Source organism: Sphingobacterium sp. NPDC055431 (assembly GCF_053644255.1).
The window spans coordinates 1-57,671 of record NZ_JBSHLH010000022.1 but is presented as its reverse complement, the minus strand read 5'-3'; the positions used below and the strand labels follow the sequence as shown (position 1 = coordinate 57,671).

The window sequence follows — 57,671 nt, the reverse complement described above, 5'->3', positions numbered from 1 at the left end:
AGTTTAAACTGCCTGTAGGTAGTTTCAAGAAAGGGAATTGGAAATTAGAAATTGACTGGCTGCATTCGGATAAATCTTACATTTCCGATCACGCCGTGTTTATTCAATAAAATGACTTATCATTATCTGGCGTTTTTTATGGGCCTTTTGGGCAGTATCCACTGTGCGGTCATGTGCGGTCCGCTGCTGCTTGCCGTTCAGGCAGGGCAGAAGATCTCCTGGAAAACGACTTTTAATAAATTACTCTATCAATCTGGCCGCATCCTGACCTATGGATTATTAGGCCTGCTGTTAGGTGTACTTGGAAATGCAGCCACTATCCAAGGTTGGCAGCAGGGTTTTAGCCTGGTTACCGGTATTATCCTTTTTGCCATTGGTCTTTTCTATATGTTTGGCAAGAGTTCATCGAAACTCGCATCCATTCAGACCAAAGCCATCCAACCTTTTGCAAAGTTTATGAGCAAATGGCTGTATAGGCCTGGAGGAAGTTTTATAGCCGGTATACTGAATGGTATCCTGCCTTGTGGAATGGTCTATATGGCCTTGGCATCTGCCGTAAATGCAGACTCCTTGACCAATAGCTTTCTTTTTATGTTACTGTTCGGCCTAGGTACCCTACCTTTATTGCTGGTGTTTTCTTTTGCCGGCAACTTCCCGAAACGTATCTTCAAGACCAGTTTTTCTACGGTATTGCCCATCTTGTTCCTGATTATGGGTGCTTGGTTCATCTTGAGGGGAGCTAACCTAGATATCCCATATTTGAGCCCCTTATTGCACATGGATGGTGCAATGAATTGTGCATAATTGATTTTCTTTCCTATCTTGTATGGAAGCCTTGTTTTTTGTCTCAAAACAAATACGGGCTAAGTTGGTTATTAGAGATAATTTCTATCTATGCAGGAGCACTTAAAGACCGTTTTACATTTTCTGGAAATATGGGGCTGGATCCCATTAACGATAATGTATGTTGGAGTAATCATAACCATCTTAATTGAAAACCGAAATCCTACCAAAACCATTTCTTGGGTACTAGTCATCGTTTTTATCCCTTTTGTGGGGCTAATCCTATATTATCTTTTTGGACAGAAGTTTTCTAAGGTCAAAAAAATGAAACGGATCAACCAGGAACAGACCCTGCGGTTGAAAAAGGAATTCCAGCGGTTGGAGCCATTGATGCAATGGTCCATTCGGAATATACAGAGCAAGATCGGCGACCTATCCCGAGTGTATTCTTATCTCAAGAATGAAAAACTCTCCACACCGACCTTAAATAATGAAGTAACGCTCCTGGTCAATGGTGAACAGATGTTTCCTGCACTTTTGGAATCCCTGGCAGCAGCCAAGCATTCCATCCATATGGAGTTCTATATCTTTGATTTGGACAATATTGGTACCCAAGTCCTGGACTTACTGGAAAAGAAAGCCAATGAAGGGATAATTGTCCGGCTGATCGTGGACAGCTTCGGCTCGCCAAAGGTCGTTCGGTACATGCGGAAAAAGAAAGATAGCAAAATAGAATTCCAGGCTTTCTTACCTGTGACCTTTACCTCGTTGGCAAACTCCAACTTCCGTAATCACCGGAAAATTGCGGTGATCGATGGCTTTGTATGCTATACTGGGGGTATCAATATTTCAGATCGCTATGCCAACCCGAATGAATTTGGTCTGTATTGGCGAGATACCTCGGTGAAGATCGTTGGGAATGTGGGGGCTATGTTCCAGATCAGCTTCTGGAACCAATGGAACCAGACCGACGGCAAACCCTTTAAGTTGGATGATGGATATCTTCGTGAAACTCCTGTTGTGACCGATCAGTTGAGTGCTGTGGCATTGTCTTCCAGTGACCCTGGTTCTATCGGTCCATTTAATATGGAAGCATTGCTCATCAGTATAGGAGAGGCAAGTGAAAGCATTAAATTATGTACCCCATACTTTATTCCTTCAGAAGAATTATCTACCGCACTTAAAACGGCAGCAGCAGCCGGCGTAGATGTCGAATTGATGATCCCTGCTGAAGGTGATTCCTGGTTTGTTCAACATGCAACCTTTTCCTACCTCAAACCACTTCTGGAAAGAGGAGTAAAGGTCTACCAATATGAAAAAGGTTTCTTACATGCGAAAACCTCGATTATTGATGGCAAAATTGCCTATGTAGGAACTGTAAACCTTGATTTCCGAAGTTTTTATATCAATTATGAAGTTGCTGCTGTTATCTCCAATCGAGATTTCTGTAGAGAAATGGAAAAGCAGTATGATATTGACCGTGAAAATTGTGTGCTGATTACCATTAAGGATTGGAAAAAAAGAAAAGCTTGGAAGAGAGGAGTGGATTCCCTTTGCCGATTGCTTGCGCCATTGCTGTAGGTATCTGTTAAATTTCCTTAAGGCTTCCCTCGTTCCCTAAAAATTCAATATATTTAGCTTTTTCAAAATTAAATATTGATGAAGTTAACTAATCGTTTACTTTTAGCCGTCGTAATTTTTACCTCATTATTTACCACAGCTAAGGGCCAAGAAAAACCTGCAATTCCAATCAATACTGCAGTAGAAAATGTTCAAAAATATTTCTCGGTTTACCCAGTGGAAAAAGTGCATTTACACTTTGATAAGCCATATTATGCCGTGGGAGATACATTGTGGTTCAAAACCTATCTAAATACAAATCTATTTAATTACGACCCGAGCAAGATCGTTTATGTCGATGTCATCAACAGCAGGGACTCTCTGATGCAGACCCTAAGGATTCCCATGCAGGAAGGTGCGGGAAAGGGACATTTGGTCCTTGATCCTCAGTTTTGGTCTCAGGACAACTATAGGTTCAGGGCTTATAGCAAGTGGATGATGAACTTTGATATGGGCTACTTTTTCAATAAGGTAGTTCCAATTGGTGATGCAATCAATAAAAAGATGGGTGCCAATATCACCTATCAACAGGAAGGAAACCGAACCAAAGCCACCATTCAATTCAGAGGTCCAGATGGACAGGCATTAGGTCGTAAAAAATTGAATTGGGAAGCCAATGATGGTTGGGATGCCTTTGATAAAGGAAAGGCTGAAACGGATGACCTCGGTCGGATCACGATCAACCTATCCCATAAGGAAAAAGATAAATTCAAGACTGGCCGATTGGTTGTTCAATTGGATGAAGGACAGACAGGTCAATATTCTTTGGCGAATGCCTATCAAGATGTAGATATTCAGTTTTTCCCAGAAGGAGGGGACCTTATCTCTGGAGTTTCCAAAAAGGTTGCCTTTAAGGCCATGGAATCGGGTGGCTCATCCGTTCCGGTTAAAGGGAAAATCATCGATAGCAAAAAGAAAGAGATTGCCAGCTTTGAAGATCTAGGCATGGGTATGGGGTCATTTACAATGATTCCTGTTTCCGGAGAAACCTACAAAGCTGTCGTGACCTTAGGTAATGGAATCGAGAAAACTGTGGACCTTCCGGCCGTTGTAGACGATAAGATCAACGTCGTGGCTGTTTCTCAGGATAATGAATTTATCAACCTAGGACTAGTTACCAATGATCAATATTTCAGCTCCATCCAAAACAAACCTTACTATGTTTTTGGTCAACTGAATGGACATTTGATCTATGCTGCCCAAGCTTCCATTAAAAGTCCGGCAGTATCGGTTAGAATTCCTTTAAAGGAATTACCGAACGGTGTCGTACAGATTACATTGATGACCCCTGATGGACAACCTGTATCCGAGCGTTTGGTGTTTATCCAACCGCAGGAACTGATCGGAATCCAAGTGTCTACTGATAAAACGGACTATGCAAGAAAGGATCTGGTGAAAATGAAACTGAACCTGGATACCAAAGTGGATAGCCTGCCTGGGAACTTCTCTGTTGCTGTCATCGATGAAAGCAAGGTACCTTACAATGATGATAATGATAAAGGTATTGTCAGCAATATGTTGGTTGCCTCGGATTTAAAGGGTTATATCGAAAAGCCAAACTATTACTTCAATCCTAAAAACGAAAACAGATTGGAAGCCTTGGATGCCTTAATGTTGACCCAAGGGTTTAGAAGGTTTGAATATAAGGATCTGGTGAGTGGAAGACTACCGCAAGTGAAGTTCATGCCTGAACAAGGAATTACGATCACTGGCGTCCTTCGCCAAAATACCGGACGTGTCCAGCCTAATGGTGGTTTATTGTTGAATATCCCAGGAGCTGCTATTAAAAAAGATGCTTATACTGATAATTCAGGTAGATATACATTCGAAAACCTAGTCTTTTCGGATTCCCTGAAAGCTACCTTGAATGCTCGAGGTAATGACAACTTCAGAAGTCTGGTAATTACCTTGGATCCAACGCTATTCCCAGAGATTGATCAAGCTAATCCAAATAAGGCCGCAAACATCCAGAATATCGATGAGAACCTAAAAGCATACCTAGACAATAGCAAAAAGGAATTCAGGACGCATAACCTGATCGAGGAAGTCGTGGTAACAGCAACCCAAGAGAAAAAGCAGACCAGTAAGGACTTCTCGGCATTGACGGGGCTTTCCATGCCTGAACACCGTATAGAAGGAAGCCGTTTCAATGGCTGTAATGTCTTGAGCATGTGTTTAAATACGATGTTGACAGGGATTACCTATGATGTCAATACCCAGAAATATTATATCACCAGAAATTTCAACCAAGGCAGCCGTGTACCCGTACAGTTCTTCCTGAATGGTATGCCAATAGACGAGCCTTCCATCAACTCGATTCAGGTAGCTGATATCGAGGCTATCGAGATCTTTATGCGTGATGACCTGGGTACCGTAAGAAACCTGTACAACAATGATGGTGTAGTTTCGATCATCACCAAGAAAGAGAAAAAACAACCTCGTATGACCATGGCACAGATTGAAGCCATGTTGCCTAAATCAAACGTAATCGACTTCTATCCGCTAGGATATGTGAAGGAACGTAAATTCTACGAGCCGAAGTATAAAACAGCAGAGTCAAAAAATACCAATGACTACAGAACAACAGTTTATTGGAACCCAGATGTACGTGTAGATTCGAAAGGTGAAGTTAACCTGGAATTCTTCAATGCTGATGGAACCGGTAAATACAAGGTAGTCGTGGAAGGTAATGACCTTCAGGGAAATGTCGGTAGACAGATCTACTATTACAATGTGAAATAACGAATTTCCTTATAAACAGAAAGGGCAGCAATTAAGATTGCTGCCCTTTCTGTTGTTATACAAAAATTATTTGCTAGTCTTTACCCGCATGTTGAATAGAATGGCCAGGATAATCAATCCAATTCCCAATAGGGAATATAAACTGTATGTTTCTTCGAAAAAGAAGAATCCAATGCCCAGTGCGTAAACCACACCTAGGTAAGTTAAACTCGATACCTTTGAAAGATTAGCGGTCTGATACGAAAGCGTCATATAATATTGGGCCAATTGGGTTAAGATACCCACCAATAACAGATAAAACCAATCAATGCCCTGTGGTGTTTTCCAATCGAAAATACTATAGATTCCGACAAATGGAATCGTGATCAATGGAAAGTAAAAAATGATAACCAAGGGATGCTCACTGGTTTTGATCTTCGCAATGATATTATAGGCAATGGCTGCAAACAATGCAGACATCAAGCCCACCGCCAAATCAAAATTGGATATCCTGGAATCAAAACCCTTCATCATCAAAACACCTGCGATCGCCATTCCAAAGAACAGAAACTGAATAGGCTTCACATACTGTTTGACCATGAAGATCCCCAGAATGGTCGTAAATAGAGGAGCTGTATAATTGATGGTCACTGCAGAGGCCAATGGGATATTCTGCAAGGTATAAAAAGAACCTACCAACCCTAAACAGCCGGCAATTCCCCTTGCAATCAGCAATTTCTTATTATTTCCAAAAACAGGGATGTTTTGTTTTCTCAGGATGGCATAGGAAGCCAGTAGACTGATGACTGAACGGAAAAGTACCACTTCCATGGTAGGAAGATGCGAAACCAACTTGACACTAATATTCATTAGGGCGAAGAAAAAGCCCGCCAATAACATGTATTGGATGCTTTTTTGATCTTCCACTACTGAACTGGGTCGCTATGTTTCTTTACTACTTCCCTAATTCCAGTTTCAGGGTCAATTTCCAATTCCGTCTGTTTTACTAACACAGCAAATGAAGCTGGTTGAATTCCTTTGCCATATTTGATGGCGTATTCTTTCGTAAACTCGGCTCCAAAGTACAGAATGGCAGCAGAGTAATAAACCCAGGCCAATAAGATAATAATGGATCCTGCGGCTCCATACGAGCTGGCAGTGATGTTCTGTGAAAGGTATAAGGAGATCAGGAACTTACCGAACATAAATAACAAGGCGGTAAAAAGGGCTCCGCCCAATATATCCTTAAATCGAACCTTCGCATCTGGAAGGAAGGCATAGATAATTCCAAATAAAGACGAGATCACCAAAAAGGTAATGGCCGTATTCACCCAATCGATCAAACTGATATCCCAATTTTCCATAAACTGATTGAAATAGCTCGTCATCACGCCAATCAAACTGGAGATAATCAATGATGCCAATAACAGGAAAACAAGTCCTAGGATCATGGAGAATGAAATCAACCTGTTGATGATCAATTTCAACCAACCTTTCTTAGGTTTAGGCTTTACTTTCCAGATGGAATTGATTGAATTTTGGATATCCACAAAAATAGTGGTCGAAGTGAACATCAAGGTGCCTGCACCGACGATGATTCCAATATTGGAGCGGCTAGAAAGGGATAGATTATGTACGGTAGATTCCAGCAAGGTGGCTATTTCTTTTCCAAACAATTGATTCAGCTCATCAATGACCTGCTCACGCGCACCTTCGCTACCATCTAGGGCACTGCCATAGAAAAATCCCAGTGTCCATGTTAAAATCAACAGAAGTGGACCAATCGAGAATACGGTGTAATAGGCAAGTGAAGCGGCTAGCTTCATGCAGTTGTCATCAGCAAATGCATTACCTGCATTCAATAGTAGTTGCCAGAATTCCTTTATCTTGGTCCAAATTGTTTTTAGCATAGATTATCCCTGTTCAGAATAGATTGATTTTATTACCTCTTCATTCTTTTGCAGGATAACTTTACGTTTAAGGCTTAACTTCGGAGTCAACTCACCAGCGTCGATGGTCCACTCTTTCGGCAACAACTTAAACTTCTTCACCTGCTCCCAATGCCCAAAGTTAGCCATTGCCTGTGATATAACCTGTTCGTATTTAGATAAAATGTCGGTATTCTTGATCAAGTCCTCTTTTGAACTGAAGCTGATCCCTTTGTGATTGGCATATTTTTCAAGCTCTTCATATGCCGGAACGATCAATGCCGCTGGGAAACGTTGGTTCTCACCAATGACCATCACCTGGGCAATCAGGGTAGATTCCATCAATTTATTTTCTAAAACTTGAGGGGCAACATATTTACCTCCCGCGGTTTTGAACATCTCTTTTTTACGATCGGTGATTCTCAAGAAACCATCTGGAGTCAGTTCACCAATATCGCCGGTATGCAAATATCCATCTTCGGTAAAGGCTTCTTTGGTCGCCTCATCGTTATGGTAGTAGCCACTGGTCACACTTGGTCCTTTTACCAGGATCTCTCCATCCTGAGCGATCTTAACATCCAGGTTGTTCAATACGCGTCCAACTGTTCCAAACTTCACATCTTCTTCCTTCCAGGAGTTCACGGCAATTACCGGGGAAGTTTCGGTCAATCCGTAACCTTCCAAAACCTTGATGCCTGCCGCCCAGAACACCCTTGCCAAACGCTCCTGCAAAGCTGCACCACCAGAAATAATCAATTTGATGTTTCCACCTAATGCGTCCTTCCATTTTGAAAAGATCAATTTCCTGGCAATGCCCAATTGGAAGTTGTAGAACCCGGAGTTCTTTTTAGGTTCTTGATAACGTAAGCCCAAGTTCAATGCCCAGAAGAACAATGATTTCTTGATGCCGGTAAGGTTCTTGCCTTTCTCAACGACCTTATCATATACTTTTTCCAATACACGTGGTACTGTCGTAAATAGATCTGGTTTTACATCATTGATGTCGACCACGATATTATCCAGGTTTTCCGCATAATAGATCTGCACCCCTTTGGAAAGGTACAGGTACACTACCATTCGCTCAAAGATGTGGCATAATGGCAAGAAACTCAATGCTTTCTTGTATTCATCGGTCACCAAATGGTTACATGCCTCCACATTGGAAATGATATTGTTATGGGATAGGAAAACACCTTTGGGTTTACCCGTTGTGCCTGAAGTATAGATCAAGGTCAATAGATCCTCAGGTTGCACTGCGTCTCTATGGACTTGCAGGTCCTGGTCGTTTTGTTTACCAAGTCCCAAAACTTCAAGATAGTTCTTGCGGTCTTGGATATCATCAAACGTAAAAACCTCTAACTCTTGGTTGTTCTCCTTCAATGCCAGGTCAGCTTTCTTCGCAAGTTCTTCATTGCTTACAAACAAAAGCTTTGCGCCAGCATCATTCAGGATATAGATGAGGTCCTGATTGGAAAGGGTAGGGTATAAGGGCACTGTCGCCACACCCAATTGGTTACAGGCAAAGTCAATGAAATTCCATTCCGGTCTATTACCGGACATCAAGGCAATACGATCGCCTTTCTGAATCCCTTTTGCCAATAATCCCTTACTAATATTATCGATGATTTCTACAAACTCTTGGGTGGAATAGGTCTTCCAACCATTCTTTGAGCGGCCAGCAACCATGATCTCTTTGGAAAATTCCTTCTGATAGTTACTGATTAAATCAAATAATCTTTTATTATTGCTCATAATGTTTATCTCCCCTTAAAAATACAAAATTGGTTATACATATCTAGGTAATGACTAATATATAATTTTTTAAAGAAAAACTATGCTTGCAGAATAATTTTTGACTTTACTTATACCGAAAATCGGTTTTAAGCGTTTAAAAAATTAATAGTACTTTTGAGGAATAGAAATTTGTTTTCAATGAAAAAAATCTTACAACTAACACTAGTTTTTATCGCTTTTATTGCATCAACTAACCTTGCCAACGCGCAGCTGCAATCTCAACATGCCATCGGTGCCAGATTTGGTTCGGCTACTGGATTAACATATCGTTATACAATGAATCCTAACAAGGCTTTGGAAGGAATTCTGAGTATTCAGGGCAACTCGGAATACAGCAGGTTCCGCTTGGTAGGTCTCTATGAAAACCACTTGCCATTGTACAATGATTTCTCCTGGTTCTGGGGATTCGGTGGTTCGGTAGGTTCATATACCAGTAAAGCATTTACCAACAAAGAAGGGCAACGTTTTGACAAACATTCCGAAATGGCCCTGAGTGTTGATGGTATCGTAGGGGTGGAATACAAAATTCCGCAAGCTCCACTAGCATTGTCACTAGATATCAAACCTTATTTCGACTTCCTTCAAGAAAGCGGATTCAGGATTTGGGATGGAGTGGGATTCTCCATAAGATACACGTTTTAACAACGAACAAGGCCTTGCTTCAAAAAGCAAGGCCTTGTTCGTTGTTACAGTATTTAGTAATAAGTATTTAGTATTTAGACCTAGGGCTCCGTCATCGTTACTTTGTACTCCATAATATCATTCAGCAATTCTGAAAATGATATTGTTTTCCATTTAGTAAGGGTAAATAGGAAGCTATACAGTCTAACTATTAATTACTAAATACTTTAGTAATAAGTATTTAGTAGTTAGACCTAGGGCTCCATCATGGTTTCTTTGTACTCCAAAATATCATTCAGCAATTCTGAAAATGATATTGTTTTCCATTTAGTAAGGGTAAATAGCAAGCTATACAGTCTAAATACTAAATACTAAATACTAACTACTAACTACTAAATTCTAAAGTGCCTTCTCCGTATCCACCGCATTATGCTCCCGGTATACTTTTTCGCCAATTACGCCTTCGTCCCCGAGTGCCCTGCCTTTGATCAGCCAGGATATCCCGAACATCCAAAGGGCTAAGGCTTCAAAAACGAGGGTAGAATAGGGGAACAGCTTTAGAGGGACCATAACTACGCAAAGTATTATGCCATAGCCACAGAATCTGTAGATGCGGTTTTCATTGAACATACTGACCGGAATATCGGAGTTTTTCTGTTGCCCGATGGTAAAGACATTGATGGATAATAGGGCAAAAATGGAAAACAACACTGCCGCAAAGGCATAGTGTAACCAAGTTAAGCTAAAGTTGATCAAGGTACATTTCAGGCAGGAGTCCGAAATTGGATCTGTTGGGATAAATGCAACCCCGAAAGCCATGATCCCGGCAACATTCGTAAGTAAATTGTCGTTCTTGAGAATTGACCTGTTCCCATTTCCTTTATAGCAGATCAAAAACAAGCCTACAGCACATAATGTACCCGTAAAGATTTCCCGAAGGTTGGTATAGTAATAATGGCTGATGGAGGGCTGTATTTTGGTCGCAAAGAATTTAATTAAAGATAGCAGGACTAAAATGGTCGGGAGAAAAATCCCTAGATAACCAATTGCCCTTCGGAGACGCCGATAGGCATATAGGTTGTGGTTTTGAATGGGTTTTATTTGCATGGCCGTAATTGGTTAAACGGGACGGAACCTGAAATTGGTCTTAGGTTCGATTCTGTTAATTGTGTGCCATTAAAAATAAAGAAAAAATTCAAATAAATTATTGATAATGAGTGGTTAATTGCTTTGGATGAGCGAAAACAAAATACCCAGCAACGAAAGGGATTCGATTGCTGGGTATTTCTACTTTTCAAGATTATAAAGAAAGCCAGATATTACCTAACCTTCTTTGTTCTTCTGTGCTGTCTTCTTTTCTTTCAATAACGTAGGAAACTTTTTCACTAGCTTTCAACTGGATCGTGATTTCACGCATCAGGCCATCTCTAGCGACCAGGATCTGCAAAGGATCACCAATCTTGCTGTTGATCACAGCCTGGTCCAGTTCTCTACCCATAGGATCCAAGCGATTTCCGTTGACTGCCACGATTTCATCATCTACATTCAATCCATCCAGCCAAGCAGCGGAATTGCGGTCAACATTCTTGATGATGGTACGTCCATCCTGATGCGAAACCTTGATCCCTATGCTAGGTGTCTGGTTTTCCTTATTGATGTCAATGAACTGATAACCTATCGCGTTGAAATAAGCATTATAGTCAATTTCTTCTGTGGTATAGACTGCGTCAAAAATCTCCTTCAGGGAGATTCCGGAAACCTCTTCTGCCAAGTCTTGGAATTCCTTTTCGCTGATTCCCCTGTTCTCAATCAGGTAATATTTTTCATAGGCCGCTTTCAGGACATTGTCCAAACGTTTGCTGCCATTGGTCTTCGCAATGATGCTGATGTCAATCATCGTGGCCAACATAGCTCCTTTGTTGTAATAGGAGATGCTGACATTGGATGAGTTTTCATCGGGGCGGTATTGTTTGATCCAGGTGTCAAAACTGGAAAGTCCCACCGATTGAACCTTGTGTCCAGGGCGGTTCAATACCAGATTGAATTCCGAAACCAATTCATTTAGATACTCCTGTTCATTCCTAAATCCGCATCTACGCGTAATTAGGTTGTCGTAATAGGCGGTAAAACCTTCAAAGATCCATAATAATGGGGTGTAGTTTTCCACATCATAGTTGAATGGACCCAAGTTCGCGGGTCTCAAACGCTTGACATTCCATAAGTGGAAATACTCATGGGCTACCAAGCTCAAGAAATTATTATAGGTGATGTTATTGGAATAAGCGGACCTGGATGCTGCCAAGACCGTCGAGTTCAAGTGTTCCAAACCACCGTGCGAACTTTGATAATTATGGGTAATAAATACATATCGGTCATTCGGATTCGATCCCCAGATCGCCGTTTCTACTTCCACAATCTTTGTGATATCTTCTGACAAGCGATCTTTATCGTAATTGGCCGTTCCAACCATCGCAAATTCATGGGGTATACCCGCAGCATTGAACGTCCAGCTATCCTGATTACCGATCTCCAGCGGAGAATCAAAAAGGATATCGAAATTCTCTGCAAAGAAGAGATTGAGTTTGCCCTCTACCAATTCCAAACCTGTAGATATCTTTTTCCAGGAACTTGGCAGATCAACCTGAACCGTTGAAGCATGGTCCAAATAGCCGTCCACGAACAGGAAAGTCCCTGCTGGGCTGATAAAGGCATGTTGGTCATCCACAAAATTGGTACGCACGGAGCGTTCAAAGCTATAAACACGATAGGATACCTTTACCTGCGAACCCTTGGAATGAACTCTCCAGGTATTCTTGTTGATCTTGTCAAATTCAAGGAGGTTACCATTCGTATCTTCCATCTTCATCTGCTCCACGTTTTTTGCAAATTCACGGATGAGGTAGGAACCAGGTGTCCAGACCGGCATTTTGAGGTCAAGGTAATCTTGGTCAAATCCTTCAAGGATCATTCGGACCTCCACATAATGTGCCTGAGGCTCAATAAAAGATAATTGGAACTGTATACTGCTATTACTCATAATTCTTTAACGTAAAAAGGGAAACCTTGTTTGGCATCCCTTATTTTCTTTTATAAACTTCAAAAGTATAGTCGAACTTATGCTTTTCATCCTTCTGATGGGCATCTTGACTGACCAACTCCCATTCATTCTCTGGCAGTTCCGGAAAATAGGCGTCCGCATCCGGAATATTGGTGTGCACCCTGGTCAATAGGACTTCATCTGCAATGGGCAAGGATTGCTTGTAGATCTCTGCTCCGCCGATGATAAATATTTCCTGTTCATCCCTGCAATAATTAATTACCGCTTGGATGCTGTTTGCGACATCAACTTCCTCTGCCCTAAATTGAGGCTGTCTGCTGATGACGATATTCCTTCTGCCTGGCAAGGCTTTACCAATGGACTCAAAGGTCTTCCGGCCCATGACAATGGAATGATCCATGGTCTTGGCCTTGAAGTATTTGAAATCATTGGGTAAATGCCAAGGCATTTGGTTACCTTTTCCAATTGCATTATTCTCGGCTGCCGCCACAATAAATGTAACTTTAGGATAACTCATTTAAATGTTTTAGTTTTTATTATACAGCTACTGGAGCTTTGATATGCGGATGATGTTCGTAATTCACCAATTCAAAATCCTCAAACTTGAAATCAAAGATGTCTTTCACATCAGGGTTGATCCTCATTTGCGGAAGTGGTTTCGGATCGCGTGACAATTGCAGTTCGGTCTGCTCAAAATGGTTGCTGTAGATATGCGCATCACCAAGGGTATGGACAAAATCTGCCGCTTCCATATCGCATACCTGCGCCACCATCATGGTCAATAGGGCATAGGAAGCAATGTTGAACGGTACGCCCAAGAAAATATCTGCACTGCGTTGGTATAATTGGCAGGATAGCTGCGGTTTTAAGATCCCTTTCTCAGGTTGCGCCGGCGCTACATAGAACTGAAAAAAGGCATGACATGGAGGCAAAGCCATATTTTCGATTTCCGCAACGTTCCATGCCGAAACAATGATCCTACGGGAGTCCGGTGATTTTTTCAACTGATTGATCACTTGGCTGATCTGGTCGATATGACGGCCATCAGGAGTAGGCCATGAACGCCATTGTGAGCCATAAACTGGACCTAAATTGCCGTTTTCATCCGCCCATTCGTCCCAAATGCTTACACCGTTTTCCTTGAGATATTGGATGTTGGTCTCACCTTTCAGGAACCAGATCAACTCATGGATAATGGAGCGTAAATGTAACTTTTTGGTCGTTACAAGGGGGAATCCTTCTTTTAGATTGAAACGCATTTGATACCCAAATACACTTTTTGTTCCTGTTCCAGTTCTGTCCGTCTTTTCAACACCAGTCGTGTATACGTGTTCAAGTAAGTCTAAATATTGTTTCATTGGTTTCCCTTGATTTTTTTCTCCTACGAAGATACCCTTTTTTTTGAAATTGCATTTTGCTTTTTGGGGCCTTTGCGGAAGTTTCCCGTTTTTTTACAATCCCAGGTTAATCATTAAAATATCACAATTCATCAATACTTAACATTTTGCATCATTTTGTGTATTTTTGCAAAATATTATGGGAAAAAAAGTTGCTTTCTATACGTTGGGTTGTAAGCTGAATTTTTCAGAAACCTCCTCTATAGGTCGTATCTTTAAGGATGCGGGTTATGAAACTACGCCTTTCAACAGCGCGGCAGATGTTTATGTGATCAATACATGTTCGGTGACCGATCATGCTGACCGCAAGTGCCGAAAGGTCGTAAAGGAAGCCCTGAAGCATTCCCCAAATGCCTATATTACCATTGTTGGCTGTTATGCGCAGCTCAAACCTAAGGAGATTTCTGAAATCCCGGGTGTGGACATGGTATTAGGTGCTGCCGAAAAATTCAACATCATTGAACATATCGATGACCTGACCAAGAACGAAAAAGCAGTGGTCCATAATGCCCCTATCGACGAAACCAATCAGTTTGTTTCTGCATTCTCCATCGGCGACCGTACCAGGACCTTTTTGAAAGTTCAGGATGGTTGTGATTATTCCTGTACCTTCTGTACGATTCCTTTGGCACGTGGCGCCAGCCGTTCGGGCAAGATTGAGGACATTGTGCGTCAGGCTGAAGAGATTGCCGCTTCCGGCGTCAAAGAAATCGTGCTGACTGGCGTGAATATCGGTGACTACGGCATCCGTGACGGCAAGCGCCAAGATCGCTTCGTGGATCTGGTGAAAGCATTGGATGAGGTGGAAGGAATCGATAGGATCCGTATTTCTAGCATTGAACCCAACCTATTGACCAATGAGATCATCGAATTTGTAGCACAGTCCAAAAGATTTGTGCCACATTTCCACATGCCTCTACAGTCAGGTAACAATAAGGTCCTAGCACAAATGAGACGCCGATACAAACGTGAACTGTATAGCGAACGCGTTGCTAAGATCAAATCTCTGATGCCTAACTGCTGTATCGGGGTGGATGTTATCGTCGGTTTCCCAGGGGAGACCCGTGAGGATTTTATAGATACATACAACTTCTTGAATGAGATGGATACCTCTTACCTGCATGTATTCACTTATTCAGAACGTGAAAATACCATTGCCGCTCAAATGGAAGGTGCCGTACCGGGTTCCCAGCGAAGCGATAGAAGCAAGATGTTGCATATCCTTTCAGAAAAGAAACGTAGAGCCTTCTACGAATCACAGTTAGGTTCTATCGATGAGGTTCTGTTTGAAGGTGATATCAAAGATGGTTATATGCATGGCTTCTCCAAGAACTATGTGAAAGTGCGTACGCCTTATGATCCTTTGTTGGTAAACGAGGTTGTTCCCGTTAAGTTCATTTCCATTTCTGAAAATGGGGATGTGGATATCGAGGAATTGCCAGAGGTATTAGCGCATTAATCGGATAGTATACCCCAATTTTTTTTAGATTTTATTCTGACTTGGTTCGAGTCTCATTCGAGACATATTCGGAAACGTTCGGATTGGATAGAATTATTTCTAACCATTTCCCGAATGTGTCTCGAAGCAATCTCGAATAAGGTCAAGATTTAGACCTTTCCTTTTGGTCTAAATCCTGCCTTTTCTTTAGCTGTTTTTGGGTCCTTTTTTATGGGGATTAATTTCTAGGCCAAGTTGAATTAGAGCTGCTAAGCATTTCTTCTTCTGAAGCTGTCAAACTCTTTGTGAAGTCGCATCAACTTGAAGGTTGAACTGATCAGCTCATTGGTTTCGAGAAGAATGGAGAAATACAGTCTACTGTTCTTAGGGCTGTTTTCAGAAGTCCTGATACGGTCTATCTGTTTGTCCAATAGATTGTTGATGTATTCTTGGATATCTTCTCTTTCTTTAATGATCTCATCAATCTTACTGAAATCCAGTCGTTTATAGGTCATGTTGATTTTTGAGAACCATTCAGCGATTCTTTCCACCACATATTTTAAGTCTTTTGCCTGGCTGATCTTCAGCGGTTTGTGGTTATTGTCCACATGCGACATGGCATTGGAGTTGATGACCGCTACGTTTTCTACCATATCCTGTTGATAACCTAAAGATATGATATAATAACGGCTTCCCTTCACGGAATTATCATCCAAACTACGGATATAATCATACATCGCGTTGTTGGTTGAATTCAGGTCGTTCTGCAGTTTCTTGATCAACTTTTTATTGCTTGTCAGGGCATCCAGGTCTTCCTTGATCAGGGAGTCTATGGCTTCCTTGAAGAATAGGTTGGTCTTGGAGAACGTTTCACTGATCTGTTGGGCAGAGGTTTCAATTACCTGCTGTAGACCGATGATATCGCCTTTTTCCAGGTTCAGTTCCTGTAATGCCTTTGCCTTGATCTTGCGGTCATGGCTCTTTGCATTTCTATAAAGCAATAGGGCAAGTACGATCAGGGAGATCACAAAAGTGACGATTCCGCCAATCTTTAGGAAGAACGCGAAGATTACCGCTCCCGCGAATGCACAACCCGCAGTCACGAACCAACCGCCGATAACGTGGAATACTCCCGAAACCCTATAAACTGCACTCTCACGGCCCCATGCACGGTCTGCAAAGGCAGTACCCATGGCCACCATAAAGGTTACATAGGTGGTCGAAAGGGGAAGTTTCATGGATGTACCTAGGGCGATCAGGCTGGAAGCAACCATCAGGTTGACCGAAGCGCGGATCATATCAAACATTGGTTCATCTTTTGACTTCTTTTTCTTTCTATGAGCAGTTAACAGTGGGTTTTCAAATTTTTTGTCCAAGCTTGCCTGCAAGGTCCTCGGCATCAGGTAAGTCAAACCTGAACCAAGTTTGATAAATCCTCTTACAATGCTACGGGATAGCATATTGGATTTAAATTTCTCGTTACCATCACCTTGATTGGAAAGGCTCATTTCCGTCTCAATAACGGTTTTGGCCTTTTTGGAGGTCCATAAGGTAATGACCATTACGATACCTGCAGTTAATAAGATCCAGGTAGGGGCAACTATATCACTGGATGCCAATGCATCCATCATATAGTTGTCCGGGTCGGCTCCAGGGATCGATTGGAAGAACTCTACCGATTGAGCTGCGGCAACTGGTACACCGATAAAGTTTACCAAGTCATTCCCCGCGAATGAAAGCGCTAACGCAAAGGTTCCAATTCCAATGATCACCTTCAGGATATTATATCCCAACAGGTTGATGATATAGCTTAGGATGGTGAAGACTACAAATGATCCACCCAATAGGAGCAATTCATGCGTCTGAACCCAGTCTTTGACATCTGAACCAATGAACGATACACCTTTCATCCCTTTGATCAGGATAAAATAAGAGATAGAAGCCATGGCGATTCCCCCAAAGAAAACCCCAATGGTCTTTAGTTTCTTTTCAAACTGGAAAGTGAACAGAACCCTGGAAATATACTGTACAGCCATACCGACCGTAAAGGAAATGACGACGGAGAGTAGGATACTGTAGACAATCTCAGAGGCTTTTTCCGTATTGATATAGGTAGAAAGGGTAGACCAATCTCCGTTCTTAATAGCGATATTATAGATAGCCAAACAGATCGCAGCACCTAAGAGCTCGAACACGATGGATACCGTGGTTGAAGTTGGCAGGCCGAAATAGTTAAAGACATCCAATAGAATGATATCCGTAATCATGACGGCGAGGAATATGGTTATTACATCATCAAAAGAGAATTTACTGGGGACATAGATCCCGCTCCTGGCGATTTCCATCATACCGCTTGAAAAGACCGATCCAAAAAGGATCCCCAAACTGGCAATGATCATGATGCTTTTGAAAGGGATGGCTTTTGATCCAATGGCTGAATTCAGGAAGTTTACAGCATCGTTACTAACACCGACCATCAGGTCTATGATTGCCAGGACAGCAAGCGTGATGAGTACGAGATAAAGGTAGTTCTCCATAATGTATATGTTTTCAATCTAGATTGTTATGGGTGATCAGACTAAAACTGAAATATAATTTCTAAAACTGCAAGTATAGGGTAAAAACCTTAAAATTTAGCTATTTGTTTTCAAATTATTCTTCCAGAATATCGTTAAAAGAATAAAAATAACGCCTATCCATTTGACCCAGCTGACCGACTCTTGCAGGACCAGGTAAGACATACAGACGGCTACCGGGAGCTCTACGGCACTTAGTACGGCGCCAAGGGAATACCCCACTTTAGGCATGCCGTAAGCAAAGAGCAACGGTGGAATGACCGTTCCGAAGATGGACAGCAACATGCCATAAGGTAAAATTCCCATGAACGTTTCGCTGCCGAACAAACTGAAGGGTTGTAAGGTGACCATAATCAGGAATAAGGCACCACTGATCATCATGGCGCTTTTATGGATCGGATGGTAATCATTGCCCACACGGCCGTTGACAATCATAAAGACAGAGTAGGCGGTTGCAGCAAGCATGCCGTACCCAATCCCCAGTAAAGAAAAGGATTCCAAAGGTTCCTCGATCATGCCAGTAGCGAAGACCGTACCGGCAAGGATGGCTATGATAACGATGATTTGGCTAAGCTGAGGTTTTACCTTGAAGAAAACCAGTTCGATAATCTGTCCGATCCAGATGTATTGCATCAGGAGGACGATGGCCAAGGAAGCTGGGACCAGTTCTACACATTTATAGTACAATATGCTGACCATGCCCGTACTTACCCCACTCAGGTAGATTTTCCATTTAGGGCTTAATGGGGTCTTGGATTTCTTTTGTTGTTGGGAGTTTTTTATGAGGAGCCAAGCTAGCCAAAGAAAGACAACCCCTAATAGTGCTTGAATCCCTGTGACTTCGCCAAGGTTATAACCTTGTGCATAGGCTTTTTTAACAAAGGTGGATAGAATTCCGAAGCTCGCGGCTCCAAGGAATACGGCTATTGCGCCTTTTGTTTTATTCATGGCGCAAAAGTAAATTAAATAAGTACTAAGCGCTAAGGATAAAAACAGTTGATGACACAGAAAAGACAAATCCATTCGTACAGGTAAAAATTAGCGCGCATAAAATTTGGTTGTCGTGACAAATAATTTCCGTTCAAATCCTGTTTTTAAGGATTAATAACCTATATTGTATGGCTTTGGCAATAAAGTAAGTCACATTTGTGGAAAAAAACAGGTGGGCTTTGATGGAATAGCTTGATATTTTTGGTTTGGAGGTTTTGGATGAAGATTAATTACAGCTTATTACTTTTTCTTTTGGCGGCGGTCTTGTTGAGTTCCTGTGGGGCGAAGCGAAAAACTGCCGGAGGAGGTTCTTATGGAAATGTAAAGCCCAAGAAGGGAGCTCCGATTTCGGATGCCAGTGATGCCCGAGGGGTGGAGTATTCTGGGAACAAGCTGGAAAACTATGCCGAGTTGTTGGGCGTGAAGACCAAGGATCTCGATAACAAGAACCTATACCTAATGATCGATGAATGGATGGGCACGCCGCATCGAATGGGGGGTATGGATAAACGCGGGGTGGACTGTTCGGGTTTTGTGACCCTGATGTACGATAGGATCTATGGCAAGGAGCTGCCAAGAACTTCAAGGGACATGGCTGACAATGTGAAGCGGAAGTATGAGAAGCAATTGAAGGAGGGGGATCTGGTGTTCTTTTCCTTTGGCGGTCGGAATATCGACCATGTGGGTATTTACCTGCACAATGGCAAGTTTGTGCATGTATCCACGCGCAAAGGTGTTATCATCTCCAACCTGAACGATAGTTGGTATTATAAATATTTCAAGCGCAGCGGAACGCCAAAGAGTTAGTGGCTGCTGTTTTATGACAGTATTATGTCCGATATTCGGCTTTATTCTCAAATTAGCCTGTTAAAATCTGTACAAATCCCTATTTTTGTGCACATTTTATAGCATATCATGTCAGAAAAAACTAAAAAGATTTTCTTAGGGCTATGTGTAGTAGTTCCATTCTTAATTTACTGTGTTTATTACTATTCGGCGATGGTGAAAAACGCACCATACCGTTATTCTGATTTCGATCATATCGAAATTACCTATGGATTTCCAGATTCCATGCTGAACCATTTCAATTCCAAGACACAGGAATATGATTACCTTACAAAAGACAACAAGTTGGTAAAGGATAGCTTGAAACTTCGTGACAATGACCTGTTGTATCTGCACAGGAAAGCACAGGAGTTGGGCTTCTGGAATTTACCGGACGATATGACGGTGGACCTCAGCAAGAGACCGGCTGGCGAGCGCAAGCCAAGGTACAAGCTGACCTTCGCCTATAAAGAAAAAACGAAGACTGTAACCTTTGATCCGGATTATCCGGGGCCAGACAAAATGGTTGAAGCGGGCCGTACCACGATCGATGAGGTGGTAAGGATGTTGGCGACGGCAAAGGCGAGATAAAAGGAAATTTATTATTTAATTTTCTCTTAACAGTAACTTTAACCAATAGCCCTACTTTTGAGTCAAGTAATTTGTTTCAATAAATTGTTTGGTGATTTAAAGGTTATTAGGTAAAACAATTAAGAAAAAGGGTCGATGTGATATCGGTCCTTTTTTTTATTTATTGAATCTCGATTAATCCCCTGTAAACTAAAAAGATGCTCTGTTCCCTTTTGGAAAAAAAGGATGACTTCCATTTTTGTGGCGATAATTCTACCATTATTTTATGAGGTAATTATTGATATTAATTGTTAATTTGTGTCCAAATAATAAATTATGGAAACAAAAACATTATCTAAATTCATTGCTGAACTGATTGGAACATTCGGTTTGGTATTGTTTGGCTGTGGTGCTGCAGCTGTTGCCGGAGGTGATACGCTAGCGCATACATCTGGCCTAGGGTTATTGGGGATTTCCTTGGCTTTCGGTTTATCCGTGGTAGTTTTCGCCTATGCAATTGGCGGCGTATCGGGTTGTCATATCAATCCGGCGGTTACCTTGGGTGTCCTGGTCTCGGGAAGGATGTCTGGAAAGGATGCTATAGTTTATATTGCTGCCCAGGTATTGGGTGGTATCTTAGGAGCCTTTGTGTTGAAGACCATTTTGTCGGGTCAGATTGCTGGTTTCAGCGCTGGCGAATGGGCGTATGGGTCGAATGGCTGGGGCGCAGGTTATCAGAATGAGTATGGAATGATGGCAGCATTTATTACCGAAACGGTATTGACAGCCCTGTTCCTGTTCGTTATTCTGGGAACCACATCAAAACTTGGAAATGGAACGATGGCTGGTTTGGCTATCGGTTTTTCCTTGGTTTTGATCCACATGGTTGCTATTCCTATCACAGGGACTTCAGTGAATCCTGCTAGAAGCCTTGGCCCTGCGATCTTTGCAGGTGGAAATGCAATTTCTCAAGTTTGGTTGTTCTTGGTCGCTCCGTTTGTTGGTGCCGTAATCGGTGCCGTACTGTGGAGATTGGTGCAGAACGAACCGAAAAGTGCGTAATTGAAAATATTATTTTGATTAATTTAAATGAAAGAGTTGCTCCATTGGGCAACTCTTTTTTGTGGGTAGGGGAATGGGTAGGGGATTTGAACCAGGATGAAAGGGATTCGAGGATGGGCCATGATCGTAACTCAAGGCTCCTTGGAGGTTAAGGGAAATGTTTTTTTGTTTTTGATTCTGAACGATCAGTGAGGAATCTGTACGGTTTTCCTTCAACATGTCCTGTCATCCTGGAACGAAGGTGCAGGAACTATTCGGCAATACAAGCTTTTATGGATTTGATCACCTTCATTGTAAAATCCCCCATCTATGTTGTACAGCAATACAAGCTTTTCTGAGTTTAATCTCCTTTCATCGTACAATCCCCCGTCATCGTTGTTCGCTCTTCATTCGCTCATCAAGAGAAATGTTTCCAAAACGGTTTTTGCTTGTGCCAAACTTTGAAAATGATTATCTTCGTGCATGGATAATTTCATTGTCTCTGCGCGGAAATATAGGCCGGTCACATTTGACTCGGTGGTAGGGCAGCAACACATTACCGGAACACTTAAGAATGCAATACATAACAACCAGTTAGCTCAGGCATTTCTGTTCTGTGGACCTCGTGGTGTTGGTAAAACTACCTGTGCCCGTATTTTGGCAAAGACAATTAACTGTGAGCATATCACGGAATCGAATGAAGCCTGTGGGCAATGTGATAGCTGTAAGTCTTTCCAGAATGGGAATTCCTTCAGTATCCATGAGCTGGATGCGGCATCCAACAACTCGGTTGACGATATCCGTTCCTTGATCGATCAGGTGAGGATCCCACCTCAAACAGGTAAATACAAGATCTATATCATTGATGAGGTTCACATGCTTTCGCAACAGGCTTTCAATGCTTTTTTGAAAACCTTGGAAGAGCCACCTTCCTATGCGATCTTTATCTTAGCTACCACGGAAAAACATAAAATCCTTCCTACCATTCTTTCCCGTTGTCAAATCTTTGATTTCAACAGGATCAAAGTGGAGGATATGGCGAACCATCTTGCTGGCATTGCGGAAAAAGAAGCGGTGACCTATGAGATGGATGGCTTGCATGTCATTGCGCAGAAAGCTGATGGCGGTCTACGTGATGCACTTTCGATGTTTGACCAGATCGTTAGTTTTTCCAATAAGAACCTGACCTACCAAGCTGTAATCAACAACCTAAATATCTTGGATTATGATTACTACTTCCAATTGATGGATGCCATCGCCAGACAGGATGCTGCCAATACTTTGTTGATTTTTGATAAGGTGTTGAACAACGGTTTTGATGGTGGTCATTTTATCGCAGGTTTATCTTCGCACATCCGTAATCTATTGGTGAGCAAGGAGCCAAGTACCTTGAAGTTATTGGAAGTCAGTGAAAACGTGAAGAAAAGATATCTGGAACAATCACAATCCCTTTCCAGCGGTCTGTTGTTATCTGCCTTGAACATCGCAAACCAATGTGAGGTCAATTATCGCAGCAGTAAGAACCAAAGATTGCAGGTGGAGCTGTCCTTGCTGAAAATGTGCCATATTGCGAGTGCAATTCAACTAGGAGCAGAAGGTCTACCAGCATTAGCTGAATTAAAAAAAAAACTCCCTAACCCAGGTTTAAGCCCTGCTGTTGCAAATGGCTCTGGGCCAGCTGCAACGGAGAAAACTGCTTCTCAGGCTGCTCAAACCGCCGCTCAACCTGCGGCAATGCCAAAGCCTGCGCCAAGTACTCCGGTATCCAAGCCGGCAGCTGCAAGTTCAAATCCTGTTCCGGTAACTGATACTCCTAAACCTGCCGCTAAAGGCTGGGGCAATATCAAGACTTCTATTTCCGTACCTAACCTGAATACGATCTTTGACGATAAAAAGGCAGAAGGTGACGATGAAAATGAATTGGTAGAAGGTAATGAATTCTATGAAGTTACCCAGAACGGATTTTTGAGCAAGTGGAATGAGTTTGCTGAAATCCTTCGTAACGAGAGCAAGATTACCCTGTACACCATTATGACTTCGAATGCGCCAGTCCTGGAAGGGACGACCATCAAGGTGGAAGTTGAGAACATGGTGCAGATGGAAGAGCTTAAGTTAGGAAAGATCGACATGCTGAATTACCTAAGGGTGCAATTGCGAAACTTCTCCCTGGATATTGACGGGGTGATGGTAGAGAAGTCCAAAGAGCGCAAACCTTATACTTCACAGGAAAAATATCAGGCCATGGTTGCCAAAAACCCGATGCTTGATGAGTTGAGAAAAACATTTGATTTGGGTTTAAGCTAATCATTTTCTTTTCTACCTTTGTACGAATTATTTTTCAGGCTGTTAAGGCCTTTATCCATAATAAAAACACATGCAAAATTTTCAACGTAGGGACAGGTCCGAAAAGCGTGAGACAAATCAGATGGTATTTGGGATCCGTGCTGTCATGGAAGCCATTGATAGTGGAAAAGAAATAGAATCCTTATTTGTTCAACGTGGTCTGTCGGGACCTTTGTTTGCTGAATTCAAAGCTTTAGTAAAAGAGCAGAATGTAGCATTCCAACAGGTACCTATTGAAAAATTAAATAGAATTACGCGCAAGAACCATCAAGGTGTCATCGCCGTGATCTCTCCGATTACGTATCAGGACATTGAAGACCTATTGCCAACGATCTATGAAAAAGGGGAGACTCCTCTGTTGTTGATGTTGGATGGGGTTACCGATGTCAGGAATATGGGAGCGATAGCACGTACAGCGGAATGTGCTGGTGTGCATGCGATCATTGTTCCTAAAAAGGGTTCTGCGGAAATCAACCCTGATGCGATCAAAACTTCAGCCGGTGCTCTTTATAAGATTCCGGTGTGTAGACAGGATTCGCTAGGCCGTGTTGCAAAATTCTTGATTGATTCAGGAGTTCAATTGGTCGTGAGTACAGAAAAAACCAAGGAATCAATCTACGATGTGGATTATACTACGCCAAGCTGTATCATCATGGGTGCAGAGGATGTTGGTGTATCGGATGATTTGATCCGTATATCGGATAAATTAGCTAAGATCCCAATGTTCGGCGAGATTGAATCCCTGAATGTTTCGGTTTCAGCTGCCGTTGTAATTTATGAAGCGGTTAGACAGCGCAATATCTCCTAACCTTGGTGGATAGACTTAAAAAATCTGTAGCTAGGCATTTTAGGGTTTATCGGTATGTGATGTACCGTGAGACCTTGGTGGATTTCAGGGAACATTTCTGGTCCTTTCTGGGTGCCTTTATTGGAATAGGGCTGATTGCTTTTATACAGTCGCTTCACTTTCCTCCTTTAGAAAATGTATTCTTAATAGGCTCCTTTGGAGCCTCTGCTGTTTTAGTTTATGGCGCTATCCAGAGTCCCTTGGCGCAGCCTAGGAACTTGGTTGGTGGACATGTGGTTTCGGCCATCGTTGGGGTGACCATAGCAAAGGTACTGCCGGATGTGATCTGGTTGACAGCTCCTTTAGCTGTAGCTAGCTCTATTGTTGCGATGCAGTTCAGCAGGACCTTGCACCCGCCCGGTGGAGCAACGGCATTGATTGCAGTTAGTGGGGGAGCCAAAATCACGGAATTAGGCTATCTCTATGTCTTAGCGCCAGTCCTGTTGGGGACATTGATCTTGCTGTTGGTGGCATTGATATTTAACAATATCACCAAGAAAAGACATTATCCAGTCCGATATTCCCGATTGAGGAGATCAAGACGAAAGCAATTGAAGCAACGATTTGAAAGATTTAAGGCCAATATTTGAATATTGGTCTTTTTTATTTGCGATAATTGCATGTTTATGCGTTTTTTATTTTGAATATCAGAATAAACGAATAACTTTACGGCAATCTACCGAATGTCCAATGAAACACCTAACTATCCTAAATGGCCTGGCCATTTTTGCGCTTTCGCTTGGCAGTACATGTTATGTGCAGGCACAAAGCCCTTTAAAGATCGAGGAAGCCATCTTAAAGGATCAGAAAAACTTTTACTATGTTGATTTCAAGAAATATCCTAAGTCGTTGAACAATCTTCCGATCGGAGTTTTTGATTCCGGTACGGGTGGTTTGACCGTGTTGGATGCACTCGTAAATTTCGATGAACACAACAATCGCTCGAGATCGAAGGAAAAGGATGGCGTGCTTGATTTCAAGCAGGAGAATTTCATCTATTTGGCGGACCAGGCGAATATGCCTTATGGAAATTACCATTCCGCTGAAAAGGATGATCTTCTGGTTGAACATATCATCAAGGATTTTCAGTTCTTGCTTTCGAACAAATATTATCCTAACTATCAGGCTTCAAAATTCAACAGTGATAAGGAAAAGGTGAAGGCAATAGTGATTGCCTGCAATACAGCAACAGCATATGGGTATAAGGATGCTGAAGCCTTTATGAAAAAGACCAATCTTGATATTCCTGTGATCGGTGTAATCAATGCAGCTGCACGAGGAACGTTGGCACTGTTTGATAAAGATGAGTCGGGCTCTATAGCGGTATTTGCTACCGTGGGGACCATTGCATCTGGCGGATATGAACGAACGCTAAAAGAGCAGATCGCTCTTGCTGGCCATACTGGGGACTTGCAGATCTTTAATCAAGGTGGGCATGGCGTAGCTGAGGCCGTGGATGAAGAACCGGATTTCATAAAGACCAGTGCCAATGCACCGCGGGCCGATTATAGAGGACCTTCCTTAGATAACAAGGACTATAAGATCGACCGTACGCTCATGGATATCTATAATTTTAATTTTGATAAAAACCAGATGCTCTGTGATAGCAAGGATACAGAAGATTGCACGATGATGCAGATCAATTCTTCGGAAAACTATATCCGTTATCACTTGGTGAGTTTGCTGGAACAGATGCGTAAGACGGAAGGTGCTAAGCCATTGAAAGCGATGGTTTTAGGTTGTACGCATTATCCTTATCTGGTCAAGGAAATTAATCAGGTGTTAGGCGAGTTGAAGGAATATAAAGGGAATGATGGAGCGTATAAATACAAGGCTTTGATCGATAATGAAGTCCATATCATTGACCCATCTGTTTTTGTTGCCCGTGAATTATATGATGCCTTGGAAGAGCAGGAGCTGTTTAATTCCAAGGGGGATATGTTGAATAATTCGGAGTTTTATATCTCCGTTCCAAACCAAGATAATAAATCGGTTCAATTGGAGGGGGGAGAAGCTAGGTTTACCTACGACTATAAATATGGGAGGAAGGAAAATGAGATTCAGGAGTATGTGAAGGTTGTGCCTTTTGATCGAGGAAATATATCGGACATGACCTTGGAGAGGTTTAGGAACGTTATACCAAATACCTATGAGTTGATGCGTAACTTTTCAGAGGGCAATAGCAAGATGAAAGGACATGCTCAAGAGATCAGGATCAAGTAATAAAAAAATAAGCTCCAAATTTGGAGCTTATTTTTTATTTTCTAATATCTGTTTCTAGACTCTCTGTCTTTGCGTTTTCCGGAGAAATCACGGAAACCACCGCCAGATCCGCCTCTGTCGCCCCTGTCTCTACGACCAGAACCACCTCCGCGATATCCGCCTCTGTCTCCACCTCTATCACCTCTATCACCTCTGTCTCTACGGTCACCACCGCCGAAACCACCAGAACGACGTCTTCCGCCTCTGTCTGATGAAGGTCTGTCGCCAGAAACTTCGATTCTAACGTCTCTACCGTTAAAGTCTACACCCTTGAATCCTTGGAATACACTGTCTACGTCAGCATCAAGTACTTCGAAGAAAGTGAATACACCTTTAAGGTCTATTTTACCAACTGATTTACCTGAGATCTTACCTTTGTTACAGATGTAAGAAAGCATGTCTCCACGGCTGAACTCATCCACCGATCCCAAGTTGATAAACAAACGGGTATAACCTTTGGATCCAGTACGACGCTCACCTCTTTCACCACGTTCGCCTCTAGCTTCGCGGGCTTCCATGTTCAAGTCAGGAGCATCTTGGTAGTAGTTCAAGAATCTGTTGAATTCCAAAGAAGCGAATTTTTTGATTACTTCTTCTTTAGAAAGATCTTGCAAACTTTCCATGATCTGAGGTAAGAAAGCAGTGATCTGATCTTCATGTACTTCTACGTTGTGTACTTTGTCAACTAGAGATAGCAATTGTTTTTCACATACTTCAGTACCCTGAGGAACTTGTTTGCGGATAAATTCTTTTCCGATAATCTTTTCGATATGACGGATTTTGCTCATTTCTTTCACATTGATCAATGAGATCGAAATACCAGTTTTACCGGCACGAGCGGTACGACCAGAACGGTGCGTATAGTTTTCAGTTTCGTCTGGTAATGAATAGTTGATTACGTGTGTTACGTCGTTCACGTCGATACCACGAGCTGCAACGTCAGTAGCAATCAATAATTGCAAGTTGCGTTCGCGATAGCGTTTCATTACTTTATCACGTTGCTGTTGCGAAAGATCACCGTGCAGGGAGTCGGCGTTGTAGCCGTCTTTGATCAATGCTTCAGCGATTTCTTGCGTTTCAATTTTAGTACGGCAGAATACGATACCAAAGATTTCAGGGTAATAGTCGACGATACGTTTAAAAGCAGCGTATTTGTCTTTCGCCTTGATCATGAAGTATTGGTGCTCGATATTCTCGTTACCCGTATTCTTGGTTCCTACAGTCAACTCTTTCGGGTCGTTCATGTAGTTTTGGGCGATACGGCGCACTTCTTTAGGCATGGTTGCTGAGAACAACCAAGTTTTTTTGTCGTCAGGAGTTTCAGAAAGGATATTGTTAATGTCCTCTTGGAATCCCATGTTCAACATTTCGTCAGCTTCGTCGAGAACTACATAGCGAACATTGGAGAAGTCAATGGCATTACGGCCAATGATATCCAACATCCTACCTGGAGTGGCAACAACGATTTGAACACCACGACGAATCTGGCGTAATTGATCACCGATATTGGCACCGCCATAAACGGCAACCACATGTACGTTATCGATGTACTTGGCAAATTTTTCTAGGTCTCTTGCGATTTGCAAACATAGCTCACGCGTTGGACATAGAACCAATGCTTGAGGTTGTTTTGATGAAAAGTCTAGTTGTTCTAAAAGTGGAAGACCAAATGCCGCTGTCTTCCCTGTACCTGTTTGGGCTAATCCGACAAAATCGTCGTTACCAGTCAGTAATACAGGAATGGCTTTTTCCTGGATGGGAGAAGGTTTCTCGAAACCTAACTCAGTGATGGCATTAACAATCTCTTCACGGATTCCCAGTTCTAAAAATGGGTTCATGAAATAAAATATACAATAGGCACTATTGCCTAAGGCGGTGCAAAGGTAATTACAATAATTGATAAATCCTAATTTTCAATACTTTGTGGATTAAAAAATGTTTTATTTCCGATTTTCGGAATAGGTCCACAAATAGAATTGCTGTAATTTCTTTATCTACCTATTAAACAATGGTTTTTTATTAAGGTTTTGGTTTAATTATCGATACTTATAAAAGAAATTTGAGGATTTTGCTGGATGTAGCAAAAAAGTGATAAATGTATTGGGTTTAATTATTCTGTATTGATTGAATCCTGCCAATAATTATTCTGATAGTTCTTGTCTGGAACGAATGATTGCAAAGAAATAAGGTTAAATCATTGTAGTTTTTAATTTATTAGCGTCCTTGCTAATGAATTGTTAATGAATTGTAATCTATTTTAATTTTTTTGTAGGTTTGATTCTTTAATTATTCATCTAAATTTATGTGGTATAAAAAATCTATTACAAAATTAATTTCTGAAGCTGAACAGAGCGGCGAAGGTACCCTGAAACGGACCTTGTCCAGTTCTGGCCTGATTGCTTTGGGGATTGGAGCCATTATCGGTGCGGGACTATTCTCTTTGACAGGGATTGCTGCTGCTGACCATGCTGGTCCCGCGGTAATGATATCTTTTATTATTGCTGCGGTAGGCTGTGCATTTGCTGGGCTATGTTATGCGGAGTTTGCTTCCATGATTCCTGTTGCAGGAAGTGCCTACACCTATTCCTATGCAACCATGGGCGAGTTTATGGCTTGGATCATCGGTTGGGACCTTGTACTTGAATACGCTTTGGCTGCTGCTACCGTTGCGGTGAGCTGGTCGCAATATGTCAATGAGCTGTTCTTATTGATAGGGGTCCATCTCCCCCAGGAAGTGCTAGCAGGACCATTTGAAGGCGGGGTAATCAACTTGCCTGCCATTATCATCGTTTGTCTCTTGTCGCTGCTGCTGATGCGCGGAACGCAGGAGTCTTCCTTTGTCAATAACATCTTGGTTGTTTTGAAGGTGGCTGTTGTGATCTTGTTTATCGTATTGGGCTGGCAATTTATCGATCCTGCAAACCATACGCCATTGATCCCTACAAACGAAGGTGAGGAAATGGTGAAGACTGGGCAAATGGGATTCTGGGAGTTCTGGAATAGTGATTATCGGGGACACTATGGCTGGACAGGGATTCTACAGGCTGCAGGGGTTGTGTTCTTTGCATTTATTGGTTTTGATGCGGTAAGTACTGCTGCGCAGGAAGCGAAAGATCCTAAGAAAGGCATGCCTATTGGGATTATCGGTTCATTGATCGTTTGTACTATATTATATGTGCTGTTTGCTTATGTTATGACAGGTTTGGCACCTTACACTGTGTTCAGTGGTGATGCAAAACCCGTAGCGACGGCATTTGAAAAAACTGGCTATCATTTCTTGAATACGGCGATGATCGTGACGATCATTGCTGGATATACATCGGTGATCCTGGTGATGTTGTTGGGTCAGAGCCGCGTATTCTATTCGATGAGTAAGGATGGTCTGTTGCCTAAATTGTTCTCGGACCTTTCTAAACGTCAGACGCCTTGGAAAACAAACTTGATCTTTATGATCTTCGTAAGTTTGTTTGCTGGATTTGTGCCGGTTTCAGATCTAGGGCACATGGTAAGTATCGGAACATTATTTGCCTTTACATTAGTGTGTATCGGAGTGTTGGTGTTGCGTAAAACCAATCCGAAGCTTGAGCGTCCATTTAGGACACCTTTGGTGCCTTTGGTGCCAATATTAGGTATCTTGGTGTGTGTGCTGATGATGGCGGGTCTTCCGATCGAGAGCTGGGAGCGTTTAGGAATCTGGATGGCAATCGGTGTTGCATTCTATTTCTTGTACGGACATAAACATTCCAAGATCAGGAAAGAGAAAGAAGCAGAAGCTTCTGGAACTTCTGAATAAGGATAATCATATTTAATCATTGGGGTAGGGCACAGGCTTTCTACCCCTTTTTATTTTAACCATACATTAACTTATGGACACGATAAATAATGGGGATTTTTGCCAAATAATCGCTGGGACCCATAAAGGGAAATCGGGTAGGGTGAATGATCTGCATGTAAGCAAGACCGGACATCAAACCCTTACGGTGGAACAGGATTCGGGAGTACGCTTTAAGACACTTTTGAAAAATGTAGTCAAAGTGTTGGAAGGCTAATTCTCCTGTAGGAAAGAAAAGGCCTAGATAGGGCTAAAAATAAGAAGGACCTGCATCTGCAGGTCCTTCTTGGTTGTATGTTGTTTAGCTTAATGCAAGTTGTTCCTAGAATAAGGTAAATTCAACACGTCTGTTCAACTGACGTCCTTCTGGCGTACTGTTGGTAGCGATAGGTTGGTTAGGACCATAACCTGTAGCTTCGATACGTGATGCATTGGCACCTTTAGATACTAAGTAAGCTTTAACTGATTCTGCACGTTCTTTTGACAGACGTAAGTTCAATTGAAGTGAACCTGTGTTATCGGTGTGACCGGCAAGTTTTAAGCTGAAGTTTTTCTCGATCAATAAAGCTGCAACTCTATTCAATGATTCGTAAGATGAAGGGCGGATAGTAGCTTTGCTCAAGTCAAATTCCAAGTTTTTGATAGCTTCATCAACAACTTTTCTATCTTCTTCAGTCACTACGATTTTCTCAACCACTTTGGTCTCGTGTTTAGCTTCTGGAAGTGGACATCCTGAACCGTCAACTTTAGTTCCTGCAGGAGTATCTGGACATTTGTCAAATTTGTTAGCAACACCGTCGCCATCACTATCTTCTAAGCCAGCATTGATTTCATCCATGTTGGACTGTAATTTTTCATTTGCAGCAACCAAAGCATCACGCTCTGCTTTTAACTCATCATATCTTGCAGCCATTGTTGCCACAGGGTTTGAGTTTCCAAGGTAAGGTTTGCTTCCGTCACCCAATGCAACCTCTAGACCAGCATGCGCATAGGAGAACAGGTCGTTTTTGTATTGATCACCACGAACTCCATCAAAGTTTTGGTTTGCCCAGTTCAACTGGTAACCCAAGTCGATGTTGATTCCTTTCGCCACTGCGAATTTGAAACCAGCGTCAACTGGAACGAAAAGTTTTGTTTGAGATTCTGCAGTAGTTGAAGTTTCACCGATTTTCGTAGTGGTTTCGAAACTCATTGCACCTACACCGACAGCGAAGTAAGGTTTGATGATACTGTTGAAGAACCTCCAGTTTGTATTTGCCATAGTGAACTCACCAGATAGGGCTGCTGACCAAGGCATTTTAGTTTCAAACTCGGAAATTGCTGCGCCAGCAGTTTCATTGACACCGCCAACTTTACCGCCCATGTATTGAGCTTTAATTCCGAAAGATGGGGAGATTTGGTTCTTAACATACGCAGAGTAACCTACGTTGTGGTTTAATTTATCGAATCCAGCTCTGTTGAAGCCGAAAATGTTTGATTGATTAAGGACCCCTGCATTTACTCCGATCGACCAAGTTCTGTACTGGGTAGTTGGACCTAAAGTAGTCGTGCCTTCAACGGTAGCTGTGTTGGTTTGAGCGAAAGTAGCAGAAGAGATTAAAACAGCAGCAGCTAATGCGCTAACTTTTTTAAAGTAAAGTGTTTTCATAATATTATATGCTTTTATGCCAAAGGCATGGCAAATTTGTTGCCAAAACAACTTGTTTTGGCAACTCAGCCTAAAATATCATGATTTTGTAGTGAAAAACCTATAATTATGCCTTCAAAACCCTTGCAAAGAACGTTGGGATCTGGATGTTAAAAGCCATTTTCTTGATGACATTGGACTCCGTCAATTGCCTGAACACACTTTTCTTGCTTTTTGTCAAGATCAGGATGTCTGCCTGTTCATCCAATAGGACGGAAGTGATTGCCTGTGCAACAGTTTCCTTCTGGCGCATGAACAAGGTCTGCGGTTTGATGATATAGGAGATGTCAGAAATGCCTAGTTCGGTTTCGATTCTGTCGATCCAAACCTTAAAATCTGCATCAATATCTTTAATAGGCCTGTCGTTGGTGTTCACGTGGATCAATATCAGTCTGTAATCAGCTTTGAACAAAGGAGCTGCCTGTTGTAAAGCAGTAAGTTCAGCTTCCTTGAAATTACAAAGCAAGGCTATACTGTCCTTTTTAAAGACGGTAGAGGTTTCTGGAACCGCCAATACCGGTGTAGTGGTGTTTAATATGGTATCATAGGTGTTGCTGCCGATAAATACCGCATCTAACCCAGAAGCACCTTGAGTTCCCATGACAACGGCATCATAGGCAGTAGCGTTGGTTACGGCTTTGATTTCATCGTAAAGATTTCCATCCTTAAATATGCTATTCAGCTTCACATTAGGGAATTCTTGCTGATACTTGGCAAGGGTATCTACCATGTTTTGTTCAGCCTCAGGAACCCTTGGGTCGTTCAATGGAGTTTCGCCTTTCACATTGGCATAGGTGTTAGAATGTGAAGAGAACACGTGGATCAGATCAATTTCTTGTCCACCTTGTTGAGCGACTTGACAAGCGTAATGGATGGCATTGTCAGAATTCTCTGAGAAGTCAATAGGTATAAGTAGTTTGCTCATGCTGTATAGTTTTATTTATATTTTGTCGAAAAAAGCTGGTTTATCAAGTTCCAAAGCTAAGGCTTTAGAAACAGAACTTTTAAATAACCTTTCAAAGAATGTTTTTCTACTAGGTGTGATCAATATTATCTGTGGATTTACCTCGGCAATCACTTTGCTGACTACCTCAGGTACAGAATCCAATTCGATATCATCTTTATTGATAGGTTCAGCAATGGTATTTACTTGTTGAATGGAACCCATCTCGCGGATATTGAAGGCCCAGGAGTCTAGGTCGTCCTTGATGTTTTCGGGTTTTTGGCTTTCCTTGAACACATGGATCAAGGTCAAGTCTTGAGGTACCCCGATAATATCCTGGAATTCCTTTAGAGTATCCAATTCAGCAGCTTTAAAGTTAGTCAATAAGGAAACATGATTTATTCCGAATTGGAATGCTTGGTTCGGGATAACAACCACAGGGACCTCTGATTTTGAAGCCACAGCCACAGTTGTACTTCCGTAGTAAATGGATTTCAACTGGCTTTCGCCTGATGCACCCATCACGATCATGGCATATTTTCCAGATTGAGAAAGCTCAGTCAGTTTGTCTATGATCAAACCTCTGGAGCATTCAATGCTAATATGCAATGAAGGATATTTCCTGAGCAGCTTTGTCTGCAATTCTTGTATCTTCTCATCCGCCAAAAGACCTGTGCCATTGGTTTCTTCAGAAGCATTTTCTCCTACTGAGCTAGACGTGTAGCAATGTAATAGGTGGATGTTGTGTTCTTTTTCCTGTGCAAGTTGGCAGGCATAATCTGCCGCAAAGCCAGCATTTTCAGAAAAATCAGTAGGGACAATAATTGTCATCTTCATGAATTATTTTGTTGTGTGTTTTTACAGAGATAAATTTAGGAAAAATATGCGTCATATTAATAAAAATTGGCTTGAATGGCGAGTTTACTCGTCAAATTTGAGTAAGTTTGCAGCTAAAATTAGACACGAATTAAATGACTAGTAGAGATATACGTCAAGCCTTTTTAGATTTTTTCAAAAGTAAAGGACATCAAATTGTTCCTTCGGCACCAGTTGTAGTGAAGAACGACCCTACATTGATGTTTACCAATGCGGGGATGAACCAATTCAAAGAATTGTTTTTAGGAGAAGCTGTCGCCAAATTCCCAAGAGTGGCCGATACACAGCGTTGTCTACGTGTTTCCGGAAAACATAATGACCTTGAAGAGGTAGGGATTGATACCTATCACCATACCCTTTTTGAGATGCTTGGTAACTGGTCTTTTGGTGATTACTTTAAGAAAGAAGCAATCGAATGGGCTTGGGAGCTATTGACTGATGTGTTGAAATTAGACAAGGATCGCCTTTACGTGACGATTTTTGAGGGTGATGTTACTGAAGGCTTGCAACAGGATGAAGAAGCCTTTAACCTATGGAAGGCATTGATTCCGGAAGATCGTATCCTATTGGGTAACAAGAAGGATAATTTCTGGGAAATGGGTGATACAGGTCCTTGTGGTCCTTGTTCTGAAATCCATTACGATATGCGTTCGGATGAAGAGCGTGCTCAGGTGAAGGGTCAGGACTTGGTCAACATGGATGATCCACAGGTTATCGAGATCTGGAACCTGGTATTTATGCAGTTCAACAGGTTAAAAGATGGAAGCTTGGTTTCCCTGCCGGCAAAACATGTCGATACAGGGATGGGCTTTGAACGTTTGGTGCGTGCCATTCAAGGTAAATCATCCAACTATGATACGGATGTATTCCAGTCATTGATTCAATTTATCGCAAATAAATCGGGTATTGCCTACGGAGCCGATGAGAAGACGGATATCGCCATGCGCGTGCTGTCTGATCATATCAGGGCTGTAAGTTTTGCCATCGCTGATGGGCAGTTGCCGTCAAATAATAAAGCGGGTTATGTGATCCGCAGGATTTTGAGACGTGCTGTCCGTTATGCCTATACTTTCTTGCATTTCAAGACTCCTTTTATCCATGAGCTTGTTCCTGTATTGGCTGAGCAGTTCAAAGGAGTGTTCGATGAACTGTACCAACAGCAGGATTTTGTAGAAAAGGTGATCTTGGAGGAAGAGGTTTCCTTCTTGAGAACCTTGACCCAAGGGATCCAGCGTTTTGAAACCTATTCAGCAGACCATGAGGCCATAGACGGAGAATTCGCATTCGAACTGTTCGATACCTTTGGGTTCCCAATTGACCTGACCGAACTATTGGCTAGGGAGAAGGGCATGACCGTGGATATGCACGGGTTTCAACAGGCATTATTGGCCCAAAAGGAAAGATCTAGAGCTGCAACGGCTGTGGATACTGGAGATTGGGTCCTTGTAAATGATGAAGCGGAGAGTGAATTTGTAGGTTATGATAATTTAACGGCGACCACAGAGATCCTGAAATATAGAAAGGTTTCTAGCAAGGGTAAAGATCAATTTCAATTGGTGCTTTCTGAAACGCCATTCTATGCAGAAGGTGGTGGTCAGGTCGGTGATAAAGGCTATTTACGTTCTTTGGATAACAATGAAAAGGTTAGCATCCTGGATACGAAGAAAGAGAATGGACTTTTCATACACTTCGTCAACCAACTTCCTGCTGTCCTGAGCGGAGAGTTTGAAGCGGTTGTGGATGTGAAGAAAAGAAAGGATACCGAAGCTAATCACTCTGCTACTCACTTGTTGCATGCTGCTTTGAAGCAGGTATTGGGTGAACATGTGAACCAAAAAGGTTCGTTGGTATCTCCAGATGTGCTACGTTTTGACTTCTCGCACTTCGCGAAGTTGACCTACGAGGAGATCAAACAGATTGAGGACATCGTGAATGCGAAGATCCGCCAAGATGTACCTTTGAAGGAAGAGCGTAATGTTCCTTTCCAAAAAGCTATCGATTCGGGTGTTACAGCCCTATTCGGAGAGAAGTATGGAGATCATGTGCGTGTGATCACCTTTGATGATTCCTATTCTAAGGAGCTGTGTGGTGGTACGCACGTTGCGGCAACTGGACAGATCGGTTTCTTCAAGATCCTTTCGGAATCTGCGGTTGCGGCAGGAGTGAGAAGGATTGAAGCCATTACCGGTACCCGTTCGGAGCAAGTGATCCGTGAGCACTTTGAATTGCTTGATAACCTTAAGGAGCTATTGAACAACCCTAAGGACTTTGTTTCTGCTCTTTCAAAAACATTGGATGAGAACAATGCCTTGAAAAAGGAGATTGAGAACTACGTGAAAGAGAAGTCCCAAGGACTGAAAAATGATATCGAGAAGAAATTGGAAAAAGTTGGCGATATCAACTATGTCGCAACCATCGTAGACCTTCCAAGTGTGGATGCGGTGAAGACTTTGGCTTATACCCTGAAGGGGGCAATCAATAACCTTTATGCCGTATTGGGTGCCGTGATTGATGGTAAACCAAGCATCACGGTGATGATCTCTGATGACCTGGCAAAAGAAAAGGGATTGCATGCAGGTAACATCGTTCGCGATTTAGCTAAGGAAATCCAAGGTGGTGGCGGGGGCCAGCCTTTCTTTGCGACAGCAGGGGGTAAGGATGCTTCTGGATTGGAGAGAGCTATTTCAAAATCAAGAGAGTTTATTAAATAAGAAAAATGAAAAAGTTTGCAGTTTATTTTGGATTGGTGGGGATGTTATCCGCTGGTTTGTCTTCATGTTCAAATTCTGATACCATTCAGGTTGGCGGTGTGATCGAGAATCCAGGGAATGTGAAAGTTGTCAGCTTCTATGAAGGTGAACAGAAATTAGATTCAACATTTATTGCGGATGGCAACCGTTTCAAGTTTGAAAGACCGGCTACTCAAGAGAGGTTATTGACATTGGCCGTGGGCAATAATAGGTATCCAATTATCCTGGAACCTGGTAAGGCAGTGGAATTCAATGTCAATTTGCAGAATCCTGACCAGTACGAAGTGAAGGGTTCGGAGCTTTCTCAGAAGTTGAAAGACTTTGCCGTACAGAAGTCTAGGATTGATTTCGTTCGGGACTCCTTGCAACAGGCCTTTTCAAGTGCTACCAATGATTTAGATGCCAATGGTATCCAAAATCTACGTTCTGAGATGTTGATGAAGTTCGAACCTTTCTTTAAGAACTACATCGCTGAGGCGGTTTCATTTGCCCAAAAGAACAATGACTTGGCCGGTTTTTATGTGATGAGCACATTGGATCCCGAAATGGCCGAACCAGAATTGATTGCCTATGCCGATCAAATCAAGGCAGAGTTCCCAAACAATCGTTATGTGAATGAGTTCAAGACTGAGGTTGATAAACTTAGGAAGCTGGCTGTAGGTCAAGCCGCTCCCGAAATCTTGGCTTATACACCGGATAATAGAACCGTAAAGCTTTCAGACTATAAAGGCAAATATGTTTTGGTAGACTTCTGGGCGTCATGGTGCATGCCTTGCCGTGAGGAGAACCCTAACATCGTCAAACAATACAATAACTTCAAAGACCATAATTTTACTGTTTTAGGCGTGTCCTTGGATAACAATCCAGGCTCTTGGATGCGTGCAATACAGGACGATAAGTTAGAATGGACGAATATCTCAGACCTTCAGGCGTGGAGCTCTCCATTGATTATTGATTATTCCATCAAAGGTATCCCAGCATCTTACCTCTTAGATGAGCAGGGCGTTATCATTGCTAAGAATTTGAGGGGAAAGCAATTAGAAGATTTTTTAACGAAAACCTTAAAAAAATAAGAATCAATTGTTAAGTCTATTTTAAGGCTTAACAATTTCATAACTTTTGGGTAACTTTATTTTATAATTAAGTATATACCTTAGCAAAAAAACAGCTTATATGGCCAATAATCAAAAGATTCTTGTGGTTGATGATGAGTCCGACATTGTTGAACTCATTTCATACAATTTAACTAAGGAAGGTTACCAAGTATATACCGCTTCTAATGGGAAAGAAGCTATTAAAGTTGCCAAAGAGGTTTTTCCAGACCTTATTATCCTTGATGTCATGATGCCGGAGATGGATGGTATTGAAGCCTGTCGTTTGATGCGTTCGATGCCTGAGTTCAAACAGATCTTCATGGTATTCTTGACAGCTAGGAGTGAGGAGTATTCCGAAATCGCAGGTTTCCATGTAGGAGCTGACGATTATATTGCCAAGCCAATTAAGCCAAGGGCTTTAATGAGCCGTATCAATGCAATCTTAAGAAGAAATACTACAGAGGTTATTGATGATCAGGTAACTGATAAACTTGAGATCTCTGACCTCGTAATTGATAGGGATTCCTTCTTGGTATTCCGTGGGGATGAGAAATTTGTACTGGCGAAAAAAGAATTTGAACTGTTATACCTGTTAGCTTCAAAACCCAACAAAGTATTCACTAGGGAGCAGATCCTGAAAGCGATCTGGGAGGATTCCGTAGTCGTAACCAATAGGACGATCGACGTGCATATCCGAAAACTCCGAGAAAAGATTGGAGACAGCTATGTCACTACAGTCAAGGGGGTTGGCTACAAGTTTGAACTAGAATAAAGAAATTTTAATTACAAACCGGACCAGATTGGTTCGGTTTTTGTTTTTAAGAGCACGCAATCGTTTGCACTAATAAATTTTATATATTTACTCAATATTTTAAAACTTAAATTAAAACGAGAAAAACATATGTGTGGAATTGTCGGTTATACCGGAACGCGCCAAGCTTATCCCATTGTGATAGACGGCTTAAAGAAATTAGAATACAGAGGATACGATAGTGCTGGTATTGCACTTCAACAAGGAGATTCCTTAAAGGTTTACAAGAAAGCAGGTAAAGTTGCAGCGTTAGAAGAATTTGTTGGAGACCAATCCACAGCTGGCACTACAGGAATTGGTCATACCCGTTGGGCTACCCACGGCGAACCCTCAGACCGAAATGCTCACCCCCATGTTTCCAAATCTGGAAAACTTGCCATGATCCATAACGGAATCATCGAGAACTATGCCCAACTAAAAAACGAACTTACTAAAGAAGGATACGAATTTAAATCCGATACGGATTCCGAGGTCCTACTTAACTTCATTGAAGACATACAAGAAAAGAATGAATGTGGTCTTGAGGAGGCAATCCGCATTGCCCTAAAAAGGGTGACCGGTGCTTATGTGATCTTGTTGATCGCTGCAGACCAACCTGATACCATCATTGCTGCCCGTAAGGGAAGTCCATTGGTAATCGGTATAGGGAAGAATGAACATTTCTTGGGTTCTGATGCATCACCTATGTTGGCTTATACCAAAGAGGTGGTCTATATCAATGATTATGAGTTGGCCATCGTAAAGCCTGATGAACTGATCTTGAAAAATCTTGGTAATGAAATCATCACTCCATTTGTTCAGAAGCTGGATCTTGAATTGGCGGCTATTGAAAAAGGTGGTTATGATCACTTCATGTTAAAAGAGATATTTGAACAACCTACTACCATTGCTGATTCCTTAAGAGGTCGATTGATCTTGAATGAACATAGGATTATCCTGAGTGGGGTAGATGCCATCCAAGATAAGTTGGCGAATGCCCGCAGGATTATTATTGTGGCCTGTGGTACCAGCTGGCATGCCGGTCTGGTTGCAGAGTATGTAATCGAGGAATTATGCCGTGTGAACGTGGAGGTGGAATACGCTTCGGAATTTAGATACCGTAACCCGGTGATCAATTCAGATGATGTGATCATCGCAATCTCGCAGAGTGGTGAAACGGCTGATACCTTGGTAGCCCTAGAACGTGCTAAAGAACAAGGAGCAACCATCTTCGGTATTGTTAACGTTGTTGGTTCTTCCATTGCTCGCATTTCCCATGCTGGTTGTTATACCCATGCAGGTCCAGAGATCGGTGTAGCCAGTACAAAGGCCTATACAGCACAGCTTGCCGTGTTGATGTTGTTTGCATTGAAATTGGCAAAAGCTAGGGGAACTATCTCTGACGAGCGTTTTGATGAGCTTTGTCAAGAATTGCACGATGTTCCAGAGAAAGTTCAATGGGTATTGGAAAATGAGGTTGACAATATCAAAGCTATCGCTTACAAATACAAAGATGCTCGCGATGTACTTTATTTAGGACGTGGATATAATTTCCCAACGGCTCTAGAAGGTGCATTAAAGTTGAAGGAGATTTCCTATATCCACGCAGAAGGTTATCCAGCTGCGGAGATGAAACATGGTCCAATTGCCTTGGTTGATGAGGAATTACCAGTAGTTTTCATTGCAAGTAAGGATGCTTACCATGAGAAGATCGTAAGTAATATCCAAGAAATTAAAGCTAGAAAAGGGATGGTGATCTCCGTAATGACGGAAGGAGATGAAGTTACTCCGACCATTTCAAATGATGTCATGGTTGTTCCAGAGGCTGATGAAGTTATTGCTCCTTTATTGACGGTGGTTCCATTGCAACTGTTGTCGTACTATATCGGAGTGTACCGTGGTTTAGATGTTGATAAACCAAGGAACTTAGCTAAATCAGTAACTGTGGAATAATATCATGGGATACATAATAAAGATACCATTAAATCGGATTGGGTATGATTTCATACCCGCCGATTATCTACCAAAGGGAAAAGACGAGTACTACCTTCGTTTTGAACAAAACAAATCCAACAAGCAATATAGAAATCTGACCGAGGAAGAGATCCGCATCCTCGAGCTCAATCATAATGAATCTACCGATTGGAATGATGTGCTCGTTACGGATAAATTTCTTCCGAAACAGATCAAAAGATCCAAGTTCTTTGGTTTGGTCAGGATCGGCGATATGGAAGAGGTCTACCTGGAATATCGCGATATCCGCTTGCCGGTCGGGATCTATAATTCCCAGATCATTTCATGTGATCTAGGGGACTGTGTGGCCCTGCATCAGGTCCGTTATATTGCCCATTTCATCGTTGGGAACGAGGTTATCTTGCTCAATGTAAATGAAATGGAGACCAGCTCGAATGCAAAATTCGGGAATGGAATCTTAAAGGTCGGTGACCCGGACAAAAGCAGGATCTTTTTGGAGCTTTGCAATGAGAATGGTGGCCGTTCGGTTCTTCCATTTGATGGCATGCAAGCTGCCGATGTCTATCTATGGACACGCAACAGACAAGATAAAGAGTTACAGCAACGCTTTTTTGATATCACCAATGAAAAATTCAACGATATCAGAGGCTACTATAGTGAAATCGGTGATCGTACCGTAATCAAGAATTCCCATACCTTCAAAAACGTTAAGATCGGTTCAGATGCCTATATCAAAGGAATCTCTAAACTGAAAAACGTAACGATCAATTCCACCGCTGAGGCCTATACCCAGATTGGTGAGGGTTGTGAGCTGGTCAACGGGATCATTGGCTATGGCTGTAGGGTATTCTATGGCGTGAAGGCAGTACGTTTTATCCTATCATCCTATTCGCAGCTGAAATATGGCGCCAGATTGATCAACTCTTTCTTGGGCGACAACTCTACCATTTCCTGTTGTGAGGTCCTTAATTCGCTTATTTTCCCTGCGCATGAGCAGCACCATAACAATTCGTTCTTGTGTGCAGCCTTGATCAAAGGTCAGAGTAACATGGCGGCGGGAGCAACTGTGGGATCCAACCATAATTCAAGAGGTGCAGATGGCGAGATTATCGCAGGTCGTGGCTTTTGGCCTGGGCTGTGTGTGAGCTTAAAGCACAATTCCAGGTTTGCATCTTATACCCTGATCGTAAAAGGCGATTTCTTGCATGAACTGGATATCAAATTCCCGTTTTCTTTAGTGAGCAATGATGTTACCCATGATCGCTTGATCATCGTTCCGGGCTATTGGTTTATGTACAATATGTATGCATTGATGCGTAACACCAATAAATTCATCAGTCGGGATAAACGTTCCTTCAAGAACCAATATTTCGAATATGATATCTTGGCGCCAGATACGGTGAATGAGATATTTACAGGAATCAAGGAAATTGAACAAGCTGTCAGTAAATCCTTGAATACCGATAATCCTGCAGCATGGTTGAACAATAATGAAAAGGCTGTCGATGAAATCTTCCTAGACAATGCGGAATTCTCTAAGCGCAAGGTTGTGTTGCTGAAACCAAAGGAAGCCTATCAATTATTCAAGAAATTAGCTCGATATTATGCGGTCTGCCAGGTTTTGGAGCATGTTGACCCGATGGATTTCAACAAAACTATCCAAGCCTTGGTCAACGCAGGATTGAAAAGAGAGGAATTTGAGAACGTCGGTAGCCAATTGGTTCCAGTAAGTAAATTGGACCAGCTGCTACAGGACTTAAAAGACAAGAAAATCAACTCTTGGGATGAAATGCATAAAAACTACCATCACTTGAGTGATGCTTATATCCAAGATAAATTAAAGCATAGTTTAGCTTCCTTACAAGAGGTTACCGAAACAGATACAGCTGAATGGAACGCTGATTTCTGGAACAAGCTATTTGATGAGGCCTTGGAAACCAAGAAATGGATCTGTGATGAAATCTATAATTCCAGAAGCAAGGATTACCACAATCCTTTCCGCTTGATGGTTTATGAGAACGAGGAAGAGATGAATGAGGTGGTCGGTCGATTGGAAGACAATAGTTTTATCAATCAGCAAAGTGCCGAATTCGAGGGATTCCAAAACAAAGTCCAAGAATTTAAAGCGCAATTCTAACGTAAAGCATAAAAAGGGAAAGGACCGAAAAACATTCGGTCCTTTCCCTTTTCTATTTTATTTTCTATAATTCTTTAATCTTGATGCTCCTGAACGCTACGGCGTCCCCATGGTCTTGCAAAAGGATATGGCCTTGTTCCGCCTCGCCGAATTTCTCCCAGTCCTTGTACTTACTGCCAGCCACCAACTTCCTGAAATCTTCCGAACCTCTTACAAATTCCAACATCTTGAAGCCATTTAGGTAATAGGTGACATGATTATCCGGCGTAACCACGATTCTGCCGCGGTTCCATTCCCCAATTGGTTTTCTAGGTCTTGGATTGCGATCCGAAGTGATCAAGTCATACAAGGAAGCCAAGGTACGATTGCCATCTTTTCCTAATTTAGCATCGGGGTGAAGTTCATCATCCAAGATCTGATATTCTGGACCGATAGCAGATCCAGCTGTCTTTTCATCCAGGGTCACAAAGTATTTCACACCCGAATTAGCTCCGGGAGTCAGTTTAAAATCAAAGGAAAGGTCAAAAGCCTTGTACTGTTTATCAGTAACGATGTCGCCACCGTTGGTCGATTCCGCACCATCCGATTTCTGTACTTCAATCAAACCGTTTTCGATCTTCCAACCTTTTTCAGGGAACTTATCGCCACGAGCGCTATGCCAGCCTTGGCTGTCCTTGCCATTAAAGAGCAAGCTATATCCGGCTGCCTTTTCGGCTTCCGAAAGATCATTGGCACGGGTGTTAACCACATAAACATCCTTAGGAAATTCTTGGGGCTTCAGGTCTTTGGTCTGAATACGGATATTCTTAAAATAAACCTTCTTACCATCCAATGAATCTGGGATCGCATGGACCTGCAGTGCTATAAATCCAGCATCATCCAAGCTATCTACCACAAAAGCTGCTGGCACACCGTTCACCCAAGTTCTGGTTTCATTGCCGATGGCCTCGATCCGGTAGTGGTTGAATTCATTTGGCTTAAATGCCGTTTTCGCATTCGGGTTTAGGTCCAATGGGTAAAGCCATTCCCTCCGGCCTTCATCGTAGATTCCTCCGGTCCATGCTCTAGCAGTTGGATCAATGTCCATTTGGCGACCATAGACCCTTCCAGCACCATTGTTGGCAGTTGAATCAAAATGGCTTCGGGTCTGAACACCTGAGTTGGTGGTGCTTCCCTCCAGTTTGACATCCAGTTCCAATATAAAATCGCCATATTCCTTATCCGTTACCAAAAAGGAATTTGGCAAACCTTTCGTCATTACCCCAACGATAGCATCATCTTCAACATGATAATCTGCCTTTCCAGCCAAAGGTTTCCAGCCAGTCAGGTCCTTACCATTGAACAGATTTTCCCAGCCATCCGCATTTTTGTTCGCTTGTTGGCAGGAAATAGTCAATGAACCCAATAGAAGAAGTCCGAATGTGCCTTTAAAAACAGATCTCAAATAGGTATTTCTCATCATAATATGTCTTTATTGTAACAGGTTTATGGATTAATGTCCAATAAGGTGACTGAAATTAGGAATTTTTTTTAATTTTAAGCTAATCATACATGTAACATTCGTAAACCTAAACATATTACAGATGAATCATTATTTTTCGAGAAGAAGTTTTTTAAAGAAATCCATTATTGCGGGTGGAGCCTTGACGATGGCAAGCAGTCCATTGGGAAATATCTTGATGGCCAAGCCAAATGAAAGGGTGAACCTAGCGGCGATTGGGATTGGGAATAGAGGTGGAGAAATCCTGATGGATCTATATAAAACGGGTTTATGTAATATTGTTGCGCTATGTGATGTGGATATGGGGGCTAAGCATACGGAAGCTGCCATCAAGCAATTTCCAGATGTTCCACGTTTTCAGGACTTCCGCCAAATGTTCGATAAGATGGGTAATCAGATCGATGCGGTGACGGTCGGAGTTCCAGATTTTTCCCATTTCCCGATTACCATGATGGCGCTTGACCTGGGGAAACATGTCTATGTAGAGAAACCTATGGCGCGCACCTTTTTAGAGGTAGAGCTGATGATGGAAAAAGCTAAGAAGAACCCAAAATTGGCGACCCAGATGGGTAACCAAGGCCATTCCGATGCCAATTACTTCCAGTATAAGGCATGGACCGAGGCGGGGATCATCAAAGATGTGACCCAGATCGTCGGTCATATGAATATGCCGCGCAGATGGCATGGATGGGATGTCAATATCAAGAATTTCCCACCTGCAGAACCCATTCCTAGCACAATCGATTGGGATCTTTGGCAGATGCAGACCATCGGTCATAATTACAACAAAGACTTTATCAATGGGCAATGGCGTTGCTGGTTCGATTTCGGAATGGGAGCCTTAGGCGATTGGGGTGCACATATCCTCGATACTTCCCATGAATTCCTGAAATTGGGCCTTCCGACAGAGGTAGGAGCCGAGATGCTAGAAGGGCATAATTCCTTCTTCTTCCCGATGTCATCCACCTTGAAATTCAGCTTCCCTAAGCGCAAGGGCATGCCAGCCTTGGATATCATGTGGTATGATGGTATCAATAACCTGCCTCCAATTCCAGAAGGATATGGCGTATCGGGACTGGATCCGAATATTCCGCCACCAAGCACCGGTAACCTGGAGCCAGCTAAATTAAACCCGGGTAAGATCATTTATGGAAAAGACCTGACCTTTAAGGGCGGTTCACATGGCAGTACACTATCTATCATTCCAGAACAGAAGGCAAAAGATATCGCGAATAAACTTCCAGAAGTTCCGGCATCACCTTCCAATCACTTTGCAAACTTCCTGAAGGCCTGTAAAGGGGAGGAGAAGACGCGTTCACCGTTCGAAATTGCAGGTCCATTGAGCCAAGTTTTCTGCCTTGGCGTGATCGCGCAGCGCTTGAACGGAAAATTTAAGTTCGATCCTGTCAAAAAAGAGATTACAAATGATAAATTTGCAAATGCACTCTTGATCGGACCTCCGCCTAGGACCGGGTTCGAACAATACTATAAAGTTTAAAATAATAATCAATCAAATACATTAAAGATGATCAAACAATTTGCTTACGGTTTAGCTTTCACCAGTATTCTTGGATTAGGCTTGACTTCGTGCCAAAACGGTACCCAAGATAAAGCAGACAATCAAGACAAAAAAGAAGAAGTGGAACACAACCCTGCATCTCAAACTATCCCAGAAGAATCAAAGGACCTATTAGGTCGTTGGGATTTGAACGTTGACAAGAATGGTACACAGGTGCCTTCCTGGATTGAAATCAAATTATCTGGATTCACTACTTTGGTAGGGTACTGGGTAGGAGATAGCGGCAGTAGCAGACCCATCTCCCATATCAAGCTTCAAGATGGAAAGTTTTCTTTCGCTATCCCACCACAATGGGAAGGTGGCAATGGGGATATCTCGATTGAAGGTGAATTGGCAGGTGCTGAAATCAAAGGTACCATCAGCAACAATAATGGTGAGAAATATACTTTCACTGGTACAAAAGCGCCTTACCTGAACCGTACTGCTGAACCAACTTGGGGAAAGCCGGTAGAATTGTTCAATGGAAAGGACCTGACAGGTTGGAAACCATCAAACGACAAGAACAAATGGGTCGTTAAAGATGGTATCTTGACCAATGAAGATGCCGGTGCTAACCTGATCACTGAAAAATCTTTCGAGGACTTTAAATTAAACCTGGAGTTCAAGTATCCTGAAGGCAGTAACTCTGGTGTTTACCTTAGAGGTCGTTACGAAGTTCAGATCGAAGACTCACCAAAAGATAGACATCCCGGCAACCTTTATTTCGGTGCTATCTACGGATTCTTGACGCCGAATGCAATGGTTACCAATGGTCCTAATGAATGGAACAATATGGAGATCACGCTAGTTGGTCGTTTGGTATCAGTGGCTATCAACGGTAAAACGGTGATCGACAAACAGGAAATCCCTGGAATTACCGGTGGTGCACTTGATTCAAAAGAAGGCGAACCAGGACCACTTTATATACAAGGTGACCACGGCCCGATTGAATTTAGAAAAATTACGATTACGGAGGCTGGGAAGTAGTATTTAGTATTTAGTACTTAGTATTTAGACTTGATGGGTCTCTATTAAAGCTAAAGAAAAATGGTATTTAGACCTATGTCTGTTACATAGTCTGAAAATATAATAATGAAGGAGCTTGCTAGCAATGGCAGGCTCCTTTTTTGATTTATAGTTCTTGGATAGAATTTTGGCTGAAAAATTTTTGAATTCGGGGAGATTTTGGGATTATTTATGGGGTCTTATTCGAGACTCATTCGAGGCATATTCGGAAAATTCCAGCCTGGCTAAAATTTTATTCAGGTCATATTCGAATGATCCTCGAACCATTCTCGAAGATGCCTCGAATGAAGTCCATTAATATACTTGGAAATTATCGGTTTTGTTGGATAGAATTATTCACTTCCAAATTGATTTGTCCAAACAGTATTTTGTATCTTTTGTTGTTTAGTTAGGTGCTGGTAAATCTTGCAACAAATTTAAATGATGATGAAAACTTTACCCTTATATATCCTATTAGCTGTTTCCTTTATTTTCAATGCTATGGCCCAAAAACAAGATCCTAATCTGCAGGTTGTCGCTTCCTTTGGGAAGTCCCAGCCCATCGGTGTCTCTGTTTCTTCTGATAACCGAGTATTTGTTTCATTTCCACATAAGGATCCCTATCTATTTGGATTGACCGAGATCGTCAATGGCGAGCGCAAAGCCTTTCCAAATGAAGCCTGGAATGCCGTGGAAGGCGACTATAAGGAGCATTTTGTCAATGTGCAGGATATCTATGTGGATACCGATGATCAACTGTGGGTATTGGATTCCAAACCGGCTCCATCAGGTTCCATCTTTGGAAAAGAGGGGGGAAGCGATAAGAAAGAAGGACAGTTCAAGCTGGTCCAGATAGATTTGAAGAGCAATCAGGTAAAGCAAGTATTTACGTTTGAAGATTTGGACAAGAGCAAATCGGGCTTAAATGATGTTCGTGTTGATACAGATAAAAAATTGGCTTACCTATCCGACCCTGGTCAGGCATCTGTAATCGTTCTAGATCTCCAGACCGGGAAAAGTAGAAAGCTCTTGAGCAATAGTAGCTTTACCTTGGCAAAACCAGATGTGGTTCTAGCTTATCATGGAAAGGAGATGCGGGATAAGGATGGTAATCCATTCAGATCAAATGTCAATGGTATTGCACTGACCAAGGACAATAAGTGGTTTTATTTTAAACCGATCAATGCGATGAACCTGTATAGGATTGAAACCAAGTACCTGGTCGATGCAAATCTGACTGATGAAGCCCTAAAATCCAAGGTAGAAGACATGGGTGAAGTCGGGATTACGCATGGCCTTGTCGCTGATCAGGAAGGAAACATCTATCTGACGACTTCCCTTGATTATTCGATTCGTCGGTTGACTCCAGAAGGTAAATTGGAAATCGTGGTTCAAGATCCGCGATTGCTTTGGCCGGATTCCCTAGGTGTTGGTTCGGATGGATACCTGTATTTTTCTTGTGCACAAATGCAGTTGTTGTCCCAATGGAATGATGGGAAAGACTTGGTACAATATCCTTATGAGGTCTATCGGGTGAAGGTCTTATAGCCCGATTACCACCACTACAATATCTTCATTGGCATAGGAGGGATGGAAATGACTGATGGCATTGGATTGCTTGTAGATCTTTAATTCCTCGTAAACCGCGTTTTTAAGGGCTCCTTTGCCTTTTCCATGGATAAACTTGATTTCCGGATATCCCCAATAAATCGCAGCGTCTAACTGTTCCCTAAGGTAATCTATCGTTTCTGCCAATAGTTCATCCAGTTCATAACTGTCCAAATCGGCCAAGAATGCTTCGGCATGCAGGTCGACAGTTTTGGGGGGCTTGGATAGGGACATTAAAGAGTATTTAGTATTTAGTATTTAGACATGAGATGTGAGATATGAGATATGAGAAATGTCCATCCCTAATTAGAGTTGACCGTTTTAATACTTATCACTTATTTCTTATCTCTTATTTCTTATGGGGCAAAGTTAAGGATTAATTGATGGATCTGCCGATTAAACTTGGTAACATGGCTTTGGCTTCGTCGATTTTTTGTTCTTGAAGGAGTGCTATGTAGGGTTCCAGTTTTTTGTAGGTGGCAGAGTTGGGTGAAAAATCCTTGAGGTAGCTGTATGCTTCCTGGAAGTAGGGGGAGATCTGCTGACTTTCGATGGCCGGGGTATTGTCCATCCCGATGGTTAGCGTCGTGAAGTATTTCTCGTATTCTTTCTGTGCTTTTTCGCCTGCGATGGAACCCTTAGTTTTATTGGCAAAGTCTTCATACCAAACGGTTCGTTGTACCAATGACTGGAAAGGGATCGCAATGGCCGCATCGTCTGCATAGCCTTCCATATTATCACGGCCGATCTGTTGCAATAAGATTTCTAGGTCAGAAGTGATATAAGGGTAGAAGTTTTCCTGGAAATAGATCGGGTTAGCTTCTAGGTCGAACATCCCTTCTGTTTCGCGGACACGGAATCCGTTGCGGTTGATCTTGTCGTACGCTTGTTCCAGGTCACTTGGGACGGCCGCTTTGCCGCCATCGAATTCAATGTTGACCAATGGGCGGTAGTTTGTTTCATCATCAAAAGCCGAGCGGTGCGCATACATGGATACCTTGTCGATATAGTCCATGATCAGGGCTACCCCTTTATCATTTTCTGGGCTTTCCTTCTTTTCAAAAAGTTCCTTGAATTTAGAGGTTGCTTTTCCCACGCTTTCAATGTCTGTGGAGTCGAGAGCCAAGATATAATCCTCCAAGGCCTCCGCTTTTGTCAGGTTGTATTCTTCGGGATTCTCCACCGTGGTACTGTCGGAGTTTTGTTGTTCCTTATTGTTGGAGACACAGGCCGTCAGGCATAGGGAGAAGATCAAGCAATTTCTAAAAATTTTTGTCATAATTTTTTTGATAATTATGTGTGATGGAAGATGAATTCCACCCCAAATATCGTATTTAAATCCTATTTATAAGTATAAACGTTCAAATGGGGGATAATGTGTCGAGGAATTTTTATTTTATTGGCATAATAATCAATTGGTTAATTTAATGTTGCTTTTATCATTTGGAAGATTGTGGGGAAAGATTGTATATTTGTGCCACACAAGAAAAAAGGTGATACCTTCTCGGGGTGTAGCGTAGCCCGGTATCGCGCCACATTTGGGATGTGGAGGTCGTAGGTTCGAATCCTGCCACCCCGACTAAAAAAAGCTCGACTTAGGTCGGGCTTTTTTTGTGTCCGGGTGTGGCAGATTCGAACCGTGGTTCGATCCGAAGGAGCTTCAGGGGAGTGTTTGGGGTGTGCGGGGCTGAAGCCATCCTGCCACCGTTGCGGAGTATTTAGTAGAGAGTAATTAGTATTAAGTATTAAGTATTTAGAGCCTTTCTGCGGTGCTAGTTAAGTCGATAACAGGATTTACGCTCGACTTAGGTCGAGCTTTTTTATGTCCGAGTGTGGCAAATTCGAACCGGGGGTTCGATCCTTGGGGAAGTATTAAGTATTTATATCCATGCATTTCTTTCCAAAATATCGTTACGTATTCCTTTTAAGATTTTATTGTACTAGCAGCTTAACGTTGTAGGCGAATACTCTTTTCAAAAGAGATATAATTCTTTCGCTATCCATAATAATTGACTATGATATCGAGCAGATATACAGGAAAATATTATATTTAAGAACTTGATTAACGAAGTCGCTTAAAGAGACTATTTGGTGTAATAGTATTTCGTCAAAAAGGTAGTTAGCTGCAAGACTTTTCAAAATTCCCGCTTATTATATAGAATGAAAGAAACATTAATTATTAATCAAAAACTTAATAAAGAAACTTTATTTAATAATCTTGTCTAGTCAAATATTAAAATTAATGATTATGCAAAACTAATCTTTAATCATCCCGAATTTAAATACACAAATTCTGAAGATCAAATTAATATAGTACAATTAAAATTAAGTGATATAGGGCTTAAAAATGGTGGGAACTTTGAACAAGTTGAAAGAGCTATGAAATCAAATAATTTTGATTTTTGCCCTTTGGAATTTGCACCTTATATTAGGATGCATTTTCACTCACAAAAATCATCTAGAATAATTACTAAAAATCAACATCCACCTGATTCAATATTAATTTTTTCCAAACCATTAATTATTGATGATGATTTTCCAAAAGGCTTTTACATTAGAAATATAGAGAATACTCTTTGGTTAAGAGGCTATATTTGTTCAATGGATTATTATTGGGAATCAGGAACTGAAATAATTTTAAAGAAAAAGTCCTGCATATAACAAGGTATTGCCAACAGCAGGACTAAAGTGCTTCGACTGAGCATTTGTAAAAGGTTCAACTTTAGGATTTCTTTTGAACTTTTGTGCTAAAAATTCCACTTTCGCCAAGCCGTAAACCTAATGTGAAAGCCTTTCCACACACTCCAATGAAAATAATTTTAGAAACAGATCGTCTTTATTTGCGAGAACTTAATATTCAAGATTCCGAGGATTTCTATAACTTGAATCTAAATCCAAACGTTATAAGGTATACAGGAAATTCTGCATTTAAAAATATCGAAGAAGCAAAACAATTCTTATTAAATTATCAAGATTATGAATTGAATGGTTTTGGAAGATGGGCGGTAATTGAAAAGGAAAACGAAGAATTTTTAGGCTGGTGCGGTCTTAAATATGATAAGGGAAATAACGAAACAGATATTGGCTTTAGATTTTTTGAAGAAAAGTGGAACAAAGGTTATGCTACAGAAAGTGCAAAAGCTTGTGTTGAATATGGATTTGAAAAACTGAATCTAATAACAATCATAGGAAGAACCATGAAAAATAATATTGCGTCGATAAAAGTATTAGAAAAAATAGGTTTACAATTCGTAAATGAATTTGATTTTGATGAAGCCAATATTGGATTAATCTATAAAATTGAAAATAATAAGGCATTCCCATAACATCGGTTTGCGAAATGGCGCGTTAAGGGAAATATAGAAGGATTGTGCAAATTTATCCGTAACAGCCTTTTATGTTTCCTTTTTTTATATTGGTAAATATAAAAAAGCTGTTGCTCAAGTTAGTGCAAATTGAAAGTTCGCGCTTTTTATCTGCCACTCTCGCAAATCCGCGGCTCGTTAGTTCTCAAGCTAAACGACACTAACAATGACTAGAGGAATTATACTTACGGGACTAATGGGATAAATCTTAAACTTGTTTGGCTGTTCAGGACAGATAAAGAAAGATGCCGGAAAATTGTCAAAAGAAATGCTGGAACCAATTGCCAATTCAATTGAAGCTTTTAAAAACAGACCAGTTCAATAATAATTTATTATCAGCTTTCTCAAGTTATCTACTCTCTCGTTTGAAGAGAAGAATCTGTACGTCCACACTAAATTTCATCATCTATACCTGCATACATAAATAAAGTTTATCACCTAAAAGTGTAGATAAGATAAAATATTCTTTTAGGTAATTAAATTAATTAAAAATAATATTACCTTTGCGCCTCTTGTAAAAATAGATACAATGGAGATAATGGACAATGGAAAGCAGGAGTGCTTTTTAAAAATAGAGAATAAAAAAAGGATATAGTTTGATGAAAAATTACATAACAATAGTTGTGTTGCTGTTTTCTATAACGGTTAGCAGTGCACAGGATAGGCTGGTAAAGCCATTGAATCGGATCAATTTAGGGGTTTTTCCAACTGGAATAAACTATTCGCGAGAAATACAAATAGCTAAGAGATCGACAGTGGAGGGTTCTGCCGGAATATCTTTAGCATATTATATAGATAATTTTGGCGTACAGTTTAGAACTGACCTGTCCGTTGATTACAAATTTTATTACAATATTGGAAGTAGGGAGAGAAAAGGTAAAAACACCGCTGGAAACAGCGGTTCTTTTGTAGGAGCAACCGCTTTTTCAGACCTTTTTCCCTTGAATAAATTAGAACTATCCAATAATAAAGGTTTCTTGTTTGGCGGAGCCATCTTTTGGGGAATACGTCAACAAATTAGAGATAGTGGTTTTCAAGTTAACTTTCTTGGAGGACCAGCTCTTGCAAAGAAAGAACCTACTAATCAAAACACTTCACTTTTTGTAAGGACAGGTATCTCTTACATTTTTTAAACTGAATAATATATAATTAATTGGTTTGTAATGTGATGTAAAATAGGGTAATAGGATTTTTTCTTCGTTACTTTTGAAGCGCAAAAGTAACCAAACCGACGAAGGGGCTCACGGATTCCAAAAAAACAATTCGAATCCGTAAAACGCTTCGGCCCAGTTAAGGTGGCTTTTCGCACGACCCATCGCACATGAAAAGAATGCCTTGTTGTCGGGAATATCTTCCTTCAAAATTCTCTTCTTTGATGGAGAATTTTTTGAAAGCATTCCAAGGCCAATCCCATCGCACAGGGCATCGGCATTCTTTCCATTTTTCCGCCACTGGAAATGAGCCATGGGCTAAAGGACTTCCTTCGGAAGAATGAATGTTCCTTGACTCACGAACATTGCAGAATCGCACCAATGAAAGAACCCTGGAAGGGCAGAATTATTTTAGAAATGTTAATTAACAAAACATCAGTTTTTCGCTATTTAAGGCTAACGTACCATGTTTGCTAAAATAATGGAACCCTCGATAGGGTTCTATATAAAAATTTCATGAGCCAAATTGTTTTCGTTGCCCGCAAGCTGTCATCACCTTCCGATAAATTGAGTTCAAATATTTAATTCTCAGCATGAACAAAAAAAATCTTTTCTTAATAACATGGTCAGTATTGGGGCTTGAAGGATGAATGCGGCTCTAATACCGATAAAATAAACCTTAAAATTATGATAAAGAGAACGAATTAGATTTTTGTAAAAAAATATATTTAAGCATTATTTTGTAGAGAATAAAAACTATCTTTATGTGATAAAAAATTAAATAATGAGAAAAATTGTAAAACTCGTCTTTTTGATACTTGTTGTAACATCTTGTAAGCAAGAGGTCATCCCAGAGAAGGGTCATCATGATCCCAATAGTTTTAAGGCATCATCTATTGGGAAAAAACTTGAAAATCCATATTCCTTGAAAAACATGAATATGGCATTTGTGAATCTATTAAAGAGTGAAGAAATTGACCGAACGGACTCTCTCGGAAATAACACTTGCAAAAACTGCAGTGGATATCCAATGTTGTTGAAGCCAACACACATATACGTGAAAATTTTGCCAAGGGATTCAGTACATTATGAGGAGTTAATACAAGATACTAATATTGTTGTGTTTGATCATCCACTTGATGTGGAGGTTAGTGAAGGCGAAAATGCTGTTATGGATAATATAGAAGGAAATGGACTAAAATACCTATATACAAAACTATCTTTAAATTCAAAGGCATTAACAGCTTTTGCCGATGCCGAAACTTTAGATTCCCTCTATATTCCTATAGAATCAGACATATCGGATATTGATTCATTTCCTTTAGATGATGAAGGTAATATAATTAAACATTCTGGAAAGAATATAAATTTTTACGATATTCTTGATGAGTCAATGCGAATAACGGGGCATTTGGATAATGTAATTAAAACGAAAAGACTTTTTGGATCTAGATGGTATCCAAGTGCAACGATTAAGGCTTTCGATAGTAAACTTAAGAGACAGTTGCCACTTCATGGTGCCAAGGTTAGGATTAGGCACTTTTTGCATTGGCAAACAAGATATACGAATACTGAGGGCTATGTAAGGTTTGGTAGGCATAGATACCCTGTAAACTATAGTGTAGTTTGGGAACATAATGGATGGACTATTCGTGACGGTTGGATATTGCAGGCATTTTATAATGGTCCCAGGTTAAAATCTCATTGGAATTTAGAGATCGATGGTGGTAAATCTGGTCATTATGCTGCAATTCATAGAGCCAGTATTAGAAGTTTTTATGGTAATAACCTAAATTTGCCAAGGCCTTCGCGTTTTAGAAAACAAAAGATCTGTTATATTGATAAAAAAGGTACTGGAGACTATTGGGGAAATGTTGGAATGGGAGTCCTTCCAGATATAAGAATCTACGGAAAAAAAAATATTAATGGACAAAGAAAGGACGACTTTAATGTAATGGCAACTACATTTCACGAACTGGGTCATGCTGCACATTTAGTTTATGTCGGGAAAGTCCATTTTTTTACAACAGGAAAAGCTGTTGTTGAAAGCTGGGCAAATGCTGTTGAGTGGGAATTGATTAAGAAAGAGTATTATGATCTCGGATTTCCTATTTATGATACGGATGAAAAATACGATGAATTAACAAATCAACTCATTTGGCCAAATGTTGATAAGTCTTTTCCTTACACACCTATCTTTTTGGATTTAATAGATGATTTAAACCAAAGGGTAGCCAGCAATAACTACAGTCTTCCTAACGATAATGTTAAAGGCTATACCATATTCCAACTGAGCAGACTTTTACCTAAGATTAAAAGGATGAGCCATCTCAGAGATGAGGTCAAAAAAATAAAGCCTAGGGGAGTGACAGATTCTCAAATAAATGATCTATTCAGCATATTTTTAAGTTATTAACGATGAAAAGAATTTTCCCTGTATTAATAATTGCTCTTTTAACCTCTTGTATAATTACAGAAACACCTTTTCCAAATCGATTTTACCGATATGCGAATAACACTGATCTTGATTTAGAATTAATAAGGTATGACATAAAGTATGGAAGAGATATGGAAAATAAATATATTTATCGCTACAAGATCAAAAAAAATGATTCTCTCTTAGTAGATGATAGCATAGAAAAAGATGCTAGAATTGATTCCATTAAAATTGTTTTTGAAGATGGTAAATTTCAAATGTTTAAACGTAGTGACCGTGACGTTTATCCAAAAAGATGGGAAAAAGGTCCTTTAAATGATTCCAGATATAGGCAAACTGAAAATATTGATATTAGAAAATATACAATAGATAATTCGATTTATAACTTATCAAATTAGAGGAGCTTCAGGGAAGTGTTGGGGGTTTGCGGGACTGAGCCAATCCTGCCAACGGTGGTGTAGTATATGGTAGAGAGTATTTAGTATAGAATATTTAATTTTTTTAGAGCTTTTCTGCTGTGCTAGTTAAGACGATAATAGGATTTTTTCTCTGTTAATGATGGAGCCCAAAAGTTCCAAACCGACAAAGGAGCTCACGGATACCAAAAACAAGTCGAATCCGTAAAACCTTTGGCTCATTTAAGGTGGCTTTTCGCACTGTCCTTCGCACATGAAAAGAATGCCTTGTTGTCGGGAATATCTTCCTTCAAAATTCTCCCCTTAGATGGAGAATTTTTTGAAAGCATTCCAAGGCCATTCCCATCGCTGGAGGCAACGGCATTCTTTCCATTTGTCCGCCAAGGAAATGAGCCGGAGGCTAAAGGACTTCCTTCGGAAGAATGAATGTTTGTTTGTAGGAAACCCCTGGAAGGGGTGAAATCTTTGTAGGAAAATTGGATTTCAAAACGGATAACCCACAGCGTGGGTGAAATATTTTTCTGAAAATCTCTACTGAATTCATTTCCAATTCTGAACGATCAGTGGAGAATCTGTACGTAAATGTCTCAACACTTCCTTGTTATTCTTGATCGAAGATCAAGGACCTGTTCGCCCATGATGTAGTTTTATGTATGGTTCTGATATCATTTTCTGAATGGCTCCAAGATTCTTCGTTCCTAGCAATGACATTTTGATGAAGTCTGTTTCTAGGTATTTAGACCCATATTTATTTTCCAGAAAAATCTCTCTTTTGGCGACCTACTGCCCTAGAAGGGCAGAATTATTTTAGATGAATGGTATCGAACAATATAGGGCTAATGCAAAAGCGATGTTCGATTATTCGAACATCGCTTTTGCACGAATTTCAGGCTAATGTGTCATTTATGCTAAAATAATGGAACCCCAAAAAGGGTTATATCTCTAAAATTAAAAAAAAATTGCCTTCCACTTTCCTGTCATCACCTTCGGATAAATTTTACCAAACTTTTACCTCTCAGCATGAAACAATAAAACCTTCCCTCAATGACGTAGCCGGTAAAGGGATTTCAAAGATTTGCGGCCCAAATACGGATAAAATAAACCTTAAACATATCGTAATATAGAACGGATAGTTTTTTTGTAGAAAACATTTAACCAATACTTTATACGAATGACATATCATAATTAGATAAAATTTATATTTTAGAGAAAATATTTGAAATGATTTCCTCATGTTTACCCTAACACCTTTTAAGCAAGAGATCCTCCCCGAGGAGGATCACCATGATCCCAATAGCAATAGGGCATTGTCTGTTGGGAAAGACAAGAAAATCCATTTCATAGACGGGGGCTGTGATAGATGCTCACATTAATGAACTTTTAATATATTTTTAATTGACTAACGATGAAAAATTTTTTTCCTATTTTAATTATCTTTCTTTTAACCTCCTGTATAATTATAGAAACACCTTTTCCAAATCGATTTTACCGATATGCGAATGACACTGATCTTGATTTAGAATTAATAAGGTATGACAGAAAGTATGGAAGAGATAAGGATAAAAAATATATTTATCGCTACAAAATCAATAAAAAGGATTCTCTCTTAGTAGATGATAGCTTAGAAAAAGATCCTATAATTGATTCCATTAAAATTGTTTTTGAAGATGGTAAATTTCAAATGTTTAAACGTAGTGACCGTGACGTTTATCCAAAAAGATGGGAAAAAGGTC

Annotated in this window: 46 protein-coding genes and 1 tRNA gene (1 of these 47 running past the window's edge); 31 read left to right on the top strand and 16 right to left on the bottom strand. The window is 41.1% G+C overall.

Annotated features, from left to right (window positions below):
* The 4 genes from ACWIB3_RS16325 to ACWIB3_RS16310 all read left to right on the top strand — a co-directional run.
* A protein-coding gene (locus ACWIB3_RS16325; RefSeq protein WP_454292147.1) for a FixH family protein crosses the window boundary here: on the top strand, positions 1–110 show its final stretch. 316 nt of this gene lie to the left of the window's left edge; 110 of the gene's 426 nt are visible here — the last part of the coding sequence; its start codon lies off the left edge, out of view; the stop codon is at positions 108–110.
* A gap of 1 nt (position 111) precedes the next feature.
* Positions 112–804: a sulfite exporter TauE/SafE family protein gene (locus tag ACWIB3_RS16320; protein WP_185213493.1), complete on the top strand. Its 693-nt coding sequence runs from the start codon at positions 112–114 to the stop codon at positions 802–804.
* 90 nt (positions 805–894) lie between these two features.
* Positions 895–2,364 (top strand): cardiolipin synthase, encoded by a 1,470-nt coding sequence (gene cls / locus ACWIB3_RS16315; protein ID WP_185213494.1) that lies wholly within the window; start codon positions 895–897, stop codon positions 2,362–2,364.
* Positions 2,365–2,442: 78 nt separating this feature from the next.
* Positions 2,443–5,145 (top strand): carboxypeptidase-like regulatory domain-containing protein, encoded by a 2,703-nt coding sequence (locus tag ACWIB3_RS16310; protein ID WP_454292146.1) that lies wholly within the window; start codon positions 2,443–2,445, stop codon positions 5,143–5,145.
* Between the two features lie 66 nt (positions 5,146–5,211).
* On the opposite strand, the gene ACWIB3_RS16305 is transcribed toward ACWIB3_RS16310, so the two are convergent.
* The 3 genes from ACWIB3_RS16305 to ACWIB3_RS16295 are packed head-to-tail and all read right to left on the bottom strand — an operon-like array spanning position 5,212 to position 8,804.
* The gene (locus ACWIB3_RS16305; RefSeq protein ID WP_214648523.1) at positions 5,212–6,051 is read right to left on the bottom strand and encodes a DMT family transporter; all 840 of its coding nucleotides are present in this window, start codon (positions 6,049–6,051) and stop codon (positions 5,212–5,214) included.
* Complete coding sequence (locus ACWIB3_RS16300; protein WP_093094871.1) at positions 6,051–7,034, bottom strand: YihY/virulence factor BrkB family protein; 984 nt, start codon at positions 7,032–7,034, stop codon at positions 6,051–6,053. The genes ACWIB3_RS16305 and ACWIB3_RS16300 overlap by 1 nt, the downstream gene beginning before the upstream one ends.
* Positions 7,035–7,037: 3 nt before the next feature.
* Positions 7,038–8,804, bottom strand: a complete 1,767-nt coding sequence (locus tag ACWIB3_RS16295; RefSeq protein WP_454292145.1) for an AMP-dependent synthetase/ligase — start codon at positions 8,802–8,804, stop codon at positions 7,038–7,040.
* Between the two features lie 180 nt (positions 8,805–8,984).
* On the opposite strand from ACWIB3_RS16295, the gene ACWIB3_RS16290 reads away from it, so the two are divergent.
* Entirely contained in the window at positions 8,985–9,488 is a 504-nt protein-coding gene (locus ACWIB3_RS16290) for a hypothetical protein (protein ID WP_185213497.1), read from the top strand.
* Positions 9,489–9,866: 378 nt separating this feature from the next.
* Here ACWIB3_RS16290 and ACWIB3_RS16285 read toward each other — a convergent pair whose 3' ends face one another.
* The 4 genes from ACWIB3_RS16285 to ACWIB3_RS16270 all read right to left on the bottom strand — a co-directional run bounded on the left by ACWIB3_RS16285 (position 9,867) and on the right by ACWIB3_RS16270 (position 13,883).
* Positions 9,867–10,574 (bottom strand): hypothetical protein, encoded by a 708-nt coding sequence (locus tag ACWIB3_RS16285; protein WP_313259070.1) that lies wholly within the window; start codon positions 10,572–10,574, stop codon positions 9,867–9,869.
* Positions 10,575–10,767: 193 nt separating this feature from the next.
* Positions 10,768–12,504, bottom strand: a complete 1,737-nt coding sequence (locus tag ACWIB3_RS16280; protein WP_454292144.1) for a M61 family metallopeptidase — start codon at positions 12,502–12,504, stop codon at positions 10,768–10,770.
* A gap of 40 nt (positions 12,505–12,544) precedes the next feature.
* Positions 12,545–13,042, bottom strand: a complete 498-nt coding sequence (locus ACWIB3_RS16275; protein ID WP_254528175.1) for a dihydrofolate reductase — start codon at positions 13,040–13,042, stop codon at positions 12,545–12,547.
* A 19-nt stretch (positions 13,043–13,061) separates the two neighbouring features.
* Positions 13,062–13,883, bottom strand: a complete 822-nt coding sequence (locus tag ACWIB3_RS16270) for a thymidylate synthase (RefSeq protein ID WP_185213501.1) — start codon at positions 13,881–13,883, stop codon at positions 13,062–13,064.
* A 178-nt stretch (positions 13,884–14,061) separates the two neighbouring features.
* Here ACWIB3_RS16270 and mtaB point away from each other — a divergent pair, with 178 nt between their 5' ends.
* The gene (mtaB, locus tag ACWIB3_RS16265) at positions 14,062–15,381 is read left to right on the top strand and encodes a tRNA (N(6)-L-threonylcarbamoyladenosine(37)-C(2))-methylthiotransferase MtaB (protein WP_454292143.1); all 1,320 of its coding nucleotides are present in this window, start codon (positions 14,062–14,064) and stop codon (positions 15,379–15,381) included.
* A gap of 248 nt (positions 15,382–15,629) precedes the next feature.
* Here the strand turns inward: mtaB and ACWIB3_RS16260 are convergent, their stop codons facing one another.
* Positions 15,630–17,897, bottom strand: coding sequence for an inorganic phosphate transporter (locus tag ACWIB3_RS16260; protein WP_254528179.1), 2,268 nt, complete (start codon positions 17,895–17,897; stop codon positions 15,630–15,632).
* Positions 17,898–17,993: 96 nt separating this feature from the next.
* Positions 17,994–18,884 carry an EamA family transporter gene (locus tag ACWIB3_RS16255; protein WP_454292142.1) on the bottom strand — a complete coding sequence of 297 codons (891 nt, stop codon included), beginning with the start codon at positions 18,882–18,884 and terminating at the stop codon, positions 17,994–17,996.
* A gap of 261 nt (positions 18,885–19,145) precedes the next feature.
* Here ACWIB3_RS16255 and ACWIB3_RS16250 point away from each other — a divergent pair, with 261 nt between their 5' ends.
* The 7 genes from ACWIB3_RS16250 to ACWIB3_RS16220 all read left to right on the top strand — a co-directional run bounded on the left by ACWIB3_RS16250 (position 19,146) and on the right by ACWIB3_RS16220 (position 26,775).
* A complete protein-coding gene (locus ACWIB3_RS16250) occupies positions 19,146–19,733 on the top strand; it encodes a C40 family peptidase (RefSeq protein WP_185213505.1) in 588 nt (195 codons plus the stop codon).
* Positions 19,734–19,841: 108 nt separating this feature from the next.
* The gene (locus ACWIB3_RS16245) at positions 19,842–20,342 is read left to right on the top strand and encodes a hypothetical protein (RefSeq protein WP_237219571.1); all 501 of its coding nucleotides are present in this window, start codon (positions 19,842–19,844) and stop codon (positions 20,340–20,342) included.
* Positions 20,343–20,657: 315 nt separating this feature from the next.
* A complete protein-coding gene (aqpZ, locus tag ACWIB3_RS16240) occupies positions 20,658–21,383 on the top strand; it encodes an aquaporin Z (protein WP_185213506.1) in 726 nt (241 codons plus the stop codon).
* A gap of 462 nt (positions 21,384–21,845) precedes the next feature.
* A complete protein-coding gene (locus ACWIB3_RS16235) occupies positions 21,846–23,666 on the top strand; it encodes a DNA polymerase III subunit gamma/tau (RefSeq protein ID WP_454292141.1) in 1,821 nt (606 codons plus the stop codon).
* A 70-nt stretch (positions 23,667–23,736) separates the two neighbouring features.
* Positions 23,737–24,513, top strand: coding sequence for a 23S rRNA (guanosine(2251)-2'-O)-methyltransferase RlmB (rlmB, locus tag ACWIB3_RS16230; RefSeq protein ID WP_185213508.1), 777 nt, complete (start codon positions 23,737–23,739; stop codon positions 24,511–24,513).
* A gap of 5 nt (positions 24,514–24,518) precedes the next feature.
* Positions 24,519–25,142 carry an HPP family protein gene (locus ACWIB3_RS16225; RefSeq protein WP_254528183.1) on the top strand — a complete coding sequence of 208 codons (624 nt, stop codon included), beginning with the start codon at positions 24,519–24,521 and terminating at the stop codon, positions 25,140–25,142.
* Positions 25,143–25,242: 100 nt separating this feature from the next.
* Entirely contained in the window at positions 25,243–26,775 is a 1,533-nt protein-coding gene (locus ACWIB3_RS16220) for a glutamate racemase (RefSeq protein ID WP_313259051.1), read from the top strand.
* Positions 26,776–26,816: 41 nt separating this feature from the next.
* Here ACWIB3_RS16220 and ACWIB3_RS16215 read toward each other — a convergent pair whose 3' ends face one another.
* On the bottom strand, positions 26,817–28,652 hold the full coding sequence (locus ACWIB3_RS16215) for a DEAD/DEAH box helicase (RefSeq protein ID WP_454292140.1): 1,836 nt from the start codon (positions 28,650–28,652) through the stop codon (positions 26,817–26,819).
* A gap of 464 nt (positions 28,653–29,116) precedes the next feature.
* On the opposite strand from ACWIB3_RS16215, the gene ACWIB3_RS16210 reads away from it, so the two are divergent.
* Together ACWIB3_RS16210 and ACWIB3_RS16205 are read left to right on the top strand one after the other, a co-directional pair.
* On the top strand, positions 29,117–30,607 hold the full coding sequence (locus tag ACWIB3_RS16210; RefSeq protein WP_185218638.1) for an amino acid permease: 1,491 nt from the start codon (positions 29,117–29,119) through the stop codon (positions 30,605–30,607).
* 73 nt (positions 30,608–30,680) lie between these two features.
* Positions 30,681–30,863, top strand: coding sequence for an RNA-binding protein (locus ACWIB3_RS16205; protein WP_454292139.1), 183 nt, complete (start codon positions 30,681–30,683; stop codon positions 30,861–30,863).
* A 105-nt stretch (positions 30,864–30,968) separates the two neighbouring features.
* Here the strand turns inward: ACWIB3_RS16205 and ACWIB3_RS16200 are convergent, their stop codons facing one another.
* From ACWIB3_RS16200 to ACWIB3_RS16190, 3 genes are all read right to left on the bottom strand, one after another.
* Positions 30,969–32,294: an OmpA family protein gene (locus tag ACWIB3_RS16200; RefSeq protein WP_185213513.1), complete on the bottom strand. Its 1,326-nt coding sequence runs from the start codon at positions 32,292–32,294 to the stop codon at positions 30,969–30,971.
* Between the two features lie 106 nt (positions 32,295–32,400).
* On the bottom strand, positions 32,401–33,258 hold the full coding sequence (locus tag ACWIB3_RS16195) for a universal stress protein (RefSeq protein WP_185213514.1): 858 nt from the start codon (positions 33,256–33,258) through the stop codon (positions 32,401–32,403).
* A gap of 15 nt (positions 33,259–33,273) precedes the next feature.
* Entirely contained in the window at positions 33,274–34,113 is an 840-nt protein-coding gene (locus ACWIB3_RS16190; protein ID WP_185218641.1) for a universal stress protein, read from the bottom strand.
* Between the two features lie 134 nt (positions 34,114–34,247).
* Between ACWIB3_RS16190 and alaS the strand changes: the two genes are divergently transcribed.
* From alaS to ACWIB3_RS16165, 5 genes are all read left to right on the top strand, one after another.
* A complete protein-coding gene (gene alaS, locus ACWIB3_RS16185; protein ID WP_454292138.1) occupies positions 34,248–36,863 on the top strand; it encodes an alanine--tRNA ligase in 2,616 nt (871 codons plus the stop codon).
* Between the two features lie 5 nt (positions 36,864–36,868).
* Entirely contained in the window at positions 36,869–37,975 is a 1,107-nt protein-coding gene (locus ACWIB3_RS16180; RefSeq protein WP_454292137.1) for a redoxin domain-containing protein, read from the top strand.
* A gap of 100 nt (positions 37,976–38,075) precedes the next feature.
* Positions 38,076–38,768, top strand: coding sequence for a response regulator transcription factor (locus ACWIB3_RS16175; RefSeq protein WP_185213517.1), 693 nt, complete (start codon positions 38,076–38,078; stop codon positions 38,766–38,768).
* Between the two features lie 129 nt (positions 38,769–38,897).
* On the top strand, positions 38,898–40,739 hold the full coding sequence (gene glmS, locus ACWIB3_RS16170) for a glutamine--fructose-6-phosphate transaminase (isomerizing) (protein WP_185218643.1): 1,842 nt from the start codon (positions 38,898–38,900) through the stop codon (positions 40,737–40,739).
* Between the two features lie 4 nt (positions 40,740–40,743).
* The gene (locus ACWIB3_RS16165; protein ID WP_454292136.1) at positions 40,744–42,897 is read left to right on the top strand and encodes a DUF4954 family protein; all 2,154 of its coding nucleotides are present in this window, start codon (positions 40,744–40,746) and stop codon (positions 42,895–42,897) included.
* A 64-nt stretch (positions 42,898–42,961) separates the two neighbouring features.
* On the opposite strand, the gene ACWIB3_RS16160 is transcribed toward ACWIB3_RS16165, so the two are convergent.
* A complete protein-coding gene (locus tag ACWIB3_RS16160) occupies positions 42,962–44,356 on the bottom strand; it encodes a 3-keto-disaccharide hydrolase (protein WP_454292154.1) in 1,395 nt (464 codons plus the stop codon).
* 124 nt (positions 44,357–44,480) lie between these two features.
* Between ACWIB3_RS16160 and ACWIB3_RS16155 the strand changes: the two genes are divergently transcribed.
* From ACWIB3_RS16155 to ACWIB3_RS16145, 3 genes are all read left to right on the top strand, one after another.
* A complete protein-coding gene (locus ACWIB3_RS16155; protein ID WP_454292135.1) occupies positions 44,481–45,896 on the top strand; it encodes a Gfo/Idh/MocA family oxidoreductase in 1,416 nt (471 codons plus the stop codon).
* A 27-nt stretch (positions 45,897–45,923) separates the two neighbouring features.
* Positions 45,924–46,943: a 3-keto-disaccharide hydrolase gene (locus ACWIB3_RS16150; RefSeq protein ID WP_454292134.1), complete on the top strand. Its 1,020-nt coding sequence runs from the start codon at positions 45,924–45,926 to the stop codon at positions 46,941–46,943.
* A gap of 459 nt (positions 46,944–47,402) precedes the next feature.
* Positions 47,403–48,509 (top strand): L-dopachrome tautomerase-related protein, encoded by a 1,107-nt coding sequence (locus ACWIB3_RS16145; protein WP_454292133.1) that lies wholly within the window; start codon positions 47,403–47,405, stop codon positions 48,507–48,509.
* Here ACWIB3_RS16145 and ACWIB3_RS16140 read toward each other — a convergent pair.
* Positions 48,504–48,803: a Smr/MutS family protein gene (locus ACWIB3_RS16140; RefSeq protein WP_254528207.1), complete on the bottom strand. Its 300-nt coding sequence runs from the start codon at positions 48,801–48,803 to the stop codon at positions 48,504–48,506. The genes ACWIB3_RS16145 and ACWIB3_RS16140 overlap by 6 nt on opposite strands.
* A gap of 142 nt (positions 48,804–48,945) precedes the next feature.
* Positions 48,946–49,848 carry a hypothetical protein gene (locus tag ACWIB3_RS16135; RefSeq protein WP_254528209.1) on the bottom strand — a complete coding sequence of 301 codons (903 nt, stop codon included), beginning with the start codon at positions 49,846–49,848 and terminating at the stop codon, positions 48,946–48,948.
* A gap of 226 nt (positions 49,849–50,074) precedes the next feature.
* Between ACWIB3_RS16135 and ACWIB3_RS16130 the strand changes: the two genes are divergently transcribed.
* From ACWIB3_RS16130 to ACWIB3_RS16095, 8 genes are all read left to right on the top strand, one after another.
* Positions 50,075–50,148: transfer RNA gene (locus tag ACWIB3_RS16130), tRNA-Pro, on the top strand.
* Positions 50,149–50,948: 800 nt separating this feature from the next.
* Positions 50,949–51,230 (top strand): hypothetical protein, encoded by a 282-nt coding sequence (locus ACWIB3_RS16125; protein WP_454292132.1) that lies wholly within the window; start codon positions 50,949–50,951, stop codon positions 51,228–51,230.
* Positions 51,231–51,376: 146 nt separating this feature from the next.
* Positions 51,377–51,895 (top strand): GNAT family N-acetyltransferase, encoded by a 519-nt coding sequence (locus ACWIB3_RS16120; protein ID WP_454292131.1) that lies wholly within the window; start codon positions 51,377–51,379, stop codon positions 51,893–51,895.
* Positions 51,896–52,533: 638 nt separating this feature from the next.
* Positions 52,534–53,067, top strand: a complete 534-nt coding sequence (locus ACWIB3_RS16115; RefSeq protein ID WP_454292130.1) for a hypothetical protein — start codon at positions 52,534–52,536, stop codon at positions 53,065–53,067.
* 802 nt (positions 53,068–53,869) lie between these two features.
* A complete protein-coding gene (locus ACWIB3_RS16110) occupies positions 53,870–55,501 on the top strand; it encodes a hypothetical protein (RefSeq protein ID WP_454292129.1) in 1,632 nt (543 codons plus the stop codon).
* A 2-nt stretch (positions 55,502–55,503) separates the two neighbouring features.
* Complete coding sequence (locus ACWIB3_RS16105) at positions 55,504–55,920, top strand: hypothetical protein (RefSeq protein WP_454292128.1); 417 nt, start codon at positions 55,504–55,506, stop codon at positions 55,918–55,920.
* Positions 55,921–56,151: 231 nt separating this feature from the next.
* A complete protein-coding gene (locus ACWIB3_RS16100) occupies positions 56,152–56,364 on the top strand; it encodes a hypothetical protein (protein ID WP_454292127.1) in 213 nt (70 codons plus the stop codon).
* A 979-nt stretch (positions 56,365–57,343) separates the two neighbouring features.
* A partial coding sequence (locus tag ACWIB3_RS16095) for a hypothetical protein (RefSeq protein ID WP_454292126.1) occupies positions 57,344–57,671 on the top strand: 328 nt, incomplete at its 3' end.

Bases quoted from the DNA above. Each gene is read 5' to 3' on its own strand.
- ACWIB3_RS16195 (WP_185213514.1), bottom strand. From the start codon at position 33,258: ATGAGCAAACTACTTATACCTATTGACTTCTCAGAGAATTCTGACAAT.
- ACWIB3_RS16310 (WP_454292146.1), top strand. From the start codon at position 2,443: ATGAAGTTAACTAATCGTTTACTTTTAGCCGTCGTAATTTTTACCTCA.
- aqpZ (WP_185213506.1), top strand. From the start codon at position 20,658: ATGGAAACAAAAACATTATCTAAATTCATTGCTGAACTGATTGGAACA.
- ACWIB3_RS16275 (WP_254528175.1), bottom strand. From the start codon at position 13,042: ATGAGTTATCCTAAAGTTACATTTATTGTGGCGGCAGCCGAGAATAAT.
- mtaB (WP_454292143.1), top strand. From the start codon at position 14,062: ATGGGAAAAAAAGTTGCTTTCTATACGTTGGGTTGTAAGCTGAATTTT.
- ACWIB3_RS16215 (WP_454292140.1), bottom strand. From the start codon at position 28,652: ATGAACCCATTTTTAGAACTGGGAATCCGTGAAGAGATTGTTAATGCC.
- ACWIB3_RS16180 (WP_454292137.1), top strand. From the start codon at position 36,869: ATGAAAAAGTTTGCAGTTTATTTTGGATTGGTGGGGATGTTATCCGCT.
- ACWIB3_RS16255 (WP_454292142.1), bottom strand. From the start codon at position 18,884: ATGAATAAAACAAAAGGCGCAATAGCCGTATTCCTTGGAGCCGCGAGC.
- ACWIB3_RS16110 (WP_454292129.1), top strand. From the start codon at position 53,870: ATGAGAAAAATTGTAAAACTCGTCTTTTTGATACTTGTTGTAACATCT.
- alaS (WP_454292138.1), top strand. From the start codon at position 34,248: ATGACTAGTAGAGATATACGTCAAGCCTTTTTAGATTTTTTCAAAAGT.
- ACWIB3_RS16245 (WP_237219571.1), top strand. From the start codon at position 19,842: ATGTCAGAAAAAACTAAAAAGATTTTCTTAGGGCTATGTGTAGTAGTT.
- ACWIB3_RS16295 (WP_454292145.1), bottom strand. From the start codon at position 8,804: ATGAGCAATAATAAAAGATTATTTGATTTAATCAGTAACTATCAGAAG.
- ACWIB3_RS16210 (WP_185218638.1), top strand. From the start codon at position 29,117: ATGTGGTATAAAAAATCTATTACAAAATTAATTTCTGAAGCTGAACAG.
- ACWIB3_RS16155 (WP_454292135.1), top strand. From the start codon at position 44,481: ATGAATCATTATTTTTCGAGAAGAAGTTTTTTAAAGAAATCCATTATT.
- ACWIB3_RS16160 (WP_454292154.1), bottom strand. From the start codon at position 44,356: ATGAGAAATACCTATTTGAGATCTGTTTTTAAAGGCACATTCGGACTT.
- ACWIB3_RS16235 (WP_454292141.1), top strand. From the start codon at position 21,846: ATGGATAATTTCATTGTCTCTGCGCGGAAATATAGGCCGGTCACATTT.
- ACWIB3_RS16140 (WP_254528207.1), bottom strand. From the start codon at position 48,803: ATGTCCCTATCCAAGCCCCCCAAAACTGTCGACCTGCATGCCGAAGCA.
- ACWIB3_RS16105 (WP_454292128.1), top strand. From the start codon at position 55,504: ATGAAAAGAATTTTCCCTGTATTAATAATTGCTCTTTTAACCTCTTGT.
- ACWIB3_RS16285 (WP_313259070.1), bottom strand. From the start codon at position 10,574: ATGCAAATAAAACCCATTCAAAACCACAACCTATATGCCTATCGGCGT.
- ACWIB3_RS16150 (WP_454292134.1), top strand. From the start codon at position 45,924: ATGATCAAACAATTTGCTTACGGTTTAGCTTTCACCAGTATTCTTGGA.
- ACWIB3_RS16145 (WP_454292133.1), top strand. From the start codon at position 47,403: ATGATGATGAAAACTTTACCCTTATATATCCTATTAGCTGTTTCCTTT.
- ACWIB3_RS16165 (WP_454292136.1), top strand. From the start codon at position 40,744: ATGGGATACATAATAAAGATACCATTAAATCGGATTGGGTATGATTTC.
- glmS (WP_185218643.1), top strand. From the start codon at position 38,898: ATGTGTGGAATTGTCGGTTATACCGGAACGCGCCAAGCTTATCCCATT.
- ACWIB3_RS16190 (WP_185218641.1), bottom strand. From the start codon at position 34,113: ATGAAGATGACAATTATTGTCCCTACTGATTTTTCTGAAAATGCTGGC.
- ACWIB3_RS16250 (WP_185213505.1), top strand. From the start codon at position 19,146: ATGAAGATTAATTACAGCTTATTACTTTTTCTTTTGGCGGCGGTCTTG.
- ACWIB3_RS16175 (WP_185213517.1), top strand. From the start codon at position 38,076: ATGGCCAATAATCAAAAGATTCTTGTGGTTGATGATGAGTCCGACATT.
- ACWIB3_RS16320 (WP_185213493.1), top strand. From the start codon at position 112: ATGACTTATCATTATCTGGCGTTTTTTATGGGCCTTTTGGGCAGTATC.
- ACWIB3_RS16120 (WP_454292131.1), top strand. From the start codon at position 51,377: ATGAAAATAATTTTAGAAACAGATCGTCTTTATTTGCGAGAACTTAAT.
- cls (WP_185213494.1), top strand. From the start codon at position 895: ATGCAGGAGCACTTAAAGACCGTTTTACATTTTCTGGAAATATGGGGC.
- ACWIB3_RS16270 (WP_185213501.1), bottom strand. From the start codon at position 13,883: ATGAAACAATATTTAGACTTACTTGAACACGTATACACGACTGGTGTT.
- ACWIB3_RS16300 (WP_093094871.1), bottom strand. From the start codon at position 7,034: ATGCTAAAAACAATTTGGACCAAGATAAAGGAATTCTGGCAACTACTA.
- ACWIB3_RS16205 (WP_454292139.1), top strand. From the start codon at position 30,681: ATGGACACGATAAATAATGGGGATTTTTGCCAAATAATCGCTGGGACC.
- ACWIB3_RS16280 (WP_454292144.1), bottom strand. From the start codon at position 12,504: ATGAGTAATAGCAGTATACAGTTCCAATTATCTTTTATTGAGCCTCAG.
- ACWIB3_RS16260 (WP_254528179.1), bottom strand. From the start codon at position 17,897: ATGGAGAACTACCTTTATCTCGTACTCATCACGCTTGCTGTCCTGGCA.
- rlmB (WP_185213508.1), top strand. From the start codon at position 23,737: ATGCAAAATTTTCAACGTAGGGACAGGTCCGAAAAGCGTGAGACAAAT.
- ACWIB3_RS16125 (WP_454292132.1), top strand. From the start codon at position 50,949: ATGAAATCAAATAATTTTGATTTTTGCCCTTTGGAATTTGCACCTTAT.
- ACWIB3_RS16220 (WP_313259051.1), top strand. From the start codon at position 25,243: ATGAAACACCTAACTATCCTAAATGGCCTGGCCATTTTTGCGCTTTCG.
- ACWIB3_RS16200 (WP_185213513.1), bottom strand. From the start codon at position 32,294: ATGAAAACACTTTACTTTAAAAAAGTTAGCGCATTAGCTGCTGCTGTT.
- ACWIB3_RS16290 (WP_185213497.1), top strand. From the start codon at position 8,985: ATGAAAAAAATCTTACAACTAACACTAGTTTTTATCGCTTTTATTGCA.
- ACWIB3_RS16135 (WP_254528209.1), bottom strand. From the start codon at position 49,848: ATGACAAAAATTTTTAGAAATTGCTTGATCTTCTCCCTATGCCTGACG.
- ACWIB3_RS16115 (WP_454292130.1), top strand. From the start codon at position 52,534: ATGAAAAATTACATAACAATAGTTGTGTTGCTGTTTTCTATAACGGTT.